58 protein-coding genes and 1 tRNA gene (2 of these 59 cut by a window edge) are annotated in these 55,359 nt (G+C 65.7%); 33 read left to right on the top strand and 26 right to left on the bottom strand.

Going from position 1 to position 55,359, the window contains the following annotated elements:
* On the bottom strand, window positions 1-1,334 hold the 5' portion of the coding sequence (locus VGU00_RS03980; protein ID WP_327465708.1) for a M3 family metallopeptidase. It extends 793 nt beyond the left edge of the window; 1,334 of the gene's 2,127 nt are visible here — the first part of the coding sequence; it begins with the start codon at window positions 1,332-1,334; its stop codon lies beyond the left edge, outside the window.
* Window positions 1,335-1,501: 167 nt separating this feature from the next.
* Window positions 1,502-2,371, bottom strand: a complete 870-nt coding sequence (locus tag VGU00_RS03975; protein ID WP_327465706.1) for an SMP-30/gluconolactonase/LRE family protein — start codon at window positions 2,369-2,371, stop codon at window positions 1,502-1,504.
* A gap of 291 nt (window positions 2,372-2,662) precedes the next feature.
* On the opposite strand from VGU00_RS03975, the gene VGU00_RS03970 reads away from it, so the two are divergent.
* The 4 genes from VGU00_RS03970 (at window position 2,663) to VGU00_RS03955 (ending at window position 6,357) form a co-directional block, all read left to right on the top strand.
* Window positions 2,663-3,817, top strand: coding sequence for an acyl-CoA dehydrogenase family protein (locus VGU00_RS03970; RefSeq protein ID WP_037556264.1), 1,155 nt, complete (start codon window positions 2,663-2,665; stop codon window positions 3,815-3,817).
* 31 nt (window positions 3,818-3,848) lie between these two features.
* Window positions 3,849-5,018: an acetyl-CoA C-acetyltransferase gene (locus VGU00_RS03965; protein WP_327465703.1), complete on the top strand. Its 1,170-nt coding sequence runs from the start codon at window positions 3,849-3,851 to the stop codon at window positions 5,016-5,018.
* 117 nt (window positions 5,019-5,135) lie between these two features.
* Window positions 5,136-5,918, top strand: a complete 783-nt coding sequence (locus VGU00_RS03960; protein ID WP_327465701.1) for an SDR family NAD(P)-dependent oxidoreductase — start codon at window positions 5,136-5,138, stop codon at window positions 5,916-5,918.
* Window position 5,919: 1 nt separating this feature from the next.
* Window positions 5,920-6,357 (top strand): acyl-CoA thioesterase, encoded by a 438-nt coding sequence (locus VGU00_RS03955; protein WP_327465699.1) that lies wholly within the window; start codon window positions 5,920-5,922, stop codon window positions 6,355-6,357.
* Here the strand turns inward: VGU00_RS03955 and gmk are convergent.
* Window positions 6,354-7,016, bottom strand: coding sequence for a guanylate kinase (gene gmk, locus VGU00_RS03950; RefSeq protein ID WP_327465697.1), 663 nt, complete (start codon window positions 7,014-7,016; stop codon window positions 6,354-6,356). The two genes, VGU00_RS03955 and gmk, sit on opposite strands and share 4 nt — an antisense overlap.
* 44 nt (window positions 7,017-7,060) lie before the next feature.
* On the opposite strand from gmk, the gene VGU00_RS03945 reads away from it, so the two are divergent.
* Window positions 7,061-7,624, top strand: a complete 564-nt coding sequence (locus VGU00_RS03945) for a DUF2585 domain-containing protein (protein WP_327465695.1) — start codon at window positions 7,061-7,063, stop codon at window positions 7,622-7,624.
* On the opposite strand, the gene VGU00_RS03940 is transcribed toward VGU00_RS03945, so the two are convergent.
* The 5 genes from VGU00_RS03940 to VGU00_RS03920 are packed head-to-tail and all read right to left on the bottom strand — an operon-like array spanning window position 7,621 to window position 10,598.
* Complete coding sequence (locus VGU00_RS03940) at window positions 7,621-7,977, bottom strand: DUF1801 domain-containing protein (protein WP_327465693.1); 357 nt, start codon at window positions 7,975-7,977, stop codon at window positions 7,621-7,623. The two genes, VGU00_RS03945 and VGU00_RS03940, sit on opposite strands and share 4 nt — an antisense overlap.
* A gap of 12 nt (window positions 7,978-7,989) precedes the next feature.
* Window positions 7,990-8,364, bottom strand: a complete 375-nt coding sequence (locus VGU00_RS03935) for a hypothetical protein (RefSeq protein WP_327465691.1) — start codon at window positions 8,362-8,364, stop codon at window positions 7,990-7,992.
* 44 nt (window positions 8,365-8,408) lie between these two features.
* A complete protein-coding gene (gene fumC, locus VGU00_RS03930; protein ID WP_327465689.1) occupies window positions 8,409-9,803 on the bottom strand; it encodes a class II fumarate hydratase in 1,395 nt (464 codons plus the stop codon).
* Window positions 9,800-10,111, bottom strand: coding sequence for a hypothetical protein (locus tag VGU00_RS03925; protein WP_327465687.1), 312 nt, complete (start codon window positions 10,109-10,111; stop codon window positions 9,800-9,802). The genes fumC and VGU00_RS03925 overlap by 4 nt, the downstream gene beginning before the upstream one ends.
* Before the next feature lie 4 nt (window positions 10,112-10,115).
* Entirely contained in the window at window positions 10,116-10,598 is a 483-nt protein-coding gene (locus VGU00_RS03920) for an SspB family protein (protein ID WP_327465685.1), read from the bottom strand.
* 87 nt (window positions 10,599-10,685) lie between these two features.
* On the opposite strand from VGU00_RS03920, the gene hisB reads away from it, so the two are divergent.
* Genes hisB through VGU00_RS03890 form a run of 6 tightly spaced genes read left to right on the top strand, consistent with a single transcriptional unit; the run spans window position 10,686 to window position 15,006 of the window.
* Complete coding sequence (hisB, locus tag VGU00_RS03915; protein ID WP_327465683.1) at window positions 10,686-11,273, top strand: imidazoleglycerol-phosphate dehydratase HisB; 588 nt, start codon at window positions 10,686-10,688, stop codon at window positions 11,271-11,273.
* Window positions 11,274-11,282: 9 nt separating this feature from the next.
* Window positions 11,283-11,891 carry an imidazole glycerol phosphate synthase subunit HisH gene (gene hisH, locus VGU00_RS03910; RefSeq protein WP_327465681.1) on the top strand — a complete coding sequence of 203 codons (609 nt, stop codon included), beginning with the start codon at window positions 11,283-11,285 and terminating at the stop codon, window positions 11,889-11,891.
* Window positions 11,879-12,625, top strand: coding sequence for a 1-(5-phosphoribosyl)-5-[(5-phosphoribosylamino)methylideneamino]imidazole-4-carboxamide isomerase (hisA, locus tag VGU00_RS03905; RefSeq protein WP_327465679.1), 747 nt, complete (start codon window positions 11,879-11,881; stop codon window positions 12,623-12,625). The genes hisH and hisA overlap by 13 nt, the downstream gene beginning before the upstream one ends.
* Window positions 12,622-13,389, top strand: coding sequence for an imidazole glycerol phosphate synthase subunit HisF (hisF, locus tag VGU00_RS03900; RefSeq protein WP_327465677.1), 768 nt, complete (start codon window positions 12,622-12,624; stop codon window positions 13,387-13,389). Before hisA ends, hisF begins: the two co-directional genes overlap by 4 nt.
* Complete coding sequence (locus tag VGU00_RS03895; RefSeq protein WP_327465675.1) at window positions 13,389-13,916, top strand: hypothetical protein; 528 nt, start codon at window positions 13,389-13,391, stop codon at window positions 13,914-13,916. Before hisF ends, VGU00_RS03895 begins: the two co-directional genes overlap by 1 nt.
* Window positions 13,917-13,923: 7 nt before the next feature.
* Window positions 13,924-15,006, top strand: coding sequence for an ionic transporter y4hA (locus VGU00_RS03890; protein WP_327465673.1), 1,083 nt, complete (start codon window positions 13,924-13,926; stop codon window positions 15,004-15,006).
* A gap of 79 nt (window positions 15,007-15,085) precedes the next feature.
* On the opposite strand, the gene VGU00_RS03885 is transcribed toward VGU00_RS03890, so the two are convergent.
* Window positions 15,086-16,222, bottom strand: coding sequence for a beta-ketoacyl-ACP synthase III (locus VGU00_RS03885; protein ID WP_327465671.1), 1,137 nt, complete (start codon window positions 16,220-16,222; stop codon window positions 15,086-15,088).
* A 191-nt stretch (window positions 16,223-16,413) separates the two neighbouring features.
* Between VGU00_RS03885 and VGU00_RS03880 the strand changes: the two genes are divergently transcribed.
* Window positions 16,414-16,965, top strand: coding sequence for a hypothetical protein (locus VGU00_RS03880; protein ID WP_327465668.1), 552 nt, complete (start codon window positions 16,414-16,416; stop codon window positions 16,963-16,965).
* Between the two features lie 36 nt (window positions 16,966-17,001).
* On the opposite strand, the gene VGU00_RS03875 is transcribed toward VGU00_RS03880, so the two are convergent.
* Entirely contained in the window at window positions 17,002-17,769 is a 768-nt protein-coding gene (locus VGU00_RS03875) for a sulfite exporter TauE/SafE family protein (protein WP_327465666.1), read from the bottom strand.
* Window positions 17,770-17,889: 120 nt separating this feature from the next.
* Entirely contained in the window at window positions 17,890-18,786 is an 897-nt protein-coding gene (locus VGU00_RS03870) for a LysR family transcriptional regulator (protein WP_327465664.1), read from the bottom strand.
* 114 nt (window positions 18,787-18,900) lie between these two features.
* Here VGU00_RS03870 and VGU00_RS03865 point away from each other — a divergent pair, with 114 nt between their 5' ends.
* The 5 genes from VGU00_RS03865 (at window position 18,901) to trmB (ending at window position 24,370) form a co-directional block, all read left to right on the top strand.
* Window positions 18,901-19,236, top strand: a complete 336-nt coding sequence (locus tag VGU00_RS03865; RefSeq protein ID WP_327465662.1) for a hypothetical protein — start codon at window positions 18,901-18,903, stop codon at window positions 19,234-19,236.
* 157 nt (window positions 19,237-19,393) lie between these two features.
* Entirely contained in the window at window positions 19,394-21,211 is a 1,818-nt protein-coding gene (lnt, locus tag VGU00_RS03860) for an apolipoprotein N-acyltransferase (RefSeq protein WP_327465660.1), read from the top strand.
* A 53-nt stretch (window positions 21,212-21,264) separates the two neighbouring features.
* Window positions 21,265-22,485, top strand: coding sequence for a methionine adenosyltransferase (gene metK, locus VGU00_RS03855; protein ID WP_327465658.1), 1,221 nt, complete (start codon window positions 21,265-21,267; stop codon window positions 22,483-22,485).
* Window positions 22,486-22,553: 68 nt separating this feature from the next.
* Window positions 22,554-23,615: a hypothetical protein gene (locus VGU00_RS03850; RefSeq protein ID WP_327465656.1), complete on the top strand. Its 1,062-nt coding sequence runs from the start codon at window positions 22,554-22,556 to the stop codon at window positions 23,613-23,615.
* Between the two features lie 41 nt (window positions 23,616-23,656).
* Entirely contained in the window at window positions 23,657-24,370 is a 714-nt protein-coding gene (trmB, locus tag VGU00_RS03845) for a tRNA (guanine(46)-N(7))-methyltransferase TrmB (RefSeq protein WP_327465654.1), read from the top strand.
* 47 nt (window positions 24,371-24,417) lie between these two features.
* Here the strand turns inward: trmB and VGU00_RS03840 are convergent, their stop codons facing one another.
* Window positions 24,418-25,305 (bottom strand): DMT family transporter, encoded by an 888-nt coding sequence (locus VGU00_RS03840; protein WP_327465652.1) that lies wholly within the window; start codon window positions 25,303-25,305, stop codon window positions 24,418-24,420.
* A gap of 249 nt (window positions 25,306-25,554) precedes the next feature.
* Here VGU00_RS03840 and VGU00_RS03835 point away from each other — a divergent pair, with 249 nt between their 5' ends.
* From VGU00_RS03835 to VGU00_RS03820, 4 genes are all read left to right on the top strand, one after another.
* Window positions 25,555-26,718 (top strand): aminotransferase class I/II-fold pyridoxal phosphate-dependent enzyme, encoded by a 1,164-nt coding sequence (locus VGU00_RS03835; RefSeq protein WP_327465783.1) that lies wholly within the window; start codon window positions 25,555-25,557, stop codon window positions 26,716-26,718.
* 390 nt (window positions 26,719-27,108) lie between these two features.
* On the top strand, window positions 27,109-28,092 hold the full coding sequence (locus VGU00_RS03830) for an aliphatic sulfonate ABC transporter substrate-binding protein (RefSeq protein ID WP_327465650.1): 984 nt from the start codon (window positions 27,109-27,111) through the stop codon (window positions 28,090-28,092).
* A complete protein-coding gene (locus VGU00_RS03825; RefSeq protein ID WP_327465648.1) occupies window positions 28,089-28,934 on the top strand; it encodes an ABC transporter permease in 846 nt (281 codons plus the stop codon). Before VGU00_RS03830 ends, VGU00_RS03825 begins: the two co-directional genes overlap by 4 nt.
* An 11-nt stretch (window positions 28,935-28,945) precedes the next feature.
* Complete coding sequence (locus tag VGU00_RS03820; RefSeq protein WP_327465646.1) at window positions 28,946-29,716, top strand: ABC transporter ATP-binding protein; 771 nt, start codon at window positions 28,946-28,948, stop codon at window positions 29,714-29,716.
* Here the strand turns inward: VGU00_RS03820 and VGU00_RS03815 are convergent.
* Window positions 29,713-30,888 carry an aminotransferase gene (locus tag VGU00_RS03815; RefSeq protein ID WP_327465644.1) on the bottom strand — a complete coding sequence of 392 codons (1,176 nt, stop codon included), beginning with the start codon at window positions 30,886-30,888 and terminating at the stop codon, window positions 29,713-29,715. The two genes, VGU00_RS03820 and VGU00_RS03815, sit on opposite strands and share 4 nt — an antisense overlap.
* A 19-nt stretch (window positions 30,889-30,907) precedes the next feature.
* Entirely contained in the window at window positions 30,908-31,372 is a 465-nt protein-coding gene (locus VGU00_RS03810) for an Lrp/AsnC family transcriptional regulator (protein ID WP_327465642.1), read from the bottom strand.
* A gap of 127 nt (window positions 31,373-31,499) precedes the next feature.
* On the opposite strand from VGU00_RS03810, the gene VGU00_RS03805 reads away from it, so the two are divergent.
* Window positions 31,500-32,552 carry a Leu/Phe/Val dehydrogenase gene (locus VGU00_RS03805; RefSeq protein ID WP_327465640.1) on the top strand — a complete coding sequence of 351 codons (1,053 nt, stop codon included), beginning with the start codon at window positions 31,500-31,502 and terminating at the stop codon, window positions 32,550-32,552.
* The gene (locus VGU00_RS03800; RefSeq protein WP_327465638.1) at window positions 32,552-32,788 is read left to right on the top strand and encodes a hypothetical protein; all 237 of its coding nucleotides are present in this window, start codon (window positions 32,552-32,554) and stop codon (window positions 32,786-32,788) included. Before VGU00_RS03805 ends, VGU00_RS03800 begins: the two co-directional genes overlap by 1 nt.
* Window positions 32,789-32,868: 80 nt before the next feature.
* Here the strand turns inward: VGU00_RS03800 and VGU00_RS03795 are convergent.
* From VGU00_RS03795 to moaA, 3 genes are all read right to left on the bottom strand, one after another.
* Window positions 32,869-32,943: transfer RNA gene (locus tag VGU00_RS03795), tRNA-Asn, on the bottom strand.
* 99 nt (window positions 32,944-33,042) lie between these two features.
* On the bottom strand, window positions 33,043-33,813 hold the full coding sequence (locus VGU00_RS03790) for an NAD kinase (protein WP_093509056.1): 771 nt from the start codon (window positions 33,811-33,813) through the stop codon (window positions 33,043-33,045).
* A 44-nt stretch (window positions 33,814-33,857) separates the two neighbouring features.
* Window positions 33,858-34,880 carry a GTP 3',8-cyclase MoaA gene (gene moaA, locus VGU00_RS03785; protein WP_414713493.1) on the bottom strand — a complete coding sequence of 341 codons (1,023 nt, stop codon included), beginning with the start codon at window positions 34,878-34,880 and terminating at the stop codon, window positions 33,858-33,860.
* 54 nt (window positions 34,881-34,934) lie between these two features.
* On the opposite strand from moaA, the gene VGU00_RS03780 reads away from it, so the two are divergent.
* Window positions 34,935-36,134 carry a GGDEF domain-containing phosphodiesterase gene (locus tag VGU00_RS03780; RefSeq protein WP_327465631.1) on the top strand — a complete coding sequence of 400 codons (1,200 nt, stop codon included), beginning with the start codon at window positions 34,935-34,937 and terminating at the stop codon, window positions 36,132-36,134.
* Here the strand turns inward: VGU00_RS03780 and mfd are convergent.
* Both mfd and VGU00_RS03770 read right to left on the bottom strand, forming a co-directional pair.
* The gene (mfd, locus tag VGU00_RS03775) at window positions 36,131-39,619 is read right to left on the bottom strand and encodes a transcription-repair coupling factor (RefSeq protein WP_327465629.1); all 3,489 of its coding nucleotides are present in this window, start codon (window positions 39,617-39,619) and stop codon (window positions 36,131-36,133) included. The genes VGU00_RS03780 and mfd overlap by 4 nt on opposite strands.
* A 267-nt stretch (window positions 39,620-39,886) precedes the next feature.
* On the bottom strand, window positions 39,887-40,153 hold the full coding sequence (locus VGU00_RS03770; protein ID WP_327465627.1) for a succinate dehydrogenase assembly factor 2: 267 nt from the start codon (window positions 40,151-40,153) through the stop codon (window positions 39,887-39,889).
* A 74-nt stretch (window positions 40,154-40,227) separates the two neighbouring features.
* Between VGU00_RS03770 and recG the strand changes: the two genes are divergently transcribed.
* Window positions 40,228-42,294 carry an ATP-dependent DNA helicase RecG gene (gene recG, locus VGU00_RS03765; protein ID WP_327465625.1) on the top strand — a complete coding sequence of 689 codons (2,067 nt, stop codon included), beginning with the start codon at window positions 40,228-40,230 and terminating at the stop codon, window positions 42,292-42,294.
* Between the two features lie 149 nt (window positions 42,295-42,443).
* On the opposite strand, the gene VGU00_RS03760 is transcribed toward recG, so the two are convergent.
* Both VGU00_RS03760 and tyrS read right to left on the bottom strand, forming a co-directional pair.
* Window positions 42,444-42,785, bottom strand: coding sequence for a PilZ domain-containing protein (locus VGU00_RS03760; protein WP_327465623.1), 342 nt, complete (start codon window positions 42,783-42,785; stop codon window positions 42,444-42,446).
* A gap of 74 nt (window positions 42,786-42,859) precedes the next feature.
* A complete protein-coding gene (gene tyrS, locus VGU00_RS03755; protein WP_327465621.1) occupies window positions 42,860-44,086 on the bottom strand; it encodes a tyrosine--tRNA ligase in 1,227 nt (408 codons plus the stop codon).
* Window positions 44,087-44,142: 56 nt separating this feature from the next.
* Here tyrS and VGU00_RS03750 point away from each other — a divergent pair, with 56 nt between their 5' ends.
* The 3 genes from VGU00_RS03750 to VGU00_RS03740 are packed head-to-tail and all read left to right on the top strand — an operon-like array spanning window position 44,143 to window position 47,151.
* Window positions 44,143-44,691 carry a DOMON-like domain-containing protein gene (locus VGU00_RS03750; RefSeq protein ID WP_327465619.1) on the top strand — a complete coding sequence of 183 codons (549 nt, stop codon included), beginning with the start codon at window positions 44,143-44,145 and terminating at the stop codon, window positions 44,689-44,691.
* A 2-nt stretch (window positions 44,692-44,693) separates the two neighbouring features.
* Complete coding sequence (locus VGU00_RS03745; protein ID WP_327465781.1) at window positions 44,694-45,893, top strand: DUF1343 domain-containing protein; 1,200 nt, start codon at window positions 44,694-44,696, stop codon at window positions 45,891-45,893.
* 13 nt (window positions 45,894-45,906) lie between these two features.
* The gene (locus tag VGU00_RS03740; RefSeq protein ID WP_327465617.1) at window positions 45,907-47,151 is read left to right on the top strand and encodes a Xaa-Pro peptidase family protein; all 1,245 of its coding nucleotides are present in this window, start codon (window positions 45,907-45,909) and stop codon (window positions 47,149-47,151) included.
* A gap of 6 nt (window positions 47,152-47,157) precedes the next feature.
* Here the strand turns inward: VGU00_RS03740 and VGU00_RS03735 are convergent, their stop codons facing one another.
* From VGU00_RS03735 to VGU00_RS03715, 5 genes are all read right to left on the bottom strand, one after another.
* Window positions 47,158-47,964, bottom strand: a complete 807-nt coding sequence (locus VGU00_RS03735; RefSeq protein ID WP_327465615.1) for a lipid II flippase Amj family protein — start codon at window positions 47,962-47,964, stop codon at window positions 47,158-47,160.
* A gap of 58 nt (window positions 47,965-48,022) precedes the next feature.
* Entirely contained in the window at window positions 48,023-48,544 is a 522-nt protein-coding gene (locus VGU00_RS03730) for a hypothetical protein (protein ID WP_327465613.1), read from the bottom strand.
* A 15-nt stretch (window positions 48,545-48,559) separates the two neighbouring features.
* Window positions 48,560-49,738, bottom strand: coding sequence for a VWA domain-containing protein (locus VGU00_RS03725; RefSeq protein WP_327465610.1), 1,179 nt, complete (start codon window positions 49,736-49,738; stop codon window positions 48,560-48,562).
* Window positions 49,739-49,875: 137 nt separating this feature from the next.
* Complete coding sequence (locus VGU00_RS03720) at window positions 49,876-50,292, bottom strand: DUF2141 domain-containing protein (protein ID WP_327465608.1); 417 nt, start codon at window positions 50,290-50,292, stop codon at window positions 49,876-49,878.
* A complete protein-coding gene (locus VGU00_RS03715) occupies window positions 50,231-50,995 on the bottom strand; it encodes a sterol desaturase family protein (protein ID WP_327465606.1) in 765 nt (254 codons plus the stop codon). The genes VGU00_RS03720 and VGU00_RS03715 overlap by 62 nt, the downstream gene beginning before the upstream one ends.
* Before the next feature lie 73 nt (window positions 50,996-51,068).
* Here VGU00_RS03715 and crtY point away from each other — a divergent pair, with 73 nt between their 5' ends.
* The 5 genes in view from crtY to pnuC are tightly spaced (at most 8 nt apart) and all read left to right on the top strand, a layout consistent with a single transcriptional unit that may run on beyond the window.
* On the top strand, window positions 51,069-52,226 hold the full coding sequence (crtY, locus tag VGU00_RS03710; RefSeq protein ID WP_327465604.1) for a lycopene beta-cyclase CrtY: 1,158 nt from the start codon (window positions 51,069-51,071) through the stop codon (window positions 52,224-52,226).
* Window positions 52,227-52,234: 8 nt separating this feature from the next.
* On the top strand, window positions 52,235-53,707 hold the full coding sequence (locus VGU00_RS03705; RefSeq protein ID WP_327465602.1) for a phytoene desaturase: 1,473 nt from the start codon (window positions 52,235-52,237) through the stop codon (window positions 53,705-53,707).
* Complete coding sequence (locus VGU00_RS03700; protein ID WP_327465779.1) at window positions 53,707-54,288, top strand: TIGR00730 family Rossman fold protein; 582 nt, start codon at window positions 53,707-53,709, stop codon at window positions 54,286-54,288. Before VGU00_RS03705 ends, VGU00_RS03700 begins: the two co-directional genes overlap by 1 nt.
* Entirely contained in the window at window positions 54,288-55,262 is a 975-nt protein-coding gene (locus VGU00_RS03695; RefSeq protein WP_327465600.1) for a phytoene/squalene synthase family protein, read from the top strand. Before VGU00_RS03700 ends, VGU00_RS03695 begins: the two co-directional genes overlap by 1 nt.
* Window positions 55,259-55,359, top strand: the 5' portion of a protein-coding gene (gene pnuC / locus VGU00_RS03690) for a nicotinamide riboside transporter PnuC (RefSeq protein WP_327465598.1). Its footprint extends 469 nt past the window's final position; the window shows 101 of its 570 coding nt (coding positions 1-101); the start codon lies at window positions 55,259-55,261; its stop codon lies off the right edge, out of view. The genes VGU00_RS03695 and pnuC overlap by 4 nt, the downstream gene beginning before the upstream one ends.

The raw sequence follows: 55,359 nt of genomic DNA, 5'->3' as shown, positions 1-55,359 counted from the left end.
GCGAAATTGTCGAGATAGAGCAGGCCGACATTTTCGTTCGTCTTGAGGTTATAGACCTCGAACGTGCGAACCTTGGGATCGAAGACGGGCACGGTGCCGGTATTTTCGCGGAAGCCGAGGTCGTAGAGCTGACCCGCCGACCAGAACATGCCCTCGACCAGCTTGTCGAGCTGAAGATAGGGTTTCACCTCGCTTTCATCGAGGTCGTATTTCGCCTTGCGGACTTTCTCGGCGTAGAAGCGATAGTCCCACGGTTCGATCGTGATTTTCGGGCCGTTGCCGGCTTTCGCTTCCTGATCGGCGATCGCCTGCATGTCGGCGACCTCTTCCTTCACGCGCGCGACCGCCGCGGGCCAGACCTTCATCATCAGGCCCATGGCATTTTCGGGCGTCTTCGCCATCGTGTCGGCCATGCGATAATTGGCGTGCGTCGCGAAACCGAGCAGTTCGGCGCGCTGCTGGCGGAGCTTCAATATTTCGGCGATCGTCGCATTGGTGTCGTTCGCATCGCCATTGTCGCCGCGGCCGACAAAGGCCTTCCAGATCTTTTCGCGCAGCGCGCGGTTGGTCGCGTTCTGCAACACCGGCTGCGCCGACGAGCGGGTGTTCTTGATCGCCCACTGGCCCGGCTTGCCGTTGGCTTCGGCGGCCGAGGCGAGCGATGCGACGAAACCGGGTTCGAGACCCGCGAGTTCGGCCTTGTCGGTCACGAAGGTGTAGAGCTTCTCGTCGCCGAGCAGTTTCGACGAAAAGGCCGAGAAGAGCCCTTCGAGCTTGGCATTGAGTTCGACCAGCTTCGCCTTGTTCGCCGGCGACAGGTTTGCGCCGTCGCGCACCATCTCGTCATAGCTGCGTTCGACGATGCGGATCTGCTGCGCGTTGAGCCCGCTCGAATTGCGCTTGTCGTACACCGCCTTGTAGCGCGCGAAGAGCTTCGGCTCGAGGAACAGCTCGGTGTAGAAGGTGGAGAGCTTGGGGCTCCATTCGGCATCGATATCCTCGACGCGGTCGTTCGACTTGTTCGACGTCTGCACGCCCCACAGCGCGTAGACGCGCTCCATCGTCTCGCCGGCCAGCTGCATCGGGACATGCGTATTCTCGAAGGTCGGCGCTTCGGGGTTGTCGATGACCGCCTGCACCTCGGCCTTCACTTCGGCCATGCCCTTGGTGAAGGCATCGGGGAACAGCTCGGGGTCCATCTTGTCCCACGGCGGCACCCCTTCATAGGGGCCGGTCCACGGCGCGAGCATCGGGTTTTCGCCCGCGGGGGTGGTGGCGGCCGGCCCGGAAGCGGTTGCGGCGGCGGTCGGTTCGGCGGCGGTTGCGATGGTCATCTGGCTATAACCCACCATCATCGCGGTGGATGCAAGCAGGATCGACAAAGGACGGGCGAAAGGGTGCGCGGTGCGCGACATCGGTTAATCTCCCCGGAGGATAAGGTTTCGGACGAAACCATGTCGGGGGGCGTCTTAACCTTATGTGACAGCAGGGTGCAAGCCGCCTAGGCGCCAAATTCCGGCTGGATCAGGCCAGGCGTGTCGACGCGGAAGCTGAAGATGCCGCCAGCATGCGGCTGCGCCTTGCGCTCCTCGTCGGTCAGATTCTTGCCCGCGCTGGTGACGAAGGCGGTCCGGAGATCGGGTCCGCCGAATGCGATCATCGTCGGGCGCTGCACCGGCATGTCGACCGTCCGGAGCAATTCGCCCGCGGGCGAGAAGCGCACGACGCGCCACCCGTCCCACAGCGCCGACCAGTAACAGCCCTCGGCGTCGACCGCCGCGCCGTCGGGGCGTCCGTTGCCATGATCGAACTGGTGGAAGATGCGGCCTTCGCCCAGCGTGCCGGCCACCGGGTCGGCATCATAGGCGCGGATCGCGTGGGTCGGCGTGTCGGCGTGATAGAAAATGCGCCCGTCGGGGCTGAACGCCGCGCCGTTGCTGGTGGTGATCCTGCCGAAGATTTCGGTGAGCGAGCCGTCGGGATCGAGCCGATAGAGCGTCGCGGCAGGGTTCGCCTTGTCGCTCGTCAGGCTGCCGACCCACAGCCGGCCCGCGGCGTCGACGCGGCCGTCGTTGAAACGCTGTTCGGGCTTGGCCGCGAGCACCGCGGGGCCGAAGGCGCGCGGCACGGCGCCCCAGCCATCGATCAGCGCGCAGCCGTTTTCGAGCGCGGCGACGAGCCCGCCGCCGGCGCGCGGTGCGATGCAGCCGACCTGTTCGGCAAGCTCCATCGTCTCGTCGGCGCCGGTCGCCGGATCGGTGCGATGGATTTTGCGGCCTTCGATGTCGACCCAATAGAGCCGCGCTTCGGCGGCGTTCCAGACGGGCGATTCGCCGAGCAGGGCACGGGCGTCGAGGAGCAATTGGACCATGCGGCGGTCATAGCGTGGCGCGGCGGGGCTGCCCAGCGGCTGCAAACCTATTCCTCCCGTTTCTCCGCCGACCATCGTCACCCCGGACTTGATCCGGGATCCATTATTCCAACGATGCATGAATGGACCCCGGATCAAGCCCAGGGTGACGAAGAGGAAAAGGACGAAGCGCAAAGAGTTTCCGCCGTAGCGTCTTTCTACTTGACGTGGACGTAAACGTAAGGTCTCTTGGCCCGGAAAGATGCGGCCGACTCCCCGCTTGCGTTCGGCTGCCAAGGGAAAGGAAAGACCATGTCGCTCGATAGTCTCTCGCGCTCCGCCTACACCGAGGATCATGAGGCGTTCCGCGCGACGGTGCGCCAGTTCCTCGAAAAGGAAGTCGCGCCAAACGCCGCACAATGGGCCGAGGACAAGATCGTTCCCAAGTCGATCTGGCCGAAGGCGGGCGAACTCGGCATGCTGTGCCCGACGGTTCCCGAGGAATATGGCGGGCTCGGCCTCGACTTCGGCTATAATGCGATCGTCGACGAGGAAAGCGCCTATTACGGCCGCGCCACGACGGGCTTCTCGCTCCAGTCGGACATCGTCACCAGCTACATCGTCAAATATGGCAGCGAGGAGCAGAAGAAGCACTGGCTGCCGCGGATGGTGTCGGGCGAGACGATCACCGCGATCGCGATGACCGAGCCGGGTACCGGCTCCGACCTTCAGGGCATGCGCACGACCGCGAAGAAGGATGGCAATCACTATGTCATCAACGGGTCGAAAACCTTCATCACCAATGGCCAGAACGCCGATCTGATCCTCGTCTGCGTCAAGACCGATACCGAGGTCGAGCCGGCGTGGAAGGGCGTGTCGATCGTGCTCGTCGAGGCCGATCGCGAGGGCTTCCAGCGCGGGCGCAACCTCGACAAGATCGGGCAGGACGAAGCCGACACGTCGGAGCTGTTCTTCAACGACGTGCGTGTGCCGATCACCAACTGCCTTGGCGAGGAAGGGCAGGGCTTCATCTACCTGATGAGCGAACTGCCGCAGGAACGCCTGTCGATCGCGGTCAGCGCGCAGGCATCGGCGCAGCGTGCGTTCGACGACACCGTCGAATATACGCGCGAGCGCAAGGCGTTCGGCAAGCCGATCCTCGATTTCCAGAACAGCCGCTTCGTGCTCGCCGATCTGAAGGCCAAGCTGCAGGTGGGCTGGGCGCACCTTGACTGGGCGCTCGCGCGCCACATGAAGAAGGAGCTGACCCCAGAGGAGGGCGCCGCGGCGAAGCTGTGGCACACCGACCTCCAGTGGGAAGTCATGGACAAGTGCCTCCAGCTGTTCGGCGGTTCGGGTTACATGAACGAATATCCGATCGCCCGCGCGTGGCGCGCGGCGCGTGTGACGCGCATCTTCGGCGGTACGAACGAAATCATGAAGGAACTGATCGGGCGCAAGCTCTGATCGCTTGAAATCGCAGGAAAGGAATTCTCCCATGGCTACTGCTTATATCGTCGACGCCGTCCGCACCGCAGGCGGCAAGCGCGGCGGCCGCCTCGCGGGCGTACACCCTGTCGATCTCGGCGCCGCGGTGTTCGACGCGATCGCCGACCGCAACGATTTCGATACCAAGGCGATCGACGACGTCATCACGGGTTGCGTCAGCCAGGGCGGGCAGCAGACGATGGACGTCGGCCGCAACGCCGTGCTCGCCTCGAAACTCCCCGACTCGATCCCCGCGGTCACCATCGACCGCCAGTGCGGATCGTCGCAGCAGGCGATCCAGTTCGCCGCGCAGGCGGTGATGTCGGGAACGCAGGACATCGTCCTCGCCAGCGGCATCGAAAGCATGACGCGCGTGCCGATGGGCAGCGTCGCGACGCTGTTCATGAAGGAAGGTCTCGGCCATTATAAGTCGGAGCGGCTCGAGGAAAAATATCCCGGCATCATGTTCAGCCAGTTCATGGGCGCCGAAATGATCGTCAAGAAATACGGCCTCACCAAGGACGACCTCGACGCCTATGCGCTCGAAAGCCACCGCCGCGGCAAGGCCGCGACCGAGGCCGGCCATTTCAAGCGCGAAATCGTCGGGCTCGAAATCGACACCCCCGAAGGCCGCCAGACGCACCTCGTCGACGAGGGCATCCGCTTCGACGCGACGCTCGAAGGCATCGCGGGCGTCAAGATCCTGCAGGAAGGCGGCTCGATCACCGCGGCGACCAGTTCGCAGATCTGCGACGGCGCGTCGGCGGCGCTCGTCGTGTCCGAACAGGCGCTGAAGGATCATGGCCTCACCCCGCGTGCGCGCATCCATCATATTTCGGTGACCGCAGGCGACCCGGTGATCATGCTCGAAGAACCGCTGTTCGCGACCGAACGCGCGCTCAAAAGGGCGGGCATGAAGATCGGCGACATCGACGCTTATGAAGTCAACGAGGCGTTCGCGCCGGTGCCGCTCGCCTGGCTGCAGTATCTGGGCGCCGACCACGCCCGCCTCAACCAGCATGGCGGCGCGATCGCGCTCGGCCACCCGCTCGGTGCCAGCGGCACCAAGCTGATGGCGACCTTGCTCGGCGTGCTCGACGCGACCGGCGGGAAATACGGCCTCCAGACGATGTGTGAAGGCGGCGGCCAGGCGAACGTCACGATCGTCGAGCGCCTCTAAGAAATCGATCAATTTTTTCCGTTCGGGCTGAGCCTGTCGAAGCCCCGTTCTTCTCTTGAAAGAAGGAACGGCCCTTCGACAAGCTCAGGGCGAGCGGGTTAGGAAAGGACTAAATAGATGAAACTCGATTCCACCGTATCCGCCGTCGTCACCGGCGGCGCCTCGGGCCTTGGCGCTGCGACCGCGCGTCTGCTCGCCTCGAAGGGCGTCAAGGTCGCGATCTTCGACCTGCAGGAAGAAAAGGGCACCGCGCTTGCGGCCGAACTCGGCGGCGTGTTCTGCGAATGCAACGTCACCGACGACGCCTCGGTCGACGCCGCCTTCGAAAAGTCGCGCGCCGCGATCGGGCAGGAGCGCATCCTCGTGAACTGCGCGGGCACCGGCAATGCGATCAAGACCGCCAGCCGCTCGAAGGAAGACGGCAGCATCAAGCATTTCCCGCTCGACGCGTTCAACTGGATCATCCAGATCAACCTCGTCGGCACCTTCCGCTGCATCGCCAAGTCGGCCGCGGGCATGCTGACGCTCGACCCGATGGAAGACGGCGAGCGCGGCGCGATCGTCAACACCGCGAGCGTGGCGGCCGAGGACGGCCAGATCGGTCAGGCTGCCTATTCGGCATCGAAGGGCGGCGTCGTCGGTATGACGCTCCCCATCGCGCGCGACCTTGCGAGCGAGAATATCCGCGTCAACACGATCCTGCCCGGCATCTTCGACACCCCGCTGCTCGCCGGCGCGCCGCAGAATGTCCGCGACGCGCTCGGCGCCTCGGTGCTCAACCCGAAGCGTCTCGGCAATCCGCCCGAATATGCCGCGCTCGCGCTCGCGATGATCGAGAATGGCTATTTCAACGGCGAGGACGTGCGCCTCGACGGCGGCATCCGCATGGGTCCGCGCTGATATGCCAAAACCGGAAAGCTGGCGGCTCGACGCCGCCAGCTACCCTGTCTGCATCGATTTGCAGACGCGCTTCCAGGATATGGACATCAACGGCCACCTCAACAATGTGGCCTTTGCGGCGCTGTTCGAAAGCGGCCGCGTCCTGCTCAACCGCGAGATCCGCCCGTGGGAGGAACGCCCGGCGAACGAGCGCACGATGGTCGCGGCGGTCGAGATCAACTATCTCGCCGAAGGCAATTTCCCCGATCCGGTGCAGATCGCGACCGGCATCGGCCGGCTCGGCACCTCGAGCTGGACGATCGTGCAGGCGATGTTCCAGAACGGCCGCGCGATCGCGACCTGCGACACGGTGGTGGTATGCCGCACCGACGGCGAAGCGAAGCCGCTTCGTGCGGAGATGGTCGTGGAACTCGAAGCGAAGCTGGCGAGGCCGGCCTAAAGCTTCTTGTCCGCATCGGGCACCGACCGGATCAGGTCGCGCGCGAAGCCGATCAGGCCGATCTGGCGGCGGCGCTTCAGCCGTTCGGCGCGCAGGATCGCGCGCACCTCGTCGAAACAGCCGTCGACATTGTCGTTGATCAGCACATAGTCGTACCCGTCCCAGTGACTGATCTCGTTCGCGGCGCGTTCCATGCGCGCGGCGATCACCTCGTCGCTGTCGGTGTTGCGGCTGCGCAGGCGGCGTTCGAGCTCCTCCATGGTCGGCGGCAGCACGAAGACGCGCACGACGTCGGGGCCGGCCTCCTGATAAAGCTGCTGCGCGCCCTGCCAGTCGATGTCGAACAGGACGTCCTTGCCCGCGGCGAGCAGTTCCTCGACCGGCGCACGCGGGGTGCCGTAGCGATGGCCGAAAACATGCGCCCATTCGAGGAATTCGCCGTCGGCGGCCATTTTCTTGAACGTCTCGGTATCGACGAAATGATAATGGACCCCGTCGACCTCGCCGGGGCGCGGCGGACGCGTCGTTGCGGAGATCGAGAGCGCGATATCCTTGTCGGCCTCGAGCATCATGCGCGAGATGGTGGTCTTGCCGGCGCCCGAGGGCGAGGAGAGGACGAACAACACGCCGCGGCGGTTCAGATGGACGCTATCAGCCATGCGCGCTATTCGCCTGACGAGCGGCAGCGGTCAAGGGGGCGCGGATGGCGGGAATTTCACGGACGGGATGGCTGGTTGCGGCGGCGCTCGTGGCCTTGCTCGCCGCCATATTGATCGGCATGGGCCGCCCACCGATCTGCCCGTGCGGGACGATCAGCCTGTGGCATGGCACCGTCCAGTCGAACCAGAACAGCCAGCAGATTTCGGACTGGTACAGTTTCAGCCACGTCATCCACGGCTTCATCTTCTATGGCGTGCTGCGCTGGATCATGCCCGACCGCCCGCTCTGGGTGCCGCTCGCGATTGCGATCGGGGTCGAGGGCGCATGGGAAATTCTCGAAAATTCGCCGATCATCATCGACCGTTATCGCGAGGTGACGATGGCGTTCGGCTATTCGGGCGATTCGGTGCTCAACTCGGTCAGCGATACGCTGTTCATGATACTGGGCTTTATCGCGGCGAGCCGGATGCGCTGGTGGGTAACGACCCTGCTCGCGCTCGTCTTCGAGCTGTTCACGCTCTGGACGATCCGCGACAATCTGACGCTCAACGTGCTAATGCTGGTCTCACCGGTCGAGGCGATCAAAGAGTGGCAGGCGGGCGGCTAGAGCGCCAAAGCGCTGCGCGAAGCCAGCGCCAGCTTCTCGATCAGTTCATCGGGGATCGGCCGGTTCGCGGAAAAGGTGACGCCGGTCTTGGTCGCCTTCAGTTTCGACGCGGCAATCTCGTCGGCGTGCGCGGTGATCGCGCCCGGATCGACATAAAGGCCGCATTGCTTGGCGAAGGCGGCATAGCCGGCGATCGTCCTGCCGGCGATCTCGAACCCGGGCATGTCATATTTCATGACCTCTTGGGCCTCGGGCAGCGCCCGCGCCAGTTGCGCGCGCAAGTTCGCCAGCACTGCGCGAAACGGCTCGGGTGCCGCGGCGATATAGGCGTCGTGGCCGGCTGTCTTCGTCATGCGACGAGGAATTCAGTGGATCGCCGGCCGCTTGCCGTCGGCGTCGAGCGGGATCGCGGGGGGCAGGGCGTCGCCGATCGTCTGCCCGTCGGTCGGCAATCCGGCGGTCCCGGCATAGGTGTCGACCACGCCGGCATTCGCGAGTTCGGGATCGAGCGCATGCGCCTCGGCCGCGGCCTTGCGCGCTTCGGCGCGCTCGGCCCATTTCTTGGTGAGATAGGCGCCCGCAACCGTCGCCGCGAGCACCGCATAACGCTGCGGGAACAGGCGCCGCGCGGCGAACAGCGTGCCCGCGCCGATCACCGCACCCGCGACGGGATGATTGCCCTTCTGGCGTCCGATGGTGCTGCCAAGGACGCCGCCTACGATCCGACCGATCATCTTCATCTCTCCTTCCCCTCTTCAATTCGCGGAAGGCCCCGCGGGTTCCTTCAGTTATCGGGCCCCAGCATCGTGCGCGGATCGACCACCCGGTCGAAGGTCGCGGCATCGACATAGCCAAGGTCGAGCGCAGCTTCCTTCAGCGTGCTGCCTGTCTCATGCGCATGTTTGGCGATCTTCGCGGCCTTGTCATAGCCGATTTCGGGCGCGAGCGCCGTCACCAGCATCAGCGAGCGGTTCATCAACTCGTCGATCCGCGCGCGATTGGGTTCGATCCCGGCGACGCAATGCTCGGTAAAGCCCGCCATGCCGATAGCCAGCAGTTCGATCGAGCGCAGCACATTCGACCCGATCAGCGGCTTGAACACATTGAGTTCGAGATGGCCTTGCAAGCCCCCGACGGTCGCCGCCTGATGATTACCGATGACCTGTGCTGCGACCATCGTCAGCATCTCGCACTGCGTCGGGTTGACCTTGCCCGGCATGATCGAGCTGCCCGGTTCGTTCGCAGGCAGGTCGAGCTCGCCGAGCCCCGCGCGCGGCCCCGATCCCAGGAGGCGGATATCGTTCGCGATCTTGGTGAGCGCGACGGCGAGCGTATTGAGTGTGCCCGAGAAGAAGACCAGCCCGTCGTTCGATGCCAGCGCCTCGAACTTGTTGCGTGCGGGCTCGAACGCGATGCCGGTGGCCTTCGACAGTTCGGCGGCCATCGCGGCGTCGAAACCGGCGGGTGCGTTGAGCCCGGTGCCGACCGCGGTCCCGCCCTGTGCGAGCTTGCAGATATCATGCGTCAGCGCATGCTCGATCCGCGCGCGGCAGGCGGCGAGCTGCGCGACATAGCCCGAAAATTCCTGCCCCAGCGTCAGCGGGGTCGCATCCTGCAAATGGGTGCGGCCGATCTTGACGATATCGCCCCACGCCGCGGCCTTGGCGGCGAGCGCGTCGGTCAGTTCGATGAGCGCCGGCAGCAGCCGCGCCGTCGTCTCGACCGCGACCGCGACATGGAGGGCGGTCGGGAAGCTGTCGTTCGACGACTGGCCCATGTTGACATGGTCGTTGGGGTGGACGGGCGACTTGCCGCCGCGCGTGCCCGCGAGTTTCTCGTTGGCGATCCCGGCGATCACCTCGTTCGCGTTCATGTTCGACTGGGTGCCGCTGCCCGTCTGCCAGATCGCGAGCGGGAACTGGTCGTCATAGCCGCCCGCGACGACGGCGTCGGCGGCCGCGGCGATCGCGTCGGCGAGCCCCGCTTCGAGCCCGTGCGCGCGGTTGACCCGCGCGGCGGCGCCCTTGATCCGCGCGAGCGCGTGGACGATCGGCATCGGCATGCGTTCGTGCGCCGGGAAAGCGAAATTGTGGCGGCTGCGCTCGGTCTGCGCGCCCCAATAAGCGTCCGCGGCGACTTCGATTTCGCCGATACTGTCGCTTTCCATTCGCGTGCTCATGCCACCAGCATCCTCGTTACCAAAATCGCCCCGGCCCAGATCATCGCGACGAGGCCGAGCAACTGCCAATATCCCGTCTCGCCGATGCGGCGACGCAGCCATCCGGCGATGAGCCAGAGCAGGACCAGCGCGGGCGTGAGTATGAGCAGGCTGAAGCGCAGCAGACCGTCGGCGACCTGTCCGCGCGCGGGGTTGCCCTGGAAAAGCGCATAGCCTTCGACACCCCACCAGAAGGCGCCGGTCAGGACGAGCATTCCCGCGAGGGCCCAATATTGCCAGAAACGGCTGGGAGGCCATGGCGGCGCCACGGCCTTATCTCTTCTTGCCGAAATCCACCGTCACGACATTCGAGCCATCCTCGGTTGTAACCTCGGGCCGGTCGTTGTCGGCTTCGTCATGCGGTTCGGGTTGCGCCGCCTCGTCGTCGCTGACCTGGAATTGCAGGCCGAAATCGACCGACGGATCGACGAAGGCGGTGATCGCGGCATAGGGGATCGTCAGCATCGACGGCGTCTGGTTGAACGACAGGCCGACGCTGAAATGATCTTCCTCAACCTTCAGGTCCCAGAAGCGGTTCTGCAGCACGATCGTCATTTCGTCGGGAAATTTGGCGATCAGATGCGCGGGAATATCGACCCCGGCGGCCTGCGTCTTGAAGGTGATATAGAAATGATGTTCGCCGGGCAGGCTGTCATAGCCTTCGATCTGGCTCAGCACGCGTCCGACCACGGCGCGCAGCGCGTCCTGCACGATTTCGTCGTAGGGAATCAGGCTGTCGCGTACATCGTCACTCATGGGGCGAGGGGATGAACGCGCGCCGCGTGCGGGTCAAGGGGGGAGAGCGGCCTTGCAACGCGAAAAGTCGCTGCTATGGGGCATCCCATGCGAACCGCCACCGTCCAGCGCACGACCAAGGAAACGGATATCGCGATCACCGTCAATCTTGACGGGACGGGCGATTATTCGGTGTCCACCGGCATCGGTTTCCTCGACCATATGGTCGAGCAATTGTCGCGCCACTCGCTGATCGACATCAGCATGAACGTGAAGGGTGACCTTCATATCGACCAGCATCACACGGTCGAGGACAGCGCGCTCGCACTCGGCGAAGCGGTGGCGAAGGCGCTCGGCGACAAGCGCGGCATCGCGCGCTATGGCGAGGCGCACGCGCCGATGGACGAGACGCTGACGCGCTGCGTGCTCGATATCTCGGGCCGCCCGCACTGCGTCTATAAATCCTCCTTCTCGCAGCCGCGGCTGGGCGAGATGGACACCGAGATGTTCCCGCACTGGTTCCACAGCTTTGCGCAGACCGCGGGCATCACGCTGCACATCGAGATGCTGTACGGCGAGAACAACCATCACATCGCCGAAAGCATGTATAAGGCATTGGCGCGCGCGCTGCGGCAGGCGGTCGAAATCGACCCGCGCAAGGGCGATGCGATCCCCTCGACCAAGGGGGTCCTCTAGGACCAGCTTATGAGCGCTATTGCCCTGATCGACTATGGCGCGGGCAATCTTCGCTCGGTGCACAACGCGCTCGTCGCGGCGGGCGCGGACAATGTCGCCGTCACCGCCGATCCCGATGTCGTCGCCAAGGCCGATCGGATCGTGCTGCCCGGAGTCGGGGCGTTCGCCGCCTGCATGAACGGGCTGTCTGCGATCGACGGGCTGGTGGGCGCGATGGAGCATCGCGTGCGCGGCGAGGGCGCGCCCTTCCTCGGCATCTGCGTCGGCATGCAATTGCTTGCGGATGCGGGCGAGGAGCATGGCCGTCACGAGGGGCTCGGCTGGATTGCGGGCACGGTGCGCGCATTCGATCCGGCGCCGGGGCTGCGCATCCCGCACATGGGCTGGAACGACGTCGTGCCGACCTTCGCCCACCCGGTGATCGCGGCGGGCGAGGCCTATTATCTGCACGGCTATCATTTCGCTGAAGCGGTCGATGTTGCGGCTACCAGTAGCCACGGCGCGACCTTCACCGCCGCGGTGGCGAAGGACAATATCGTCGGCGTCCAGTACCACCCCGAAAAGAGCCAGGCTTACGGCCTCGCAACCTTGGAAAGATTCCTCGCATGGCGTCCGTAGATTCTGGCCTGACCATCTTCCCCGCGATCGACCTCAAGGGCGGGCAGGTGGTGCGGCTCGCCGAGGGCGATATGGCGCGCGCGACGGTCTATGGCGACGATCCGGCGGCGCAGGCGCGCCTCTTCGCCGATGCGGGCGCCTCGCACCTCCATGTCGTCGATCTCGACGGCGCCTTTGCGGGCGCGAGCGTCAATGGTGCGGCAGTCGAGAGCATCATCGCCGCCTTTCCGGGCAAGGTGCAGGTCGGCGGCGGTATCCGTGATCGCGCGGGTGTGGATCGCTGGCTCGCGCTCGGGGTCGAGCGCGTGATCATCGGCACCGCGGCTCTGAAGGATCCCGAATTCGTGAAGTCGGCCGCGCGGGATCTCCCGGGCCGGATCGTCGTCGGCGTCGACGCGCGGGACGGCATGGTTGCGACCGAGGGCTGGGCCGACGTCTCCGACGTGCGCGTCGAGGATCTCGCCCGCCGCTTCGAGGACGCAGGTGTTGCGGCCTTGCTCTTCACCGACGTCGGCCGCGACGGGCTGCTCAAGGGCTGCAACGTCGAGGCGACCGTCGCGCTCGCGCGTGCGGTCGCCATCCCGGTGATCGCCAGCGGCGGTGTCGCTGACATCAATGACATCCATGCGCTCCGCCCGCATGTTGCGACCGGTATCGAGGGCGTGATCACCGGCCGCGCGCTCTACGACGGCCGGCTCGACCTTGCCGAGGCCATCGCGGCGGGGGCGGCGTGACCGTCCGCGTCCGCGTCATCCCCTGCCTCGACGTTGCCGACGGGCGCGTCGTGAAGGGGGTCAATTTCGTCGATCTCCGCGACGCGGGCGATCCCGTCGAGGCGGCGCGCGCCTATGATGCCGCGGGCGCGGACGAGCTTTGCTTTCTGGACATTTCGGCAAGCCATCAAGGCCGCGGGACCTTGCTCGACATGGTCGGCCGTACCGCCGAAGTCTGCTTCATGCCGCTCACCGTTGGCGGCGGCGTGCGCAGCGCCGACGATGCGCGCGCGCTGCTGCTCGCGGGCGCCGACAAGGTCGCGGTCAACAGCGCCGCGGTCGCGCGTCCTGAGTTGGTCGCCGATATCGCCGACCGTTTCGGCAGCCAGTGTGCGGTGGGCAGCATCGATGCGCGGCGTGTCGAAGAGGGGCGGTGGGAAATCTTCACCCACGGCGGGCGCAAACCGACGGGGATCGACGCGCTCGAGCATGCCGTCCGGCTTGCCGAACTCGGCGCGGGCGAACTGCTGGTGACCTCGATGGACCGCGATGGCACGAAGGACGGTTACGACCTCGTGCTCACCCGTGCGATCGCCGATGCGGTCAGCGTCCCGGTCGTCGCCTCGGGCGGCGTCGGCAATCTCGACCATCTCGTCGCGGGCGTGATCGAAGGCGGCGCGAGCGCGGTCCTCGCCGCGAGCATCTTCCACTTCGGCGAAGCGACGATCACCGAAGCCCATGCGCGGCTTTCTGCCGCGGGATTGCCGGTGCGCGGGGCGGGATAATGTCGAACGCCGAGCTGGATGCGATGATCGAGCGTGAGGGGCTCATGCAATCGCTTCTGGTTCTGGGGGTGATCTTGCTGTTCGGCTGGATCATTTTCAACGACGCGCAGAGACCGGCCGAGACGTTCGACACGACATCGCTCGTTGGATGCTATTGGTCGCAGCAGGGTTTGGGGCTCCGCCTTGAGTCCGACAGCCTCCAGCTGTTGCCCGGCGGCGAAGGACCGATCGCTTATGGCATCAGCCGGGAGAAGATTGGCCTGACCATCGTTCCTGAGGTGGCAATAACGGTCGAATTCCATCCCGAACGCCCCGCTTTTCGCACGACGAGCAGCGCATCTTCGCGCTGGATTCCTAATCTGACGCTCCGCCGCTTTGCGCCCGAGGCGCGCTACACGGTCACCGATATCGCGAGGGCCAACGGCTTCACGATGCTCGCGCAGGCCGACGCTCGACCCGTCGATTTCCATCGCGATCCGTCGTGCAAGCGACGAGGGGGTGGTCAGACGCGGACCCGGCTGCAATAGACGTCCGATGACCTCCAAACTCCGTCTCGCCGACCGCACCAACGACCTTTTTCCCATCCTCGGCTTTGTCGCCGCGATGGCGAGCCTTGCCATGCCGCTCAATCCCTGGGTGGTCACGGTCATCCTGATGGGCGCGGTTGTCGCGGCGGTTCACCATGCCGAGGTCATCGCGCACCGCGTCGGCGAGCCCTTCGGCACGCTGATCCTCGCGCTCGCGGTGACGGTGATCGAGGTCGGGCTGATCCTGACGCTGATGCAGGCCGAACCCGAAAAGGCGCAGACGCTGGCGCGCGATACGGTGTTCGCCGCCGTGATGGTGATCCTGAACCTCCTGATGGGCCTCTGCCTGCTCAGCGGGGCGATCCGCCACCACGAGCAGCGCTTCCAGCGCACCGGCATCGGCGCGGCACTCGCGACGCTCACGGTTTTGACCGTCGTCACGCTCGTCCTCCCCAATTTCACGTCGAGCGTGCCGGGGCCCTTCTATTCCTCGACCCAATTGGGTTTCGTCGCGGTCGTGTCGCTGATCCTCTATGGCACTTTTGCGCTTGTCCAGACCGTCCGCCACCGCGACTATTTCCTTCCCGAGGGCGAGGCGCATGACGAGCCCGACGCGCATGCCGCGCCGCCGAGCATCCAGCGCACCGCCATCTCGGGCGCGCTGCTGCTCGCCAGCCTGTTCGCGGTCGTGCTGCTCGCCAAGAATCTCTCGCCCGTGATGGGCGCGCTGCTTGCGGACTGGGGCGCGCCGCCTGCGGTGCTCGGCGTGCTCATCGCCGCGCTCATCCTCGCGCCCGAAGGTCTTGCGGCGGTGCGCGCCGCGAAGGCCGACCGTCTCCAGACCAGCCTCAACCTTGCATTGGGCTCAGCGCTCGCGACGATCGGGCTCACGATCCCGGCGGTCGCGATCCTGTCGATCATGACCGATATGCCCATCAGCCTCGGGCTCGACGCCAAATCGGCGGTGCTGCTGTTCCTGTCGCTGATCGTCGCGTCGCAGACGCTGGCGAACGGGCGGACGACGGTCTTGCAGGGCGTGATCCACCTGATGCTGTTCGCGATCTACCTGTTCACGACCTTCGTACCGTAGCCGTCGTCCCCGCGAAGGCGGGGCCGCTAGCCACCTTGCGCTACGCCCACAGCGGCCCCCGCCTTCGCGGGGGCGACGGCTACGTCTTGCGGACGAACACCGTTCCCGCCGAATAACCCGCGCCGAACGAACAGATCAGCCCGGTGTCGCCCGCCACCATATCCTCATGATTCAGGTGGAAGGCGATGATCGACCCTGCGCTCGACGTGTTGCCATAGGTGTCGAGCACCGTCGGGCTCTCGTCCTCGCTCGCCTCATGCCCCAGCACGCGCTGCGCGATCAGGCGGTTCATGTTGGTGTTCGCCTGATGCAGCCAGAGGCGGCGCATGTCGCTGCCTTCCAGCTTCAGTTGCTCCATCTGCTCGACGATCAGGTTCGCGACCCACGGCACGACTTCCTTGAAGACCTTGCGGCCCTCCTGCACGAACAGCTTGTCGCTCTTCGGTCCCGACTGGTCGATCCCGCCATGGCCGCGGTTGAGGAAGCCGAAATTGTTGCGGATATTGTTGCTGAACTGGGTCTTGAGCTTGGTGCCGAGGATGTCCCAATGCCCCGCTGGCGCGATATCCTTGTCCTCGACGAGGATCGCGGTCGCCACGTCGCCGAAGATGAAGTGGCTGTCGCGGTCGCGCCAGTTCAAATGCCCCGAACAGATTTCGGGGTTCACGACGAGCACGCTCTTCGCATGCCCCGCGCGGATATAGTCGGCGGCGGTCTGGATGCCGAAGGTCGCCGACGAGCAGGCGACATTCATGTCGAACCCGAAGCCGTCGATGCCGAGCGCGTCCTGGATCTCGACCGCCATCGCGGGGTAGGGGCGCTGCATGTTCGACGCGGCGCAGAGCACGGCGTCGACCTGCGACGCATCGCGTCCGGCGCGCGCAAGCGCATCCCTTGCCGCCGCAACGCCGATCTCTGCGAGGATCGAGATTTCGTCATTGCCGCGATCGGCAATGCGTGGCGCCATATGCTCGGGGTCGAGAATGCCTGCCTTGTCGACGACGAAGCGCGACCCGATCCCGCTTGCCTTTTCGATAAATTCGACACTGGAGTCAGTCAGTTCGGCGATTTCGCCCGCCGCGATCGCCGCTGCATTTTCCCTATTGTGCAGCGCAACATACGCGTTAAAACTGGCAACAAGTTCTTCGTTGGAGATGCGTTCGGCGGGGGTAAAGAGGCCGGTTGCGGAAATGACCGGCTGCGGTGAATGCGACATGGTGGCTCTCATGTGTCTTACAGTTTCAAGACACGCTGATTAGGCTCCGTCGCGGCGCCGCGCAACGCCCCACAGCTTGCTGAACAATCGCCGACGTCATGGTTAACCCGCCACTAACCATTTTGGTGGCAGACTGTTTGATGCAGGCCTCCGGGGGGATGGCTCCCCGGGCGCCGTGCGGGAGCATGACCATGGCGACGCGTTCAGGACCGGCCGCAGGCGACCTGTCTATCTCGGAAATCAAGGAATTCGCGGGCTTCCCGGCCGCGACGCAGCGGTACATCCGCCGCTCGCTCGATATCGGGCTCGAACGCGACGACGCGATCGCGCGCTGGTCGCGCGATATGGTCGAGGAAACCGCGATCCGCGTTCAGGCGCGCGTCTATCAGCGCCTGCACGATATCCGCGAGCATATCCCCGATGACAGCGGTCTCGACGCGCTCGAACATTTCATGGCGCCGCTGATCGCCGTGTCGGCCTTCGACCTTGGGCAGGACCGGCTGCACGCGTTCGCGCCCTATCGCTTCCTCTACGAACGATTGCTCGGTGCCCATGCGCGGCCTTGGCTGCCCGGCGCCTTCTGCGCCGCGGCATCGCTGCCGCACCTCCACCCCGACAAGCGCAAGATCCTGCTCCAGTCGATCAGCGAAGCCGCGGCGACCGCCCCCGGCTGGTCGGCGCGCGAGCCGAGCTTCTTTCCCGAATGGGTCGACAAGATCGACGAAACCAAACCCGCGAACTGACAGGCGAGGGCGGCGCCTGCCCCGGCACCGCCCGCGTCAGAGAAGCGCGCGGTACAGGCCGAAGGCGCTCGTCGCGGTCAGCACGATCCCGACCATCACCAGCATCAGCTTGGGCGAGAAGCGCTTGGCCATCATCGCACCGATCGGCGCGGCGACGACGCCGCCGATGATCAGGCCGAGCGTCGGGCCGAGGATTTCCTCGAAGCCGAGGTTTGCGATAAAGGCGATCGACACCGCTACCGCGAGGAAGAATTCGACACTGTTCACCGTGCCGACGACCTTGCGCGGTTCGCCGCCCTGGACGAGCAGGTTCGAGGTCACGACCGGCCCCCAGCCGCCGCCGCCGGCGGCGTCGAGAAAGCCGCCGACGACCGCGAGCGGCCCGACCACCTTGGGCTTTGCGATCTTGGGCGGATAGAGCAGGCCGCGAACAAGCAGCCATATGCCGATCAGCACCAGATAACCGAGCACGAAGGGCTTCACGACATCGGCGTGGAGCGACGTGAGGACATAAGCGCCGAGCACGCCGCCGATGACACCCGGGATCAGCAGGCGCCAGAACAGCGGCCAGTCGATGTTGCGATGGAATAGATGGCTGAGCCCCGACGCGCCGGTCGTGAAGATTTCGACGACATGGATGCGCGCCGATGCGGTCGCGGGGGGCACGCCCAGCACTGCGACGAGCAGGGTGTTGCAGATGACGCCAAAGGCCATGCCGAGCGCGCCGTCGACGAGCTGCGCGGCAAAACCGATCAGGACGAACGGCAGGAGTGCGGTGAAGTCGATGGCCGCAAGTTCAGTCATATGTCATCCCAACCCTTTTAATTGAGAACCTGCTGCCGGGATTCCCCGCCACGCGCCAGCCCAATTTTTCTGCTGGCGGCAAAGGGATTTGTTTATGCGCCCGATCGAACCGCCACCGCGTCAGCCGGTGACGTCGTCGGGAAGGTAATCGCGCACATAATCGATGAAGGCGCGCAGTTTTGGCATCACCTGCTTGCGGCTGGGATAATAGAGGAAAAGCCCCGAGGTCGAGCAGGCGAAATCGGACAGCACCAGTTCGAGCTGGCCCAACGCCACCAGCGCCTTGACTACCGGTTCGGCGGTCATGCCCATCGCGACCCCGGCGTGCACGGCGACCATCATCGCCGTGAAGTCGTTGACGATCACCGGGCCCGTCACCGCGACCTCGATCTCGCGATTTCCCTTTTCGAAGGTCCAGGGCATCAGCGCGCCGCTCCCCATGCGCATCCGCACGCAGCGATGGCTCCGCAGCTCGTCGGGGCTTTGCGGGCGCCCGTGCTTTTCCAGATAGCCGGGCGTCGCGACGGCGACGAAGCGGAAGGGGCCCGTCAGCCGCACGGCGATCACGTCGGCGTCGAGCGATTCGCCCATCCGGACCCCGGCGTCGAACCCGCCGGCGCTGAGGTCGGCCAGCGCGTCCTCGGCATAGATTTCCAGTTCGATCTCGGGATAGGTTTCGCAAAAGCCCGCGATGATCGGCTCGAACAGCGGCTGGACCGCGCCGCGCATCAGGTTGATACGCAGCCGTCCCGCGGGCCGGTTGCCGAGATTGCGTGCGGCTTCATAGGCGTCGCCCAGCCCGGCATAGGCGGGCGCCGCGCGCTCGAGGAACATCTCGCCCGCCTGCGTCAGCCCGACGCTGCGTGTTGTCCGCATGAACAAGGGCGAGCCGACGCGGGCTTCGAGGCCTTTGATTGTCTGGCTGATCGCTGAGGGGGAGACGCCGAGGTCGGCGGCGGCGGCGGAAAAGCTCCGCCTTTCCGCGACACGCAGGAAAGCTTCGATCCCGTCGAGCACCCCATGGGGGATTGTTAAATCCTGCTTCAAGGCACTTGCAGATTATAGAGGATTATCTAAGTGCGCAAGCGCGCCTATAAAGGTTGCACAACGAAACGAAAGGAAACCTCTCCCATGTCCTATCAGCTCTCCTCTTTCCGCCGCTTTCCGACCGCCTTCGCCATCGTCGCCGCTTCGGGCCTCGCCTTCGCCGGCCTGATGGCTTCGACCACCCCGGCTTACGCCCAGTCGGCCAGCGACTATCGCTGCTCGGGCCTCGCCGAACAGGCACATGTTGCCGCGGCCGGTGCCGAAGCGGGCAAGCAGGCCAGCGCGAAGCGCTTTGTTTCGACCGGCAAGAAGCTGTGCGAAGCGGGCAACGAACGCGCCGCCGCCAAGCAGTTCCGCGCCGCGCTGAAGATCGCCGGCGTCGCCGAAGTCGAAACCGACAGCCAGATGGCGTCGCGCTAAGACAGACTGACTACCAATCTCCGGACCGTCTCTCCCTCTCCCCGACGGATCCACTAACTGGGGCGGCACCTGAACGGGCCGCCCCTCTTATTTTGCGCTCATGCCAATCGCGCAAGGCCGATTGTCGCCACGCCGCCGCGCGGCTAAGACCTCGCGCGTGACCGCGCCTCTTTCCCGCATCGCCGCTTTCGCCCTTCGCTGGCCCAAGCTCAGCGCCCTGTTGCTGGGTGCCGTCTCCGCAACCGGATTTGCGCCTTTTCACCTTTGGCCGCTGACTTTGCTCGCGTTCGGCGGATGGATGATGCTCTCTGCGCGCGCGACACGCAGCGCCGGAGCGTTCGGGATCGGCTGGGCCTTCGGCGTCGGCCATTTCACGGTCGGGCTCAACTGGATTGCGACGGCCTTTACCTATCAGGCCGCCATGCCCGCCTGGCTGGGCTGGATCGCGGTCGTGTTGCTGGCGCTCTATCTTGCAGTCTATCCGGCGATGACCGCGTGGTTCGCGTGGACGCTGCGGCTGCTCGGCGGACCTGCGAATCCGCTAAAGAAGGCGCCGGGAACGCTGCGACGAATACCCTTCGTCCCTGTTACCCTGTCCTATGCCCTGAGCTTCGCCGCTTTCTGGGCGATCACCGAATGGTTGCGATCGTGGATATTCACGGGCTTTGCGTGGAATCCGCTTTCGGCAATCACGATGGCCGGAAATTTGAGCGGTATCCTCGGCAAGGAATATCTCCAGTTCATCGGCACTTATGGCGTCAGCGGCGTCGTGATATTGTGGTCGGGGCTGATCGCTGTCGGGATCGGCGAACATTTCATCCTGCGTTCGTTCAAGAGGCGCGGGATCGACGACCCCCGCCTGAAGGATGAGCTTTACGGCGCGCCCCTCAAGGATTTCGACACGGTCGGCTTTGCGGCGCTGCTCGGCATCCTGTTCATTGGCGGCACCGTGATGCTTGTCGCGGGCTTCGGAGCGGGTCGGTCGGACGTTCATCCGGCCCGCGCTTCGGCCCCGCAAATCACAGTCGTCCAGCCGAACGTCGGCCAGCAGGACAAGTGGGTCGGCGAAAAGGCCGATGCGAACTTCGCCAAGCTCGCGCGGCTGACGACCTCGGACGATCCGAGGCCGCGGCTGATCCTGTGGCCCGAGGCGGCGGTCCCCGACTATCTCGAGACCGGCTATCCCGCCGTCTATTACGACCGCTCGCCCGCCGAGGCGCGCGCGCGGCTGATCGAGCTGATGAACCCCGATGACCTGATGCTGCTTGGCGCGCTGAAGCTGGAGGTCGACAAGACGGGCGACATCGTCGGCGCGCGCAATGCCGTGATGACCGTCCATTCGGACGGTTCGCTCGGCCCGCGCTACGACAAATCGCACCTCGTTCCCTATGGCGAATATCTGCCGATGCGCCCGATATTGTCGGCGATCGGCCTGTCGCGTCTTGCGCCCGGCGATATCGATTTCTGGCCGGGGCCGGGGCCGCGGACGCTGGCGCTTCCCGAAGTTCGCGAACCGTCGCTTCCGGCCAACGCGAGCGCCGCCGAAAAGTCTCTGCGCGAGATGGTTTCGCTGGGACGCCCCGCGCTGAATGTCGGGCTGCAAATCTGTTACGAGATCATCTTTTCGGGCCAGGTCGTCGATCGCGCCCATCGTCCCGACTTCATCTTCAACCCCTCGAACGACGCCTGGTTCGGCGCGTGGGGACCGCCGCAACATCTGGCGCAGGCACAGCTGCGTGCGATCGAGGAGGGGCTTCCAGTTGTCCGCGCAACGCCGACGGGAATCAGCGCGGTGATCGATGCCGACGGACACATCCTCCGCTCGCTTCCTATGCACAGCGCCGGGCGGATCGACATGACGCTCCCGCCCGCGCACGCGCCCACCCTCTTCGCGCGTTTCGGGAACGCGCTGCCGGTCGCATTCGGCCTGCTGCTGCTCGCGCTCGCCATTGCAAACCGGCGGCGCGGGCGCTAACAGCACCCGCGACATAAAGTTTCCTTTATATTCGATCCCAAAAGAAGGTCCCCATGCGCAACAGCTTCCTCTTCACCTCCGAAAGCGTGTCCGAAGGACATCCCGACAAGGTGTCGGACCAGATCAGCGATTCGATCGTCGACCTGTTCCTGTCGAAGGATCCCGAGGCGCGCGTCGCGTGCGAAACGCTGACCACGACGCAACTCGTCGTGCTGGCCGGCGAAATCCGTTGCAAGGGCGTGTTCGAGAATGACGAATGGGCGCCGGGCGCGCTCGAGGAAATCGAAGCGACGGTTCGCAACACGGTGCGCGAAATCGGTTACGAACAGGACGGTTTCCACTGGAAGACCTTCCGTTTCGAAAACAATCTGCACGGCCAGTCGGCGCATATCGCGCAGGGCGTCGACGAAAGCGGCGACAAGGACGAAGGCGCCGGCGACCAGGGCATCATGTTCGGCTATGCGTCGGACGAGACCCCCGACCTGATGCCCGCGACGCTCGATTACAGCCACAAGATCCTCGAGCGCATGGCGGCCGACCGCAAGGCGGGCACCGCGCCCTTCCTCGAGCCCGACACCAAGAGCCAGGTCACGCTGCGTTATGCCAACGAACGCCCGGTCGAGGCGACCGCGATCGTCGTGTCGACGCAGCATGCGCCGGGCTATTTCTTCCACAATGGCGAGGGTGACGAAGCCAAATATACCGAGCTGCGCAAATATGTGCTCGGCGTGATCGCCGACGTGCTCCCGGCCGAGCTGCTCACCGCGAACACCGTCTATCACATCAACCCCACGGGTCGTTTCGAAATCGGGGGCCCCGACGGCGACGCGGGTCTGACCGGACGCAAGATCATCGTCGACACCTATGGCGGCGCCAGCCCGCACGGCGGCGGCGCGTTCAGCGGCAAGGACCCGACCAAGGTCGACCGTTCGGCGGCCTATATCACGCGCTATCTCGCCAAGAATATCGTCGCCGCGGGTCTCGCGCGCCGCTGCACGATCCAGCTCTCCTACGCGATCGGCGTTGCCGAGCCGCTGTCGATCTATGTCGACCTGCACGGCACGGGCACTGTCGAGGAAAGCCGTATCGAAGCCGCGATCCCGCAGCTCGTGCGCCTGACGCCGAAGGGCATCCGCACCCACCTCGGCCTCAACAAGCCGATCTACAAGCAGACCGCAGCCTACGGCCATTTCGGCCGCACCGCCGAAGGCGACGCTTTCCCTTGGGAACGCACCGACCTCGTCGACAAGCTGAAGGCCGCGCTCGCCGCCTGACGCCGCCGGGCAACTTGAAATCGTCACCCCGATCTGACAGTCAGACTGCCGGATCGGGGAGGCGGGATATGGCAAGATTTTCTGTTTTTGGCGTTTTTTCGGCGCTCGTGCTTGCGACGACCACCCCTGCTTGGGCGCAGGGCGAGCTTGCGGTCGAGGCCGGCAAACCATGGACCCACAAGCATAGCGGCATCGCCGTTCCCGCGACGCTCGGCGGCAATGCGCTGACCGCGGCGCGAACCTATGCGCCCCACGAACTCGACCTCGGCCTCAGCTTCGAACCCGACGACGCGCGCGACTTTCTGTCCTTCTATATTTTTCGCAACACCAATGGTGGCGTCCCCGTCTGGATGGCGCAGGCGCAATGGTCGATCGAAAATCGAGGAATATTCCAGGGCGCAAAGCTCGCCATCGCACCCGAAGCTTTCACGCCGCCGGGTCAAGGTACGGCAAGCGGCCTCAAGACCGTCTATGCGACGACCGCCGACCAAGGCTATTCGAGCACGGGCATCGCGCTCCTTCCGGTCGGTGACTGGTATGTGAAGCTGCGCGCAACCTCGCGCGACAAGAGCCCGGCCGAACTGGCGCGGGCGATGGACGGCTGGCTCGCCGAAATCGTCTGGCCGAAAGATGTGGAAGCGGCGCCCGCGGCGCTGCCCGTGACGGCTTGCACCGACACGTTGACGTTCAGGGGCAAGTCGAAGGATGCGTCCGGCGACGCGATTCAGGACGCGCTCACCGCGGCGATCACATCCGCGGCAGCCGGAGAAGGAAAACGCCAACCGGTACAGGTGCAATGGTGCCGGGACAGCGGACTCGACGGGAACAAGGCGGCCTATCGTGCCGGCGGCGCCAGCGATGCCTATCTGCTCGCCGCCGGTGACAATGGCATCGGCATATGGGTCGGGCCGTCGGTCGGCGGTCTCCTGACGGGCGCCAAGGGCAAGGGCGAGCGCTTCGGCGTAACCCTCCATATGGCGGCGCAGGATCTCAACTTCGCGTCGCAAGACCGGCTGCCCTCGCCGCAGCGCGCGATGGAAATCGTCAACGCGGGCCGCGTCCGTGCGACCGTCGCTACATGGGGGGACAAGCGCCAGATTCAGATCGACAGCGGTGCGAAAGCGAAATAGCGCCCTTTCGCCCGCGGCCCGGCCGCGCTAACGCGCGCGCCATGACTGCACATAAACCCGGCGACCCGACCACGCTCAACCGCCTCTATGGCCGCTCCAAGGGCAAGCCCCTGCGCGCGGGCCAGCAAGATCTGGTCGACACGCTGTTGCCGCAGATCGCGGTGCCGGCCGAGGGCGACGTGACTGCGGAGCGCCTGTTCGGGCAGGAGTGCTCGCTCCATTTCGAAATCGGTTTCGGCGGCGGCGAACATATGGCGGGGCGCGCCGACATGCTGCCCGATCATGGCTTCATCGGCGCCGAACCCTTCATCAACGGTGTCGCACAGGCACTGGTCCATGTCGCGGGCGATCATGGCGCGAGCTTGCCGCTCGGCAATGTCCGCATTCACCATGGCGATGCGCTCGAAGTGCTACGGCGGATTCCCGATGGCGCGCTCTCCTTCGCCTATCTGCTCCACCCCGACCCCTGGCCCAAGGCACGCCACGCGAAGCGGCGGATGATGAACGACGGGCCGCTCGACCTGATCGCGGCGAAGCTGAAGCCCGGCGGCGAGTTCCGTTTCGGGACCGATCATCCCGTCTATCTGCAGCACGCGCTGATGGTGATGCGCCGCCACCGGCACCAGTTCGAATGGCAGGCGAAGGATGCGCGCGATTTCGAGGTCCGCCCCGGCGGCTGGCCCGAGACGCGCTATGAGGCCAAGGCGCGCGCGCAGGGCCATGAAGTCTGGTATTTCCGGTACCGCCGCAAATAGTCCGGCGAAGTCGAACGGCTCCTCGGGAGCCCAGCCTTCGCCGTCCGCTATCGAATTTCGCGCTCGACGAGCAATTCGGTCGCGGGCTTTCGCCGCAACGCGACGATCAGCACGCCCAGCATCGCGAGCGCGGCGCCGGCGCCCATGCGCAGGTCGAAATGATCATGGGTGATCAGCACGCCGAGACCGATCGTCCCCAGCGGCGTCATCAAGGTGAGCGGGGCGATCAGATTGGCCTCGTACCGGCCGATCAGATAATAATAGATCGAGTGTGCGCCGATCGACACGACGATCGCCGTGAACAGGACCGCAGCGATGAAGGGCCATCCCGCCGCCGCGGCCGCAGTCCACTGGCCGCCTTCCAGCAGGAACGACATCAGCCCCAGCACGCTTGCCGAGATAAGCCCGACCCAAGCCTGAAAGCGAAACGGCTTCACCCCGTCGACCTGCTTCATCAGCACGGCGCCTGCCGCGCCCGCGAAGGCGCTCGCGGCGACGAACCACAGCCCCGACGACAGCGACACGCCGTGCGGCCCCCAGCTCACGATCAGCACCCCGGCGAGGGTCAGCGCGATGCCGAGCCCGCGGCGCCAGTGAATGCGCTCGCCGAGCAGCAGGATCGACAGCAGGACCGTGAAGGGTACGCCGAGTTGCAGGATGATCGCCGCCGCTGACGGCGAGGTCGTGCGCAGTCCGACGAACAGCAGGGCAAAGCTCCCGCCGCCGAGGGTCAGCGCGATCGCGACGATCCGCCAGGCGGGGCGCGGCATCGGCAGCAGCCAGGGCAGCATCAGGAGCGCGACGACGCTGAAGCGCAAGGTGACGTAGAAAAGCGGCGGAATCGCCCAATGGGTGACGATGATCTTGCTGAGCACATTGTTGAAGGCCCAGATCAGGCACACGGCAGCGAGCAGCAGAAAGTCCCGGATGCGCATAGTCGGACCTAGGCTGACTTGAACGCCGTGGTCGGCCGGGGATCGGGTTCGCTGCGCATCGCGGGCCCTCCTAACAAGCCGGCGACCGCGTTGCACCCCGATTATCGACCCAGGGTCAGGACAGAGCGGAATTGCGGCAAGGGCGTTGTCGCCGTCGCGCGAGCCTGTATGACCGTCGGCTTCGGTCCGCGAACGCCCGACAGGCGCCGGCGCGACATATGTGGCGATATTGGAGTGGAGCAGCTTTTCATGCCGGTCGAGATCGATCCCTTTCATGCCATCGCGATCAGCCGTCTCGCGCATCGGATGCGCGCCGACGGGCAGTCGGTGATCCATATGGAGTTCGGCCAGCCTTCGACCGGCGCCCCGGCAGCGGCGATCGCGGCCGCGCATCGCATCCTCGACAGCGATGGCATGGGCTATTGGGAGAGCCCGGCGCTGAAGGCGCGCATCGCCGCGCATTATGACGAAGCCTATGGAGTCGCCGTCGATCCCGAACAGGTCATCCTGACCTGCGGCGCCTCGCCCGCGCTGGTGCTCGCGCTGTCCTGCCTCTTTGCGCCCGGCGCGCGTGTCGCGCTCGCACGCCCCGGCTATGTCGCCTATCGCAATACGCTGAAGGCGCTCCATCTCGAGCCGGTCGAACTCGCGTGCGGCGAAGCCGAGCGGTTCCAGATCACCGCTGATGCGATCGAGCGACTGGAGCCGGCGCCCGACGGGCTGATCGTCGCGAGCCCGGCCAACCCCACGGGCACGATCATCGCGCCGGACGAATTGCGCAGGCTCGCCGAGGTCTGCAAGCGCCGCGGCATCGCGCTCGTCTCGGACGAAATCTATCATGGGCTGAGCTATACGCTCCCCACCGAGACCCTGTTGAAGCACGCGCCCGATGCGCTGGTCGTCAACAGCTTCTCCAAATATTTCAGCATGGCGGGCTGGCGCCTCGGGTGGCTGATCGTTCCCGAAAGCCTGATCGACGCCGCGCGGGCGCGGATGGGCAATCTGTTCCTGACGCCGCCCTCGCTCGCCCAGCATGCCGGGCTGATCGCGTTCGACTGCCGCGATGAACTCGAAGGCCATATCCGCAGCTATGCGCGCAATCGCGAGCTCCTGCTGGAAGCGCTGCCGAAAATGGGGCTGCGGCGGATCGCGCCGCCCGACGGGGCTTTCTATATCTACGCCGACGTCGGCCATCTGACGGGCGACAGCCTATCCTTCTGCGAAGCGCTGCTGCGCGATACGGGTGTGGCCGTGGCGCCCGGGCTGGATTTCGATCCGGTCGACGGGAAAGGCTTCATACGCATCAGTTTCGCCGTCTCCACCGATCTGGTCGAAGAGGCGATCCGGCGCATCGGCCCCTGGCTGGCCGCGAGGGCATCATCGGCGGCGACAGCCGTTGCTGCCCCGGCATGACGCCTGACTTTCGCGCGTCCGCCATCGGCCGCGAATAGCGACCGGCCGGCGGAACCGAGCGACGCTTTGCCGCCTGAAAGCGAAACTAGGCTTGACGATTACAACTCTACCAATCAAGTTGAATTATCCGGCCTGATCCCGACCGGTGTCCTGTTTTCGGGATTCGCGGCTTTTGACCGGGAAGCAGCTTGCTCCGCGTTACCAACGGCTAAAGCGCGCGATGCTCAGGCGACAGCGCCAGGTATCGTGTTCCCCTCTGTGACGAGGTGATACGATGCACTTGCCCCTTCCTCCTTCCTGACGAAGCCGACGATGCGGCCCATGCCGCATCCGCCCGATCTCCGTCCCGCCGCCGCGCGCCGTACTTTTGCGCGCCCCGAAGGATTCTCCATGACACGCCCATTTGCTCCGCTGCGCGCGCTCGTCGCCGGCGCCCTGTTCGCCCTGTCCGCCTGCGGCACCGCCCCCGATGACTGTACGACGATCCGGATCGGCGACCAGCTCCACGCGCTCAAATCGTCGCTCGACGTATCGGGCGAAGGCCAGCCCACCGATTACAAGATCGAATGGGCCAATTTCGTCGGCGGGCCGCCGATCATCGCGGCGCAGACCGGCGGCTCGCTCGACGTCGGCTGGATGGCCGAAACGCCGCTGATCTTTGCGCAGGCAGCGGGCAGCCCGGTGAAGGTGGTCGCGGTGAGCAAGACCGTCGACGGCGGCGGTTCGCCCTATGCGCTCGTCGTCAAACCCGATTCGCCGATCCGCAGCATCGCCGACCTCAAGGGCAAGTCGGTGTCGTTCATGAAGGGCACGGTGCTCCATTATTTCGTCGCGCGGCTGCTCGACAAACAAGGCCTGTCGCTGAAAGACATCAAGCCGGTGCAGGCAACGGGTTTCGGCACCGGCTTGCTCGACAAGGGATCGGCCGACGCGATCACGATTGGCGAACCCTATCTGACGCAGGCGCTCGACGCCGGAAAGGTCCGCGTGCTCGCGAGCGGGGCGCCGCCCAACACGCCGGGCTTTTTCTATCTCGTCGCGTCCGACGCCGCGCTCGCCGATCCGGTGAAAGCGAAGGCGATCGGTGACCTTGTCGCACGCGCGGCACGGGCGACGCGCTGGCAGCGCGAGAACCCGGTCAAGGCCGCACCCGCGCTCGCCAAACGCTATAATGTCGACGCAAAGATCGCCGAAAAGATCGTCCAGCGCACACCCTATAGCTATGCCCCGATCGGCGATGCGATCATCGCAGCGCACCAAGACGAGGCTGATCTGTTCTTCAAGGAAGGGCTGATCCGCAAGAAACTCGACGCATCGCAGATCTTCGACAAGCGTTACGACGGCATCGTCGCGACGCAGGAGGCGGCGAAGTGAACGCGCCGACGCCGATTGCGCTTGCGGGCGACCCCGGCCGGCTCGTCCAGCCGGTCGTCCGCAAGGCGGGAAACCGGTCCGAACGCTTCTCCTTCGCGCGCCGCGCGACCGGACCGCTGATCATCGTCGCGCTGTGGGCGATCTCGACGAGCGCGGGGTGGATCGATCCGTCGATCCTTCCCTCGCCCGCCGGGCTCGTCGCCGGGTGGCAGCAACTCTGGACCGAACAGGCGCTCGCGTCGCAGATCGCCACGTCGCTGACGCGCGCACTCGTCGGCGGTGCGGTCGGCATCGTCTTCGGACTGGTCCTCGGGACGATCGCAGGCCTGTCGAAACTCGGTGAGGAATTGTTCGACGCGCTGCTCCAGATGCTGCGCACCATACCCTTCCTCGCGCTCGTCCCGCTGTTCATCGTCTGGTTCGGGATCGGCGAGGCGCCGAAACTACTGCTTATTGCACTCGCGACGATGTTCCCGATGTATCTCAACACCTATGCCGGGGTGCGCAACGTCGACCGCAAGGTGATCGAGGCGATGCGCAGCTTCGGGCTGGGCGGCCGCCGCCTGATCCTCGAGGTCGTGCTGCCGCTTGCGCTGCCGCAGATTTTCACCGGGCTGCGCTTCGCGCTCGGCGTCTCGGTGCTCGTGCTGATCGCCGCCGAACAGATCAACGCCTCGGCGGGGCTGGGTTACCTGCTCAACAGCGCGCAAATGTACCAGCAGGTCGACGTCATCCTGATCTGTATCGCCACCTACGCCGTGCTCGGCCTCAGCGCCGACCTGATCGTCCGCTCGCTCGAACGGCTGTTCATGCCGTGGCGCGCGGGTGTCGCCATCCGATAGGAGATTTATCGATGACCGCCGTCCTTTCGATCGACTTCGCCGCCGCCGAGCGCGTCGCCGCGCCTGATTTCTCGCACCGCCCCGTCGCGGTCGAGGTCCGCGACGTCAGCCGCAATTTCACCGGCACCAATGTTCTCGACCGCCTGAACCTGACGATCCACAGCGGCGAATTCGTTGCGCTGCTCGGCGCGTCGGGCAGCGGCAAGACGACGCTGCTGCGCATCCTCGCGGGCCTCGACGCCCCCGACGGCGGCGAAGCGTGGGTGCCCGGGGCGCGCACCGTGGTGTTCCAGGAACCGCGCCTCGTCCAGTCGAAGAGCGTGTGGAAGAATGTCGTGATCGGCCTCACCGGCAAGGATGCGTCGCGCGAACGCGCCGAGGCGGCGCTTGCCGAGGTCGGGCTGGGCCATCGGACCGATGCCTGGCCTGCGACACTCTCGGGCGGCGAGGCGCAGCGCGCCGCGCTCGCGCGCGCGCTGGTACGCGAGCCGCGCCTGCTGCTGCTCGACGAGCCTTTTGCCGCGCTCGACGCGCTGACGCGGCTCAAGATGCAGCGGCTGATCGGCGAGCTGTGCCAGGCGCACGGCCCCGCCACTCTGCTCGTCACGCATGACGTCGAGGAGGCGATCCTGCTCGCCGACCGCATCCTCGTGCTGAGGGAAGGGCGGATCGGGTACGATACGCGCGTCCGCCTGCCGCACCCGCGCCGCGCCGGCGGCGAAGCCTTCGATGCGCTGCGCGACACACTGCTCGCCGAACTCGGCGTCCCGCAGGCGGACTAGACCGCTTCCGTTTTAAGCTGATCGCGGAAGCGGGCAAGGCGTTCGACCGCGGCATCGAGCAGTGCATGGTCCTTGGTGAAGCAGAGCCGCAGGATATGGCGCGGCCCGTCGCCTTCGAACAGCGCCGACACCGGGATCGAGGCGACACCCGCCTCGCGCACCGCGCGTTCGCTGAAACTCCGGTCGTCGATCGCGACGCCCGACGCGACAAGGTCGACGCACAGGAACCAGGTCGCGGCGCCCGGCAGGACGACGAAACCCGCGCGTTCTAGACCGTGCGCCAGATGGTCGCGCGCGCCCGCCCAGACCGCGCGCTGCGCCGCGAACCAGTCGTCGGGGCGCCCCAGCCCCTCGGCGACCGCCCATTGCAGCGCCGGCGGGGTGGTGAAGGTCAGGAACTGGTGCGCGCGGCCGATCGCGCGCGCGAGGTCGGGCGAGGCGCAGAGCCAGCCGGTCTTCCATCCCGTGAGCCCGAAAATCTTGCCCGCCGAGCCGATCTTGACCGTCCGCTCCGCCATTCCCGGCTGCGACCAGAGCGAGCGGTGGGGCGCGCTGTCGAAGCGGACATCTTCCCACACCTCGTCGCAGATTGCGATCAGGTCGTGGCGGCGGCAGGCGTCGGCGATCAGCGCGCGTTCGGCGTCGCTCGCGACCTTGCCCGCGGGATTGAGCGGGTCGTTGAACATCAACAGGCGCGTGCGCGGCGTGATCGCCCGCGCGATCGCCTCCGCATCATATCGCCAGTCGGGCGGGCTGAGATGGACCGACACCGGCGTCCCGCCCGCACGGCGGATCATCGGCGCATAGCTGTCATAGGCGGGCTGGAAGAGGATGACCTCGTCGCCCGGGCCGACGAGCGCGAGCAGGGCGGCTGCGAGCGCTTCGGTCGCGCCCGAGGTTACGATCACCTGGTCGCGCGACAGGTCCAGCCCCTGCCGCCGGGCATAATATTGGCAGATGGCGTCGCGCAGCTCGACCAGCCCGAACGCCGGCGGATATTGGTTCGACCGTTCGGCGAGCGCGCGCGCCGCGGCGTCGATCATGTCGGGCGACGGCGGCGCGTCGGGAAAACCCTGCCCGAGGTTGATCGCATCATGCGCCCGCGCGAGCCCCGACATATGTTCGAAGATCGTCGGCGCCATCGCGTCGTAAATGGGATGAATGCGGCTCATTCGCGCTCCTCTGGACCTGCTAGCCAAGCGGCAGTTCGGTCGTCGCCTTGATTTCGGACAGCGCGACGGTCGAGTTGATTTCCTGCACCCCCGGCAATTTGCTCAGCTGGTCGAAAAAGAAGCTTTCATAGGCGTCGATGTCCTTCGCGACGATCCGCAGCATGAAGTCGGTCGTTCCCATCAGCACATAGGCGTCGAGCACTTCGGGGAAACCGCGGATCGCGGCGCTGAACTCGTCCAGATTGGCGCGGCCGTGCGCGTTGAGCTTCACCTGCGCGAAGACATGGGCGTTCAGCCCGACCTTGCGCCGGTCGACGATCGCGACGCGTTTGCGAATGAACCCCTCGCGTTCGAGCCGGTCGATCCGCCGCCAGCAGGGCGACACCGACAGCCCGACGCGCTCGGCAATCTCGGCCGTCGTCTGATTCGCGTCGCGTTGCAATTCGCGGAGGATTTTTATCTCGAATGGATCAAGATCGGTCATCTGATCCCCATATTATAAATTAGGAGAACAGATAATCCCCAAAATGCTCCCGATCGGCCGAAATCGGGGCAAGATCGTCCTGCGGTTCGATGCGATCATGCCCGCCTCATCCAAAGGAGTGTGTTTCATGGTTGTCCGTCTTGCCCGCTTGGCCCCGCCGCTCGAATGCGTGCGCCTTTACGATCTCGAAGCGGGGCTCGACGGCTTTATCGCGATTCACTCGACGGCGCTCGGGCCGGGGGCGGGCGGTTGCCGTTTCTGGTCCTATCCCGACATGCGCCACGCGCTCGGCGATGCGATGCGGCTGGCCGAGGGCATGAGCTACAAGAACGCGCTCGCCGGCCTGCCGCTCGGCGGCGCCAAGGCGGTGCTGCGGCGTCCCGAGGGCGAGTTCGACCGCGTCGCGCTGTTCCGCGCCTTTGGCCGCGCGGTCGAAAATCTCGGCGGGCTTTATGTGACCGCCGAAGATGTCGGGACATCGGTCGCCGATATGCAAGAGGTTGCCAGCGTCTCGCGCCACGTCGCGGGCTTGCCGACCGTCGAGGGCCGCGCCGGCGGCGATCCGTCGCCATGGACCGCGAAGGGCGTGTTCGATTCGATGCGCGTCGCCGCCGACTTCGCGCTGGGCCGCGACCTCAAGGGGCTCACCGTAGCGGTGCAGGGCACGGGCAATGTCGGTGCCGATCTTTGCCGCCGTCTCGCCGATGCCGGTGCGCATCTGGTGATCGCCGACCCCGATCCGGCGCGCCGCGACCGCCTCAGCGCGATCCTCGGCGCCGAAGTCGTCGACATCGACGAAATCGCAGCGGTCGAGGCCGACATCTTCGCGCCGTGCGCGCTCGGCGGCGCGCTGAGCCATGAAACGGTCGGCAAGCTCAGGGCAAAGCTGGTTTGCGGCGCCGCGAACAACCAACTCGCCAGCCCCGACGTCGCGGCGCTGCTGGTCGAACGCGGTATCGCCTATGCTCCCGACTATGTCGTCAATGCGGGCGGTATCATCAATGTGTCGGCCGAATATCTGGGCGAAAGCGAAGCCGATGTCGAAGCGCGCGTCGCCGCGATCGGCCCGCGCGTCGGGGCATTGCTCGAACGCGCGGCGCGCGAAGGGCGCTCGCCCGCCGTCGTCGCCGACGAAATGGCCGAAGCCGTGATCGCCGGTGCCGAGCGGGTCGCCGCCTGATGCACCGTTTCCGGATCGACGCGATCCTCGACCCGCACTCCTTGCCGCGCGTCGCGGGATTTTTCGCGCAGCGCGCGATCACGCCCTCGGCGATGGCGATGCGGGTCGAGCGCGGCATGATGCGGATCGAGGTGACCGTCGACGGGCTCGGCGCGGCGCAGGCGGCGACGATCGCGGCCAAGCTGCACGAAGCGGTGACGGTGATCGGCGCCGAACTTTACGACATGGCGGCGTGACCGCCCGAACATCGGAGCGCCGGGGCAAATCAGCCAAGCCGGAGCGTCTTGGCGCAATCGCGACTATGTCTGGAAAGAAGTGGCTCCCCGGGTAGGATTCGAACCTACGACCGATCGATTAACAGTCGATTGCTCTACCGCTGAGCTACCGAGGAACAGTCCGCCGTGGCGGGCAAGGCGGCCCCTTTGCCGCCGCGCGGAGCATTTTGCAAGAGGGTATCGGCACAATTTGTTGCGGCCCCGGCCCGCTCACCTCAAACGATAAATTGTTCCATCGCGATGCGTTCGTCCAATCCCTGATCGGGATCGAACAGCAAAGTCAGCGGCCGGCTGCGGTCCGTGGTGACCAATACCGTCTTCACGTCACGGATTTCGCGCTGGTCGGCGACGGCGCTGACGGGGCGTTTGGCCGCCTCGCGGACATTGAAGCGGATGCTCGTCGATTCGGGGACGAGCGCGCCGCGCCAGCGCCGCGGGCGGAAGGGGCTGATCGGCGTCAGCGCGAGCATTTCGGATTCGAGCGGCAGGATCGGGCCGTTGGCGCTGAGGTTATAGGCGGTCGATCCGGCGGGCGTCGACACGAGCACGCCGTCGCACGCCAGTTCCTCGAGCATCGTCTTTTCGTTGATCATCACTTCGAGCTTTGCCGCCTGCCGCGTTTCGCGCAGCAGCGAAATCTCGTTGATCGCGGGCAATATGTGCCGCTCGCCGCTGATCGTCGTGATGTCGCCCGACAGCGGATGGATCAGGAACGGCCGCGCCGCCGCCAGCCGGTCGATCAGCCCTTCGACGCGAAACTCGTTCATCAGGAAGCCGATCGTGCCGCGGTTCATCCCGAACACGGGCAGGCTGCGCCGCTGGTCGAGCAACTGATGCAGCATGTGCAGGAGGAAGCCGTCGCCGCCGAGCGCGATCAGCAGGTCGGCCTCGGCCAAGTCGACGAAATCGTAGAGCGGGCGCAGTTCCGCCTCGGCCTCCATGGCGGCGGGCGCGTTCGATGCGACAAGCGCGATCTTGCGATGCATATTGGTCCGGTTCCCCCCGTGCCTGCAAATAACGGGATGGCCTGTCAGCCGCCCGTTGCACTCATATGACGCGCGACCGCCGGTGTGGACTTTCGTTCGATGTGAAAGTCATGCGCGCGCGGTTTGCCAGCCAAAGCGGCATCAATCAAGCCGTCGACATCGCCGCCGTCGCGCAGCGCCGCGCGCAGGTCGACATGGTCGTCCTGCCCAAGGCACATATAGACGCGCCCCTCGACGGTCAGGCGGATGCGATTGCAGGTCGCGCAGAAATTGTCGCTGAGCGGCGTGATCAGCCCGAGCGTCACCGGGCTGTCCTCGACCGCGAAATAGCGCGCGGGGCCGCCGGTGCGTTTTTCGACCGGGTAGATCGCGCGCGCTTCGCGCAGCGGCGCGATGAAATGGTGGAGCGGGATATAATGGTCGCTGCGATCCGCCTCGACCTCGCCCAGCGGCATGGTTTCGATGAGCGTCAGGTCGCAGCCCGTCGCGGCGCAATAGTCGAGCATGGGCAAGAGCTGGTCTTCGTTGAGCCCGGCGAGCGCGACCATGTTGATCTTGACCGCCAGCCCCGCACCGCGCGCCGCATCGATCCCCGCGAGCGCGACGGCGAGATCGCCGACGCGCGTGATATGGCGAAAGGCGGCGGCGTCGAGCGTGTCGAGGCTGACGTTGATGCGTCGCACCCCTGCCGCGGCCAGCATCGGCGCATGTTCGGCGAGCCGCATCGCATTGGTGGTGAGCGTGAGTTCGTCGAGGCCGTGCCCGATCAGCGCGCCGAGGCGCGCGGCGAGTAGGTCGATCCCGCGCCGCACCAGCGGCTCGCCGCCGGTCAGGCGGATCCGCCGGATACCGCGCGCAACGAAGCGCTCGGCAAGTTCGCCCATTTCCTCTATGCTGAGCACCGCCGATTTGGGCAGGAAGGTCATGTCTTCGGCCATACAATATCGGCAGCGCAGGTCGCAGCGATCGGTGACCGACAGGCGCAAATAGCTGATTTGCCGGCCAATGCCGTCGATCAGGGGGGCCGTCGATGCGGCATGTTGGGATAATGTGGCAGCCACGCCTATATTGTGGTGCAAAAGGGAAGCGCTTGGCAAGCAAAGCCTGATAGAGGGACCGCCATGAATCGCCTGTCCGAGTCCCTTTCCGCCTGCGCCCGCAAACTCGAAACCATGCACATGCGTCACGATACCGACGCCGGCGTCATCCTGGTCCAGATCGACCAGATGGCGCGCATCAACAACAGCGCGGGAACCGCAACGGGCGATTCGGTGCTCGACGAAATCGGCCGCCGGCTCGAAAATTTCGCGAGCGACGAGTTCGGCCAGGGGTCGTGCGTCGACCGGCTCGACGGCCCGCGCTTCCTGATCGTTCCCGCGACGCCGATGTCGCTCGGCGCGTTGCGCGCGCAGGAGCGCGCGCTGCACGTCGCGCTCGCCGAACCGATCGTCGGCGACCCGAACGGCCGCCTGTCGATCCGTATCGCGGCGGCGCTCATCACGCGCGACGAATCGGTCGCCGAACAGCTGCGCGCCGCGTGCGACCAGCTGGCGCGGCCGGCATCGGCGCGTGACGGGGTGATGGTGCACGCCGCGCTGTCGCGGAACGAGGTCGTGATCCATTACCAGCCGCAATATGACGTCGCGACCGGAGAGATGACGGGGGTCGAGGCGCTGCTCCGCTGGCAGCATCCCGAACTCGGCCTGCTTGGCGCGGGGCCGCTGGTGACCGCGGCGCGTGCGGCGCGGCTCGAATGCGAGCTCACCGAACATGCACACCGCGTCGCGCTCGCCGAAATGGCGACCTGGCCGAAGGCGCTCGCGAAGCTGCGCGTCTCGCTCAACATCACCGCCGCCGATCTCGGCGATCCCGAATTCGCCGGGCGGTTCGCGGCGATGGCCAAGGCGGCAAAGGTCGACCCCGACCGGTTGACGCTCGAACTCACCGAGCAGGCGATGCTCAGCGATCCGGCGAGCGCGGCCGAACAGCTGGCGCAGATTCGCCGGCTCGGCTGTGCGATCGCGATCGACGATTTCGGGACCGGCTATTCCAGCCTGTCGCTGCTCGCGCGGCTCCCGATCGACTATCTCAAGATCGACAGCGGCTTTACCCGCACGATCGACGGCAGCGACCGCGACCGAATCGTCGTACGCGCGATCGTCGACCTGGCGCGCGCGCTGGGTTTGCTGGTGGTGGCCGAGGGAATCGAGAATGGGCGCCAGCTCGAACGGCTGTCCGAACTGGGCGTCGCAACCTGGCAAGGGTTCCTGAAGTCGGGCCCGGTGCCGTCGGATCAGCTGCCGGGGTTGATGGAAGCCTAGGCGACCTGCTTCGCGAGCTTCCCCAACCCCTTGGACAATTGCAGCGCACCGTTGAGCCGCGCGCCGGTGCTCACCCAGTCGCCGCTGATCGACAGCTTGTTGTCGGGACGAATGCGCGCACGGCCCTTCAGCCGCTCGACATAGGCAATCAGGCCGGGGACATTGGCGAACTGGTCGCCGTGGAAGCTGATCAGCGCGCCCTTCGTGCCGACGTCGAGCTTCGCGATGCCCGCCAGCTTCGCGTTCGCCTTGATCTCCATCAGCTGGATGAGGTTCGCGGTCTCGGGCGGCAGCGGGCCGAAACGGTCGATCATCTCGGCGGCAAAGGCGTCGAGCGCCGGGCGGTCGCCCGCCTCGTTGAGTCGGCGATAGAGCGCCATGCGCAGCGGCAGGTCGGGAACATAGTCCTCGGGGATCAGGATCGGTGCATCGACCGTGATCACCGGCGACAGCGCTTCGCGCGGCGGCGCGGCGCCCATGCCCTCGGCCTTGGCCACCAAAATGGCCTCCTCGAGCATCGACTGGTACAGCTCGAAGCCGACCTCGCGGATATGCCCCGATTGCTCGTCGCCGACGAGATTGCCCGCGCCGCGGATGTCGAGGTCGTGGCTCGCAAGCTGGAACCCCGCGCCCAGCGTGTCGAGATCGCCGAGCAGCTTGAGCCGCTTTTCGGCGGTATCGGTGATCGCGCCGCCTTCCATCGTCGTCAGGTAAGCATAAGCGCGCGTTTTCGACCGCCCGACACGCCCGCGGAGCTGGTAAAGCTGCGCAAGGCCGAAGCGGTCGGCGCGGTGGACGATCAGCGTGTTCGCGCTCGGGATATCGAGCCCGCTTTCGACGATGGTGGTCGAGACGAGCACGTCATATTTGCGGTCGTAGAAGGCGCTCATGCGCTCCTCGACCTCGCCCGGCGCCATCTGGCCGTGCGCGACGACATATTTGATCTCGGGAACCCGCGTGCGCAGGAATTCCTCGATATCCGGCAGGTCCTTGATCCGCGGGGTGACGAAGAAGCTCTGCCCGCCGCGATCGTGCTCGCGGAGCAGCGCCTCGCGGATCACCACCGGATCCCATGGCGCGACATAGGTGCGCACCGCGAGGCGGTCGACCGGCGGCGTCTGGATGACGCTGAGCTCGCGCAACCCCGACATCGCCATCTGCAGCGTGCGCGGGATCGGCGTCGCGGTCAGCGTCAGCACATGGACGTCGGTCTTGAGCTGCTTCAGCCGTTCCTTGTGGACGACGCCGAAACGCTGTTCCTCGTCGACGATCACAAGGCCCAGATTCTTGAACTCGACCGCTTTCGCGATGACGGCGTGCGTGCCGACGACGATATCGATCTGGCCGTTTGAAAGGCCGTCGCGCGTCTTTTGCGCTTCGCCCGCCGGAACGAGGCGCGACAGGCGCCCGATGTTGATCGGGAAGCCTTTGAAGCGTTCGACGAAATTGGTGTAATGCTGGCGCGCGAGCAAGGTCGTCGGCACGACGACCGCGACCTGCACTCCCGCCATCGCGGCGACGAACGCCGCGCGCAGCGCCACCTCGGTCTTGCCGAAGCCGACATCGCCGCAGACGAGCCGGTCCATCGGGCGACCCGACGCCATGTCGGCGAGCACATCGCCGATCGCGCGGTCCTGATCGTCGGTTTCCTGATAGGGGAAACGGTCGGCGAAGGCGGGATAGGCGGCATCCTGCGCGAGCAACTCGCCCGAACGCAGCGCGCGCTGCGCCGCGGTCGCGAGCAATTCGCCCGCGATCTCGCGGATGCGTTCCTTCATCCGCGCCTTGCGGCGCTGCCAGGCCTCGCCGCCGAGTTTGTCGAGGCCGACGCCGTCGCTCTCGCCGCCATAGCGCGAGAGGACATCGAGATTTTCGACGGGGACGTAGAGCTTGTCGCCGCCCGCGTAAGTGAGCGCGACGCAGTCGTGCGGGCTGCTTCCGACCGGGATCTGCGTCAGCCCCTCATAGCGGCCGATGCCATGGTCGAGATGGACGACAAGGTCGCCGACGCTGAGCGTCGCGAGTTCGGCGAGGAAGGCGTCGGCGCTCTTGCGGCGCTTCTGGCGACGGACGAGGCGCTCGCCGAGAATGTCCTGCTCGGTGAGCAGGCTGATCGCGTCGGAGGCAAAGCCATGGTCGAGCGGCAGGACGACCATCGCGGTCGCGCCGCCACTGTCGGCCGAGGCTGTGCCGAGCGCCTCCTGCCAGCTGTCGACGGGGGCGAGCGAGGTGACGCCATGGTCGCGGAGCAACCCCGACAGGCGCTCGCGCGCGCCGCCCGAATAGCTGGCGATGATTGTCTTGCGTCCCTTGCGGCGCTCATCGCTCAGGTGGTCGGCGACCTTCGTATAGACATTCTCGTCGGCGGTGCGTTCGGGCGTGAAATCGCGCGCGGCGAAGGTTTCGAGGTCGACGACCGTCGCTGCGGGCGGGACGTCGAAGGGCGTGACGACATGGATCGGGCGCTCTTTGGCTGCCCCGGCCCATTCGGCCTCGGTCAGATACAGCGTCTCGGGCGCGAGCGGACGATAGCTTCCCGGCGATTCGCGCTCGGCGGCGACACGGTTCGCATGATAATCGGCGATCGCGGCAAAGCGCGTCTCGGCGGTCGCCTCGGTGCGGTGGCCGCGCAGCACCGGGGTTGCGGGATCGATATGGTCGAACAGCGTCGCCAGCCGTTCCTCGAACAGCGGCAGCCAATGGTCCATTCCCGCCTGCCGGCGCCCGTCGCTGACCGCCTGATACAGCGGGTCGCCGGTCGCCTGCGCCCCGAACAGGTCGCGATAGCTGGAGCGGAAACGCTTGATCGTCGCCTCGTCGAGCAGGGTTTCGCTGGCGGGAAGCAACTGCAGCGCCTTTGCGGGGCCAAGGCTGCGCTGGTCGGCGGGGTCGAAGCGGCGAATGCTCTCGATCTCGTCGCCGAAGAAATCGACGCGCAGGCCATTTTCCTCGCCCGCCGGGAACAGGTCGAGAATGCCGCCGCGCACCGCGAACTCGCCCTGATCGGCAACCGTGTCGACGCGGCTAAAGCCGTTCGACACGAGCAGTTCGGCGAGCGCGTCGCGGTCGATCCGCTGCCCCGGGGCGAGCGTCGTCGCGAGCTGGCGGATGCGGAAGGGCGTGAGCGTGCGCTGCGTGATCGCGGCGACGGTGGTCAGGATCAGTTCGCCACGCTTCGGCGCGAGCTGCAATGCCGACAATGTGGCAAGCCGGTCGGCGCTGACGCGCATCGACGGTCCGGCGCGGTCATAGGGCAGGCAGTCCCACGCCGGGAAGCGGTGGACGATGAGGTCGGGCGCAAAGAAGGGCGCGGCGTCGGCGACCGACTGCATCGCGGCATCGTCGGTCGCGACATAGACGAGCCTTTTGTCGCTCGCGCGCGCCAGATCGGCGAGCAGCAGCGGCAGGAAACCGTCGGCCGCGCGCGAAATCGTCAGCGGCGCCGATGCCGATCCGATCGCGGCAAAAATGTCGGCGGCGGTCAAGGGTCAGAATCCATCAAATACACGTTCGAGGCGTCAAAATGGCGAAGATCTCGGGCCAAAGGACCCGCCGGGAACAGTGGTTCTGTTGCCAAGGGGACTTTGGCCCGAGATCGAAGCCATTTTGACGTCCCTTCGGGATTTGACCAATTTTGTCCATTGCTTCGTTGGCAAGCTGGGAAATATCGACATATTCCCTGCGCTGGCCGCCTCGCACTGAACAAAATTGCTTCAAACCTCGAGCGTGTATTTGATGGATTCTGACCCTGATCATGGGAGCGGGATATAGTCCAGCCGGCGCATCGCGGCGATCATGTCGGGACGGTCGAGATGCGCGGGCGGATTTCCAGTGCCGAGCGCCCACGCCATGATGTCGACGTCGTCTTCTTCGACGACCACCTCGTACCAGGCGATCTCTTCCTCGCTCCAGCCCGACGAATAGCGATCGAAAAAGCCGCCGATCATATAGTCGGCCTCGCGCGTGCCGCGATGCCAGGCACGGAATTTAAGGCGTTTGAGGCGGTCGGTGTGCGGCACGGGAAGAATCCTGACGGCCCATGCGGCCGGGAGTGGCGCACGGGAAACAATCTCTATAGTCAGCCCAGATAGTCATGCGACCCGAGATACTCAATCCGCTCTTTGCCGCGCTCACCGACCTGAAAGGCGTCGGGCCGCAGCTTGCCAAGCCGTTGACGCGGCTGGGGCTCGAGCGTGTCGTCGATGTGCTGTTCCATCTGCCGACGGGGCTCATCTCGCGCTTTCCGGTCGACCGGCTCGATCAGGCGCAGGCGGGCCAGACGATCATCGTCGAACTGACCGCGCAGGATTATCGGCCGGGCCGCAGCCCGCGCGCGCCTTTCGGGGTCGAGGCATTCGACGATGCCGGCGATCATGTCCGGCTCGTCTATTTCGGCCGCACCTCGGGGCTCGCGCGCAAGCTCTTCCCGCTGGGCGAGAAACGCCGCGTATCGGGCCGGCTCGACCTTTATGGCGACATGCGCCAGATCGTGCATCCCGACCATGTCGCCGAACCGGGCGACGAGGCGGGGATCGCCGAACATGAACCCGTCTATCCGCTGACCGAAGGCCTTACCAACGCGCGGCTGTCGCAGCTGGGGCAGATCGCGCTCGAACGGCGCCCCGAGCTGGCCGAGTGGATCGACGCGCCCTTGCTCGCGAGCCGCGGCTGGCCCGCGTGGAACGAGGCGATGGATCGCGCCCACGCCAGCCCGCGCGACGAGGCCGCGCGCGACCGGCTTGCCTATGACGAGATTTTCGCAAGTCAGGTCGCGCTCATGCTGATCCGCGAGGGGCTGCGGGCGCGCAAGGGCAGGGCGATTGTCGGCAACGGCCGGCTGACCGACGCGCTCCAGCTCCCGTTCGGGCTGACCGGCGCGCAGGAACGTGTCGGGCGCGAAATCGCGGGCGACATGGCGCAGGACAAGCCGATGCTGCGGATGCTGCAGGGCGATGTCGGATCGGGCAAGACGCTCGTCGCGCTGCGCGCGATGCTGGCGGCGGTCGAGGCGGGGACGCAGGCGGCGTTGCTCGCGCCGACCGAAATCCTCGCGCGCCAGCATCATGCGACGCTGCAACGCATGCTCGGCGGACTGCCGGTCAACCTCGCGATCCTTACCGGGCGTGACAAGGGCAAGGTCCGCGAATCGACGCTGATGGGGCTTGCCGACGGCAGCATCGACATCCTCGTCGGGACACACGCGATCTTCCAGCAGGCGGTAAATTACCGCGATCTGGCGCTGGTGGTCGTCGACGAACAGCATCGGTTCGGGGTGGCGCAGCGGCTGATGCTGACCGCGAAGGGCAACCGCCCGCCGCACCTGCTCGTGATGACCGCAACGCCGATCCCGCGCACGCTGCAACTCGCCAACCATGGCGAGATGGATGTGTCGCAGATCGACGAAATGCCGCCCGGGCGCACCCCGGTCGATACGCGCGTCATCTCGCTCGACCGGCTCGACGACGTCGTTGACTCGCTCGACCGCCATCTCGCGACCGGCGCGCAGGCCTATTGGGTCTGCCCGCTCGTCGCCGAGAGCGAAGGGAGCGAGCTCGCAGCGGCCGAGGATCGGGCGGCATTGCTGCGCGAGCGGCTGGGCGATGCGCGCGTCGGGCTCGTCCACGGCCGGATGAAGGGGCCCGAGAAGGACGAGGTCATGGCGCGCTTCCAGGCGGGCGAGATTGGCGTCCTCGTCGCAACGACGGTGATCGAGGTCGGGGTCGATGTGCCCGCCGCGAGCCTGATGATCGTCGAGCACGCCGAGAATTTCGGATTGGCGCAGCTCCACCAGCTGCGCGGCCGGGTCGGGCGCGGCGCGGCGAAGTCGGTGTGCCTGCTCTTGCGCTCGCAAAATCTGTCTGAAACCGCGCGCGAGCGGCTCGCGCTGATGCGCGACACCAGCGACGGCTTCGTGATCGCCGAAAAGGATCTCGAACTGCGCGGCGGCGGCGAATTGCTCGGGCTCAAACAATCGGGCGACGCCGACTACCGCCTCGCGACGCCCGAACAGCTCGTTCGCCTGCTGCCGGTCGCGCACGACGACGCGCGGCTGTTCGTCGAGCGCGATGGCGGGATGGAGGGCGCGCGGGCCGAAGCGGTGCGCCTCTGCCTCTATCTGTTCGAACGCGATGCGGCGGTGCCGTTATTGCGGAGCGGGTGACTTGCTCCCCTCCCGCTTGCGGGAGGGGTCGGGGGTGGGCCAGCACCCTCGCAGATGCCCACCCCGCTGCGAGTAGCGAGCAAGCTCGCAACTCTCACTGCCCCTCCCGCAGGCGGGAGGGGAAACCAGTTTGCTGGTAAAGCGCTGGCTTAGTTTACGTCGCCGCGTGCGCCCATGGCGCGGATCATCGGCAGATAATCCTCGACCGAGATCGACTTGTCGAACTGCACGCCGGTCTTGCCGCCGATCGACCAGACGACCTTGGCCGCGATGCGGCCGACGATCGGCATGCGGAACACGACGAGGTCGCCGATTTCCAGTCCGCGTTCGAAGCGCATCAACATGCCGTCGGCGCTGATGTTGACGCAGGTGCACATTTCCTGCCGTCCGTCGGGCATGACGAAGGGCAGACGGCAATAGACGTCGCTACGCGGAGCGATCCGCTGGTCGAGCCCGATATAATGGGCCTTGCTCGTGTCGATCTTGCGCATTTTCGTGGACCTTGTTGATTTGGCCATGACGATCCACCCGATTGCTGAAAAAGTCGTAAATGCGTTTGTGAGCGTTAACGGGTCACAAGGCCATGTTTTTTTGACCCGAGGCTGAGCGGAACGGGATCGGCGCCCGGCAGAATCCGGTGCTGCGGGTCGCGAACGACAGTGCCGTCGACCTTCACTGCGCCCTCTTCGAGCTTGCGGCGCGCTTCCTTGTTTGACGCCGCAAAGCCCAGTTCGCGCAGCGCATCGACGACGCTGATCCCATCGGCAGGGGCGACAGCGTGCGGAAGGTCGCCGCCGATCTGCCCCTTTTCAAAGGTTTGCGTCGCGGTCTCGGCGGCCGCCTTCGCGGCGTCCGCGCCGCGGCACATCGCCGTCGCCTCGTTCGCGAGGATCTTCTTCGCTTCGTTGACCTCGGCGCCCTCGAGCGCTTCCAATCGCGCGATCTCGTCCAGCGGCAGGTCGGTGAAGAGCTTCAGGAACTTGCCGACGTCGCGGTCGTCGCAGTTGCGCCAATATTGCCAATAGTCAAAATGGGACAGTTGCGCGGGATTGAGCCAGACCGCGCCGGCGGCGGTTTTGCCCATTTTGGCGCCGGCAGCGGTGGTCAGCAGCGGAGTCGTGAGGCCATAGAGGTCGGCGCCGTCCATCCGGCGGCCGAGCTCCATGCCGTTGACGATATTGCCCCACTGGTCCGACCCGCCCATCTGGAGCCGCACACCGCGTTCCTTCGACAGGTGACGGAAATCATAGCCCTGCAGGATCATGTAATTGAATTCGAGGAAGGTCATCGGCTGTTCGCGGTCGAGCCGCAACTTGACCGAATCGAAGGTCATCATGCGGTTGATCGTGAAATGCGTGCCGACTTCCTGCAGCAGCTCGATATAGCCGAGCTGGCCCAGCCAGTCCTGATTGTCGACCATCACCGCATCGGTCGGGCCGTCGCCGAAGTGCAGGAACTGCTGGAATATGCTGAAGATCGACGCGATGTTCGCGGCGATCGTCTCGTCCGACAGCATCTTGCGGCTCTCGTCGCGCCCCGTGGGGTCGCCGATCCGCGTCGTTCCGCCGCCCATCAGCACGACGGGCTTGTGCCCCGTCTGTTGCAGGCGGCGCAGCATCATGATCTGGACGAGGCTGCCGACATGCAGGCTGGGCGCGGTCGCGTCGAAGCCGATATATCCCGGGACGACCTGTTTGGCGGCGAGCGCATCGAGCCCTTCCGCGTCGGTCGTCTGGTGGATATAGCCTCGCTCGTCGAGGAGGCGTAGCAGGTCGGATTTGTAACTGGTCATAGCGGGTCTCTTTTAAGGCGGGGGGCGCTTAGCATGGGGTTTGATATTTGGATAGCATGCGCAGGGAACTGATCTGTCACCCCGACACGCCGGGCAAGGCGGTGCGAGCGGTCGCGGTCGAAATAGCCCTGTCGTTCGATGACGGCTTTGCCCTGCGCTTCATCGTCGACGGCGCGATCGGTGCGCTGGTGCTGCCCGACGGGCAGGGCGAACTCGTGATCGCCGACAGTGCGACCGACGGGCTTTGGGAAAGCACCTGCTTCGAAGCCTTCCTGACCGAGGAGGGCGAACCCGACTATACCGAGTTCAACTATTCGCCCGACGGCCGCTGGGCCTGTTACCAGTTCGACGATTATCGTTCGTTGCTGCGCACCGACGATCTCGCGCCATGGGAAATGGCAGCGGAGAAGGGCGAGCAAAGCTATGCGCTGCGCGTCGAGCCCGGTATCTTTCCCGACAATGGCGCGCGGCTCGCGCTGTCGGCGGTGATCGAGGAACTCGACGGCACCAAAAGCTATTGGGCGCTCGCGCATCCGCCGGGCAAGCCCGACTTCCATCATCCCGATTGCTTTGCGCTCACGCTTGGGGCACCCGACGCGGCATGACAGTGAACTTCGGTATCGACCGCCTGCTCGCCGACCCGGCGCTTCGCAAACCGCTCGAAGGCCAGCGCGTCGCGCTGCTCGCGCACCCCGCCTCGGTCACCGCCGACCTGACGCACAGCCTCGACGCGCTCGTCGCGGCAGGTCTCGACATCACCGCGGTGTTCGGACCGCAGCATGGCGTCCGCGGCGACCTGCAGGACAATATGATGGAGTCGCCCGACTTCACCGATCCGACCTATGGCATGCCGGTGTTCAGCCTCTATGGCGAGGTCCGCCGTCCGTCGGGCCAGTCGATGCACACGTTCGACGTGATGCTCGTCGACCTGCAGGACCTCGGCTGCCGCATCTACACCTATGTGACGACCCTGCTCTACATCCTCGAAGCCGCGGCGCAGCACGGCAAGGCGGTGTGGGTGCTCGATCGGCCCAATCCTGCCGGCCGTCCGGTGGAAGGCACGCGGCTGCTGCCCGGCTGGGAAAGCTTCGTCGGCGCGGGGCCGATGGTGATGCGCCATGGCCTCACGATGGGCGAAATGGGGCATTGGTTCGTCCGCCACTTCAATCTCGACGTCGATTACCGCGTCGTCGGCATGGAAGGCTGGGAGCCCAAAGGTGCCGGGTTCGGCTGGCCCGAAGGCCGCGTGTGGATCAATCCCAGCCCGAATGCGGCGAACGTCAACATGGCGCGCGCCTACGCCGGCACGGTGATGGTCGAAGGCGCGACGCTCAGCGAGGGCCGGGGCACGACGCGCCCGCTCGAGCTGTTCGGCGCGCCCGATATCGACGCGAAGGCGGTGATCGACGAGATGCAGCGCCTCGCGCCGCAATGGCTCGGCGGGTGCAAGCTGCGCGACATCTGGTTCCAGCCGACCTTCCACAAACATGTCGGCGAGCTCAACAGCGGCGTCCATATCCACGCCGACGGCCCTTGGTACGACGACGCGGCGTTCCAGCCCTGGCGCCTGCAGGCGCTGGGTTTCAAGGCGGTCCGCAGCCTCTATCCGGACTATCCGATCTGGCGCGGCAAGGATTTCAAATATGAATATACCGACGATGTGCTCGCGATCGATGTGATCAACGGCGGCCCGGGCCTGCGCTTGTGGGTCGACGACGCGAACGCGGCGGCGGGCGATCTCGATGCGCTGGCGCTGCCCGACGAGGCGGGGTGGCGCGAGGAGATCGCGGATTTGCTGATTTACTGACGGGGGAAATAAGATGCAGCGACGGCAATTTCTCGGCACGGCGGCACTCGGCGGCCTGGCAGCAACTTTGCCTGTCCCGGCGTTTGCGGCCGACACGGCAGGGCTCCCCAACCTCGCGGCAAAGGCAGTCCCGATCGGCAAGGCCGAGCGCATGGCGCGGATCGCCAAGGCGAAGGAACTGATGCGCGCGAACGATATCGGTGCGTTGCTGATCGAGCCCGGATCGAGCCTCATCTATTTCACCGGCGTGCGCTGGTCGCGGAGCGAGCGGCTGACCGCGGCGGTGCTGACCCGCGAGGGCGAGTTTGCGGTCGTCACGCCCTTTTTCGAGGAGCCGTCGGTGCGCGAGAGCCTCGCGGTCGATGCCGAAGTGCTGACCTGGAACGAGGACGAAAACCCGCTGGCCGCCGTGGCGGCATGGCTCGGCAAGCGCGGGCTGGCCAAGGGCCGTATCGGGGTCGAGGAAACGGTGCGCTATTTCGCCGTCGACGGGCTCGAGAAAGCGATGCCGGGGATCACCGTCGTCAACGGTGCGCCGGTGGTGCGGGGGTGCCGGATGTACAAATCGGCGGCCGAGATCGCGCTCATGCAGATCGCGTCCGACATCACGATCGCCGCCTATCGCCACACCGCGCCGCGCGTCGAAGCGGGGATGACCCCGGCCGACATCGGCGCGATCATGCGCGGCGCGACCGAGGCGCTCGGCGGTCGGGGCGGCTTCGAACTGATCCTGCTCGGCGAAGCGAGCGCTTATCCGCACGGGAGCGGCAAGCCGCAGATGGTGCGCGACGGCGAGGTCGTGCTGATGGACTGCGGCACGACGGTTGAGGGCTATCAGTCCGACATCTCGCGGACGTTCGTCTTCGGCAAGGCCAGCGCGCGCCAGCGGCAGGTGTGGGATCAGATGCGCAAGGGGCAGGATGTCGCCTTCGCGGCGGCGAAGCTCGGCACCCCCGCGGGCAAGGTCGATGACGCGGTGCGCGCTTATTATGAAAGCCTCGGCTGGGGCCCCGACTACAAGCTGCCCGGCACCTCGCACCGCACCGGGCACGGCATCGGGCTCGACGGGCACGAACCGGTCAACCTCGTGCGCGGCGAGGCGACGAAGCTCGCACCGGGCATGTGTTTTTCGAACGAGCCCGGCATCTACATCCCCGGCGAATTCGGCATCAGGCTCGAGGATTGTTTCTACATGACCGACAGCGGTCCCAAGTGGTTCAGCGAGCCGCCGCCGTCGATCGACAAGCCGCTCGGCTGATCCCCGTCATACATAGACGGCGACGTACGCAATCAATGCGGCGGCGGGCAGCAGGAGCGCCTGCGCGAGGACCGTACCGGCAAGACGGCTCAGCGAAATGAAGGTGATCGCGCGGCGGAAATCGGCCTCGTCGACTTTCCCCTCGACCGCGTCGTCGGTCATCACCGACAATTGCGGGTCGATGAAGGCGAAGAGCAGGATCGTCGCAAAACCGTTGATCAGTGCCGAGAGCTGCGACGCGGTAACGCGAAACTCGGGCGCGAGATAGCCGGCATAGAGCGAGGCGACGACCCCGACGGCGAGCAAGGATTGCGCAAGACAGTTCGCGATCAGCACGCCCCAGCCAATCCCCTTCGGCATCTTCCAGCTTTTTAGATGCGAAAGGCTCGGGAACGTTAGCGACCGGCCCAAGGTCCTGAGACCGCTCGGGCTGGCAGCCTTGATTGCGAGTTTCGTCGTCGAGCGGTTGTTCTGGTACCAGCCGATTGCGGCCGCGAACATGCGCTGCCCGGTCGGGACCAGCAGGATGCCGATCAGCGTGGCGACGCTGGCAGCTGCGAGGACCATCTGCATGTCGAAGAAAAGCTGCCCGCCGCTGCCGTCGTGGATGCGCGTCTCGATCCGCTTGGCAAGGAAGGGGCCAAGGAAGCTGTTCGAGGTACGTGAAAAGAGCACGAGGATGTTGAACAGCGCGAACGACATCGCGATGCGACGCGTGCGGACGCCGGCGATGCGTGCAGCATAGGCGAGCGCACCGATCAGGTTGATGAAGCCGGTTAGCAACAGGATGGTGACGAGGGGGAGGTCGATCATGGGATCGTCATGGCCGTTTGACGGCGCGCGCGCCAGCCCGGTTCGGCAGGATCAGGACCTAATCGAGTTGCAATCGGGCGATCTTCGACGCTTCGATCAACGCATCGACCACCTTCTGCAGCCATTTGGGAAGCTTTTCGATGATTTTCGGAATGCTCTCCCCGATCACTTCGCCGGTTTCCAAACTGCTTTTGTCGGGCATCTGGAACGAGGAGACAGGTGGCATATCGTTCCACAAGGCCGCAAATTCATCATTGTCGGTTAGCGGGGCGAGTCCCGCGGGATAAATATCGTCGACCAGATGGCGAAAGGCCTGGCAATAAGCCGCCATTTCGCACGCGAGAAACCAGTGCGAAAGAATCTCGTCCGGGGTCGGGGTTTCGATCTCGAGCGCAGCGCATTGTTCGTCGAGGGGTTTCAGCATCCCGCCGAGACTGGCGCTCAGCCATTCGATACCGCCTTCGTCGGCAAGCGTGACGGTTGCAGCGGCGTGGGTTACGCAAAATTGCCGGACGGCGGAGGCCATGAGCGGACCGGTGGGCGCCGAAGGCGCGACGGGCATCGTCAAGGTCGTGGGCACCCGAGGTGTCTCCCCTTAATGTTTTCGCGTCAACTCGCGCATCGCATCGTCGAGCCCCGCGAGCGTCAGCGGATACATGCGGTCGTTCATCAGCTGTTTGATCAGCTTGACCGACTGGGTGTAGCCCCAATGCGCCTCGGGCACCGGGTTGAGCCATACCGCGGCGGGATAGACATGGGTGATGCGCTGCATCCACACCGCGCCCGATTCCTCGTTGAAATGCTCGACGCTGCCGCCCGGATGGGTGATTTCATAGGCGCTCATCGACGCGTCGCCGACGAAGATCACCTTATAATCATGGCCATATTTGTGGAGTATATCCCACATCTGGTGGCGTTCGGACCAGCGGCGCTTATTGTCCTTCCACACTCCTTCGTACGGGCAATTGTGGAAATAGAAGAATTCGAGATTCTTGAACTCGGTCGTCGCGGCGCTGAACAATTCTTCGCAAAGTTTGATGAAGGGATCCATCGAGCCGCCGACATCGAGGAACAGCAGCAGTTTGACCGCATTGCGGCGTTCGGGGCGCATCTTGATGTCGAGCCAGCCTTGCCGCGCGGTGCCGTCGATCGTGCCCGGGATGTCGAGCTCGTCCGCGGCGCCCTCGCGCGCGAATTTGCGCAGACGGCGGAGCGCGATCTTGATGTTGCGGGTGCCGAGTTCCTTGGTGTTGTCGAGATTCTGGAACTCGCGCTTTTCCCAGACCTTCAACGCGCGCTTGTGCTTGCTCTCGCCGCCGATCCGCACGCCCTCGGGATTGTAGCCCGAATTGCCGAAGGGACTGGTGCCGCCGGTGCCGATCCACTTGTTGCCGCCCTCGTGGCGTTTCTGCTGTTCCTCGAGCCGCTCCTTCAGCGTCTCCATGATCTTGTCCCAGTCGCCGAGCGATTCGATCGCCGCCATTTCCTCGGGCGTCAGGAATTTCTCGGCGACCGCCTTCAGCCAGTCGGCGGGGACATCGACGGGGTTTTGCCCGTAATCGGAGATGATGCCCTTGAAGACCTTGTTGAACACCTGGTCGAAGCGGTCGAGCAGCCCTTCGTCCTTCACATAGATGGCGCGCGACAGATAATAGAATTGCTCGGGGCTGCGATCGATGACCTCGCGGTCGAGCGCCTCCAGCAGCATCAGATGCTCTTTCAGGCTGGCGGGAATGCCCGCGGCGCGAAGCTCGTCGAGAAAGCCGAAAAACATGCCCGCAGGCGTATCGCGTTCGCACGCCGCACGCAAACACTTTACGTGAACGTAAAGCAGTGTGCCCTGCGCTGTGGCAAAGGAGGCTCGACCAGGGCCAGGGTCAGGACCGCAAAAGCCAATGCCGCGCGGCTGCCCTACAACATATATTTCATCTTGATCGACTGGCGCATGTCACCCGTCACAGCGAAGCTTGCCGACTTGAACTTCGGTGGGCCGACGGTGATCGTGGGGTTGCGCGAAAAGCCGAAGCCTTCCTTCGGCAGGAAGATCGCGACGTCCATCTTGTTGTTGCTGTTTTCGTCGTGGACGACCGCGATCGCATAGGTGCCGGTGGCGGGCACATGGACGGCGAAATCGCCGGCGTCGGCCGCCTTCACGGCCATACGGACCGACGATTTATCCTTGCTGCAGTCGGGGAACGCCTTGGGGTTGGTCGTCAGGCAGACGAGTATCTGTCCCTTTGCATTGCGCAGCCCGGTGATGCTGACCTCAACCGTCGGAGCGGGTGTCGGCGGGACGCTTGCCGCGGCCAGCAGCGGCAAAAGAGCCAAGCCCGATATCCGTGCCGCATGCCTTGTCCCAGAAACGGAAATAGAGCCCATAATTCCCCCGGTAGGCCGCGTGATGCGCCTGATGATGCGTCGCGGTTATCAGCCATCGCCCCGCGGGTCCATGAACAAGCGCGCGCGGGAACATCTCCCACCCCATATGATTGCCGACGCCCATCAATGTCATGATAGCCAGCACGGCGCCCAGCATGGCGACATGGATCGGAACGATGAAGACAAGCGCCGGAATGACGATGGCGCCGGTGAGGGCCTCGACCGGATGGAAACTCATCGCGGCCCAGGCGGTCGGCGGTCGGCTGTCATGATGAACGCTGTGCGCCAGCCGGAACCAGCGCGGCCGGTGCATCCAGCGATGCGTCCAGTAAAACCATGTGTCGTGGATCAGCAGGTAGGCGAAGAGGCTGAGCGGCAGATACCAGAGCGGGAAGGCGTGGGCGTCGGTATAGATGCGGGTCCAGCCATGCGCCTGCCAGCCCCACGCAACCACACCCGCCGGAACGCCGTAAATGGCGGCGCTCGCGAGGCTCCAGCCGATCTCGCGTTTCATCTGCGGTTCGAGCCCGCGGTAGAGGCCGGGGTGCTTCAGCCGCGTCGCGAATGCAAAGGCGCCGCTGGTGATCAGATAGCGCACCCCGACGATCGCCGTCATCGCAAGCGCGGAGAAGAGGATCGCCCAGCCGGTCATCGGACAAGGCTAGTCGCTCGCCGCCGCGTTGCAATGGCTTTGCGCGGACGCCGCGGGCGGCTAGGGCAGGGCTATGGTGGGGCAGAGTAACGATAGATGCGATATCGCGATCGTCGGCGGCGGGCTCGCCGGCGGGCTCGCTGCGCTTGCCCTTGCGTCGAAGCGCCCCGACCTCGACGTTCGGCTGATCGAGCCGGGGCCGGTCGGCGGCAACCATATCTGGTCCTTCTTCGACAGCGATATAGCGAAAAAGGACCGCTGGCTCGTCGCGCCGCTCGTCCGCCATCACTGGCCGCGCTACGACGCCCGCTTTCCCGCATATGCGCGCACGCTGCGCATGGGGTACAAGAGCATCACGGGCGAGGCGCTGGCAGAGGCGGTCGCTGCGGCGCTGCCCGAAGACCATGTCATCGCCGACCGGGCAAAACATGTCGCGCCCGATCATGTCCTGCTGTCGCGCGGCGGGCGCCTGTCGGCAAAGCATGTCATCGACGCGCGCGGTGCGGGCAAATTTCCGACGCTCGACTGCGGCTGGCAGAAGTTCGTTGGGCAGGCGCTGACAGTGAAGGGCGGCCATGGTGTCGAGCAGCCCGTCGTGATGGACGCGACCGTCGAACAATTGGACGGCTATCGTTTCGTCTATCTGCTGCCCTTCGATGCCGAGACGATCTTTGTCGAGGACACCTATTACAGCGACGACGCCGATCTCGACGTGCCGCTCGTCCGCGAGCGCATCGCCGCCTATGCCGCGACGCAGGGGTGGGACGTGGCGACAACGGGCCGCGAGGAAACGGGCGTGCTCGCGGTGATGATCGCGGGCGATTTCGACCGGCTGTGGCCCGCGTCGGATCGCACCGCACGGATCGGCGCACGCGCCGGCGCCTTTCACGCGACCACGGGCTATTCCTTGCCCGATGCGGTACGCACCGCGGCCGCCTTGCCGGCGCAGGTCAGCAATCCCGACCTTCCCGAACGGCTCCGCAATCGTGCCGCGGCGTCGTGGCGGCGTCAGCGTTTCTATCGCATGCTCGGCGCGATGCTGTTCCGCGCCGCCGATCCGGGCGAGCGCTTCCGTATCTTCCAGCGCTTCTATCGCCTCGCGCCCGGCCTCATCGCGCGCTTCTACGCGGGGCGATCGTCGGCGACCGACAAGCTGCGCATCCTGTCGGGCAGGCCGCCGGTGCCGGTCGGCCGCGCGCTCGCCGCGCTGCGCCGTTTCGACTGGAAATGAGCCGCCCAATGACGCGAAGCGCCATCGTCGTCGGTGCCGGCTTCGGCGGCCTCGCCCTCGCGATCCGCCTCCAGTCGGCGGGGGTGGCGACGACGCTGGTCGAGGCACGGGACAAGCCCGGCGGGCGCGCCTATCACTGGCAGCGCGATGGCTTCACCTTCGACGCCGGCCCGACCGTCATCACCGATCCGCCATGCCTCGAAGAATTGTGGGCGCTGAGCGGGCAGGACATGAAGGCCGACGTCGACCTTGTCCCGGTGATGCCCTTTTACCGCCTGAACTGGCCCGATGGCACGACCTTCGACTATTCGAACGACGAGGCCGCACTGCGCGCCGAAATCGCGAAGCTCCACCCCGCCGACGTCGCTGGATACGACCGCTTCCTCGAATATTCGAAGGGCGTCTACGAAGAGGGCTATGTGAAGCTCGGCGCGGTCGCATTCCTCGACTTCGCGTCGATGATCCGCGCCGCGCCCGCGCTGATGAAATATCAGGCGTGGCGCAGCGTCTATTCGGTTGTGTCTTCCTATGTGCAGGACGAGCGGCTACGGCAGGCGCTGTCGTTCCACACGCTGCTCGTCGGCGGCAATCCGATGACGACCAGCGCCATCTACGCGCTGATCCACACGATCGAGAAGGACGGCGGCGTCTGGTTCGCGCAGGGCGGCACCAACGCTCTTGTCAGTGGCATGGTGCGGCTGTTCGAGCGATTGGGCGGTACGCTGCGGCTCGGCGATCCGGTGGCGAAGATCGAAACCGCGGGCGACCGCGTCACCGGCGTGACGACGCAAGGCGGCTGGCGCGGCGAGGCCGATATGGTCGCTTGCAACGGCGACCTGATGCACAGCTACCGGGATCTGCTCGACCACTCGCGCGGGGCGAGGGTTGCCAAAAGCCTGTCGCGCAAGCGCTGGTCACCCTCGCTTTTCGTCGTCCATTTCGGCGTGAAGGGCGACTATCCCGATATTGCGCACCACAGCATCCTCTTTGGCCCGCGCTACAAGGGGCTGCTGGACGATATCTATGGCGGGACCGTCCCCGACGACTTTTCGCTCTATCTCCACCATCCCAGCATCACCGACCCCGGCATGGCGCCGCCGGGACACTCGACCTTCTACGCGCTCGCCCCCGTTGCGCATCTGGCGAGGGCAAAGGCCGACTGGGACGGCGATTTCGGCGACCGCTTCGCCGACGCGATCCTCGACGAGGTCGAACGCCGCGTGGCGCCCGGTCTTCGTGCCAATCTCGTCACGCGCTTCCACTATACGCCCGCCGATTTCGGCCGCGACCTGTCGGCGCATCTCGGCAGCGCGTTCAGTCTCGAGCCGCTGCTGTGGCAAAGCGCCTGGTTTCGCGCGCACAACCGCGACGATGCGATTTCCAACCTTTACTTCGTCGGCGCGGGGACGCATCCGGGCGCAGGAATCCCTGGCGTCGTCGGCAGTGCCAAGGCGACGGCCAAACTGATGTTGGAAGAATGATGAAACGCCTTGCTGTCTATTGCGGGTCCGCGACCCCCGAAGATCCGATCTATATCGAAACCGCGCGCCATGTCGGGCGCACGCTGGCCGAACGCGGCATCGGCGTCGTCTATGGCGGCGGGCGATTGGGGCTGATGGGCGCGGTCGCCGACAGTGCGCTCGAGGCCGGCGGCGAAGTGATCGGCATCATCCCCGACGCGCTCGTCGGCGCCGAAGTCGCGCACCGCGGCTGCACCGAGCTCCACGTCGTCAGCGGCATGCACGAACGCAAGAAGATGTTCACCGACCTTTCGGACGGTTTCCTCACCATTCCCGGCGGCGTCGGCACAATGGACGAGCTGTGGGAAGCGATCAGCTGGGCGCAGCTCGGCTATCACAGCAAGCCCGTCGGGCTTCTCAATGCAGCAGGCTTCTACAACGAGCTGATCGCGTTCAATCGCAAGATGGTCGAGGTCGGCTTTATCCGCCCCGCGCACGCCGGGATCATGATCGTCGACGCCGGGCTCGACGAGCTGCTCGACAAAATGGCCTCCTACGTCCCGCACAAGACGATTTTCGCGATGAAGGCCGAAAATCTGTAATGACCGCGGAGGGGGCCTATGACGCACATGCCCTCCACGGTTTCGCGCACGACAGCATCGCGCGCGGATCGAAAAGCTTTGCGCTGGCCAGCCAGCTTTTCGACCGCGAAACGCGCGAGCGCGTCTGGCTGCTCTATGCCTGGTGCCGCGCCGCTGACGACCTGACCGACGGGCAGGATCATGGCGGCGCGATGAAGCCGGACCATGATCCGGTCGCGGCGGTGGCCTATATCCGGGCGCAGACCGGCAAGGCCTTTGCGGGCGAGCCGACGGGCGACATGGCGTTCGACGCACTCGGCTTCCTGCTCACCGAGGTCGCGATCCCGCGCGCGGTGATCGACGATATCGTCGCGGGTTTCGAACTCGATGCGAAGGACTGGCGTCCGCGCAGCGAGCAGGATCTGCTGCGCTATTCCTATCATGTCGCGGGGGCCGTCGGGGTCGCCATGGCGCTCGTCATGGGTATCGATCCCGCCGACGAGACGACGCTCGACCGCGCCTCCGACCTCGGCATCGCCTTTCAGCTCGCCAATATCGCGCGCGACGTCGCGGAAGATGCCGCCGCCGACCGCTGCTACCTGCCGGTCGAATGGATGGTCGAACTCGACATTCCGCCCGGCCAGCACATGCACCCCGCCTTTCGCGGACGGCTGTCGGTGATGGCGAAATGGCTGTCCGAAATGGCCGAGGAATATGAGGCGTCGGCGCGCTGGGGCGCGCGCAAGCTTGGGCCGCGCAGCCGCTGGGCGGTGCTCGCCGCGGCGGGCATCTATGGTGACATCGCGCGCGAGGTCCGCGCGCGCGGCGACCATGCGTGGGATCATCGTGCGGGAACCTCGCTCTTTGCGAAGCTGGGCTGGGTCGCGCGCGCGGGCTGGTCGGTGCTCCGCCGCCCGCCGCAGCGGCGGATCAGCCGCGACGGCCTCTGGACGCGCGCCAGACATGTCGAACCGGGCCATGGGGTCGCGGCATGAGCTATCTCGAATGGGTCGCGGCGGCGTTCGTGCTGACCAACGTCGCGCTCGTCGCGCTTCGCAGCGTGTGGAACTATCCCTTCGCGCTCGTCGCGGT

Origin of the sequence: Sphingopyxis sp., assembly GCF_035944815.1 — a bacterium.
Classification (GTDB): Bacteria; Pseudomonadota; Alphaproteobacteria; order Sphingomonadales; family Sphingomonadaceae; genus Sphingopyxis.
Note: the sequence above shows the minus strand (reverse complement) of the source record. Positions and strands in the feature narration are given on the sequence as shown.

Excerpts from the sequence above, each read along its gene's own strand:
- VGU00_RS03920 (WP_327465685.1), bottom strand. The coding sequence starts at position 10,598 with ATGAGTGACGATGTACGCGACAGCCTGATTCCCTACGACGAAATCGTG.
- VGU00_RS03865 (WP_327465662.1), top strand. The coding sequence starts at position 18,901 with ATGTCCTATCAGCTCTCCTCTTTCCGCCGCTTTCCGACCGCCTTCGCC.
- VGU00_RS03955 (WP_327465699.1), top strand. The coding sequence starts at position 5,920 with ATGCCAAAACCGGAAAGCTGGCGGCTCGACGCCGCCAGCTACCCTGTC.
- VGU00_RS03965 (WP_327465703.1), top strand. The coding sequence starts at position 3,849 with ATGGCTACTGCTTATATCGTCGACGCCGTCCGCACCGCAGGCGGCAAG.
- gmk (WP_327465697.1), bottom strand. The coding sequence starts at position 7,016 with ATGGCTGATAGCGTCCATCTGAACCGCCGCGGCGTGTTGTTCGTCCTC.
- VGU00_RS03890 (WP_327465673.1), top strand. The coding sequence starts at position 13,924 with ATGACCTCCAAACTCCGTCTCGCCGACCGCACCAACGACCTTTTTCCC.
- VGU00_RS03820 (WP_327465646.1), top strand. The coding sequence starts at position 28,946 with ATGACCGCCGTCCTTTCGATCGACTTCGCCGCCGCCGAGCGCGTCGCC.
- VGU00_RS03960 (WP_327465701.1), top strand. The coding sequence starts at position 5,136 with ATGAAACTCGATTCCACCGTATCCGCCGTCGTCACCGGCGGCGCCTCG.
- fumC (WP_327465689.1), bottom strand. The coding sequence starts at position 9,803 with ATGAGCACGCGAATGGAAAGCGACAGTATCGGCGAAATCGAAGTCGCC.
- VGU00_RS03945 (WP_327465695.1), top strand. The coding sequence starts at position 7,061 with ATGGCGGGAATTTCACGGACGGGATGGCTGGTTGCGGCGGCGCTCGTG.
- VGU00_RS03760 (WP_327465623.1), bottom strand. The coding sequence starts at position 42,785 with ATGCGCAAGATCGACACGAGCAAGGCCCATTATATCGGGCTCGACCAG.
- metK (WP_327465658.1), top strand. The coding sequence starts at position 21,265 with ATGCGCAACAGCTTCCTCTTCACCTCCGAAAGCGTGTCCGAAGGACAT.
- hisA (WP_327465679.1), top strand. The coding sequence starts at position 11,879 with ATGGCGTCCGTAGATTCTGGCCTGACCATCTTCCCCGCGATCGACCTC.
- recG (WP_327465625.1), top strand. The coding sequence starts at position 40,228 with ATGCGACCCGAGATACTCAATCCGCTCTTTGCCGCGCTCACCGACCTG.
- VGU00_RS03790 (WP_093509056.1), bottom strand. The coding sequence starts at position 33,813 with ATGCATCGCAAGATCGCGCTTGTCGCATCGAACGCGCCCGCCGCCATG.
- VGU00_RS03750 (WP_327465619.1), top strand. The coding sequence starts at position 44,143 with ATGCGCAGGGAACTGATCTGTCACCCCGACACGCCGGGCAAGGCGGTG.
- VGU00_RS03835 (WP_327465783.1), top strand. The coding sequence starts at position 25,555 with ATGCCGGTCGAGATCGATCCCTTTCATGCCATCGCGATCAGCCGTCTC.
- VGU00_RS03735 (WP_327465615.1), bottom strand. The coding sequence starts at position 47,964 with ATGATCGACCTCCCCCTCGTCACCATCCTGTTGCTAACCGGCTTCATC.
- hisH (WP_327465681.1), top strand. The coding sequence starts at position 11,283 with ATGAGCGCTATTGCCCTGATCGACTATGGCGCGGGCAATCTTCGCTCG.
- VGU00_RS03880 (WP_327465668.1), top strand. The coding sequence starts at position 16,414 with ATGGCGACGCGTTCAGGACCGGCCGCAGGCGACCTGTCTATCTCGGAA.
- hisB (WP_327465683.1), top strand. The coding sequence starts at position 10,686 with ATGCGAACCGCCACCGTCCAGCGCACGACCAAGGAAACGGATATCGCG.
- VGU00_RS03815 (WP_327465644.1), bottom strand. The coding sequence starts at position 30,888 with ATGAGCCGCATTCATCCCATTTACGACGCGATGGCGCCGACGATCTTC.
- VGU00_RS03705 (WP_327465602.1), top strand. The coding sequence starts at position 52,235 with ATGACGCGAAGCGCCATCGTCGTCGGTGCCGGCTTCGGCGGCCTCGCC.
- VGU00_RS03970 (WP_037556264.1), top strand. The coding sequence starts at position 2,663 with ATGTCGCTCGATAGTCTCTCGCGCTCCGCCTACACCGAGGATCATGAG.
- VGU00_RS03840 (WP_327465652.1), bottom strand. The coding sequence starts at position 25,305 with ATGCGCATCCGGGACTTTCTGCTGCTCGCTGCCGTGTGCCTGATCTGG.
- VGU00_RS03700 (WP_327465779.1), top strand. The coding sequence starts at position 53,707 with ATGAAACGCCTTGCTGTCTATTGCGGGTCCGCGACCCCCGAAGATCCG.
- VGU00_RS03725 (WP_327465610.1), bottom strand. The coding sequence starts at position 49,738 with ATGTTTTTCGGCTTTCTCGACGAGCTTCGCGCCGCGGGCATTCCCGCC.
- VGU00_RS03940 (WP_327465693.1), bottom strand. The coding sequence starts at position 7,977 with ATGACGAAGACAGCCGGCCACGACGCCTATATCGCCGCGGCACCCGAG.
- VGU00_RS03885 (WP_327465671.1), bottom strand. The coding sequence starts at position 16,222 with ATGTCGCATTCACCGCAGCCGGTCATTTCCGCAACCGGCCTCTTTACC.
- VGU00_RS03935 (WP_327465691.1), bottom strand. The coding sequence starts at position 8,364 with ATGAAGATGATCGGTCGGATCGTAGGCGGCGTCCTTGGCAGCACCATC.
- VGU00_RS03780 (WP_327465631.1), top strand. The coding sequence starts at position 34,935 with ATGAATCGCCTGTCCGAGTCCCTTTCCGCCTGCGCCCGCAAACTCGAA.
- VGU00_RS03830 (WP_327465650.1), top strand. The coding sequence starts at position 27,109 with ATGACACGCCCATTTGCTCCGCTGCGCGCGCTCGTCGCCGGCGCCCTG.
- VGU00_RS03850 (WP_327465656.1), top strand. The coding sequence starts at position 22,554 with ATGGCAAGATTTTCTGTTTTTGGCGTTTTTTCGGCGCTCGTGCTTGCG.
- tyrS (WP_327465621.1), bottom strand. The coding sequence starts at position 44,086 with ATGACCAGTTACAAATCCGACCTGCTACGCCTCCTCGACGAGCGAGGC.
- VGU00_RS03695 (WP_327465600.1), top strand. The coding sequence starts at position 54,288 with ATGACCGCGGAGGGGGCCTATGACGCACATGCCCTCCACGGTTTCGCG.
- VGU00_RS03895 (WP_327465675.1), top strand. The coding sequence starts at position 13,389 with ATGTCGAACGCCGAGCTGGATGCGATGATCGAGCGTGAGGGGCTCATG.
- VGU00_RS03975 (WP_327465706.1), bottom strand. The coding sequence starts at position 2,371 with ATGGTCCAATTGCTCCTCGACGCCCGTGCCCTGCTCGGCGAATCGCCC.
- VGU00_RS03715 (WP_327465606.1), bottom strand. The coding sequence starts at position 50,995 with ATGACCGGCTGGGCGATCCTCTTCTCCGCGCTTGCGATGACGGCGATC.
- VGU00_RS03875 (WP_327465666.1), bottom strand. The coding sequence starts at position 17,769 with ATGACTGAACTTGCGGCCATCGACTTCACCGCACTCCTGCCGTTCGTC.
- VGU00_RS03805 (WP_327465640.1), top strand. The coding sequence starts at position 31,500 with ATGGTTGTCCGTCTTGCCCGCTTGGCCCCGCCGCTCGAATGCGTGCGC.
- VGU00_RS03810 (WP_327465642.1), bottom strand. The coding sequence starts at position 31,372 with ATGACCGATCTTGATCCATTCGAGATAAAAATCCTCCGCGAATTGCAA.
- VGU00_RS03800 (WP_327465638.1), top strand. The coding sequence starts at position 32,552 with ATGCACCGTTTCCGGATCGACGCGATCCTCGACCCGCACTCCTTGCCG.
- trmB (WP_327465654.1), top strand. The coding sequence starts at position 23,657 with ATGACTGCACATAAACCCGGCGACCCGACCACGCTCAACCGCCTCTAT.
- VGU00_RS03740 (WP_327465617.1), top strand. The coding sequence starts at position 45,907 with ATGCAGCGACGGCAATTTCTCGGCACGGCGGCACTCGGCGGCCTGGCA.
- crtY (WP_327465604.1), top strand. The coding sequence starts at position 51,069 with ATGGTGGGGCAGAGTAACGATAGATGCGATATCGCGATCGTCGGCGGC.